The organism is Vibrio sp. 779(2023) (assembly GCF_033344285.1).
Lineage (GTDB): Bacteria > Pseudomonadota > Gammaproteobacteria > Enterobacterales > Vibrionaceae > Vibrio > Vibrio alginolyticus.
In genome coordinates this window covers 1-48,894 of the sequence record NZ_JAWPOM010000029.1, presented here as the reverse complement: position 1 = coordinate 48,894, position 48,894 = coordinate 1, and the positions used below count along the sequence as shown (strand labels likewise).

General features: G+C 46.0%; 46 protein-coding genes. 34 read left to right on the top strand and 12 right to left on the bottom strand.

The genetic code is table 11. The annotated features are described in order from the left end of the window. Window positions 1–695 precede the first annotated feature (695 nt). Window positions 696–1,823, bottom strand: coding sequence for a tRNA epoxyqueuosine(34) reductase QueG (queG, locus tag R8O70_RS22945; RefSeq protein WP_005381370.1), 1,128 nt, complete (start codon window positions 1,821–1,823; stop codon window positions 696–698). Window positions 1,824–2,099: 276 nt separating this feature from the next. Here queG and tsaE point away from each other — a divergent pair, with 276 nt between their 5' ends. From tsaE to hflC, 8 genes are all read left to right on the top strand, one after another. After that, window positions 2,100–2,564: a tRNA (adenosine(37)-N6)-threonylcarbamoyltransferase complex ATPase subunit type 1 TsaE gene (gene tsaE / locus R8O70_RS22940; RefSeq protein WP_005381372.1), complete on the top strand. Its 465-nt coding sequence runs from the start codon at window positions 2,100–2,102 to the stop codon at window positions 2,562–2,564. Continuing rightward, window positions 2,558–4,267, top strand: coding sequence for an N-acetylmuramoyl-L-alanine amidase (locus R8O70_RS22935; protein ID WP_005381374.1), 1,710 nt, complete (start codon window positions 2,558–2,560; stop codon window positions 4,265–4,267). Before tsaE ends, R8O70_RS22935 begins: the two co-directional genes overlap by 7 nt. 18 nt (window positions 4,268–4,285) lie before the next feature. Then, on the top strand, window positions 4,286–6,298 hold the full coding sequence (mutL, locus tag R8O70_RS22930; RefSeq protein WP_065274929.1) for a DNA mismatch repair endonuclease MutL: 2,013 nt from the start codon (window positions 4,286–4,288) through the stop codon (window positions 6,296–6,298). Then, on the top strand, window positions 6,295–7,227 hold the full coding sequence (gene miaA, locus R8O70_RS22925) for a tRNA (adenosine(37)-N6)-dimethylallyltransferase MiaA (RefSeq protein ID WP_047103958.1): 933 nt from the start codon (window positions 6,295–6,297) through the stop codon (window positions 7,225–7,227). The genes mutL and miaA overlap by 4 nt, the downstream gene beginning before the upstream one ends. A 194-nt stretch (window positions 7,228–7,421) precedes the next feature. Then, window positions 7,422–7,685 carry an RNA chaperone Hfq gene (gene hfq, locus R8O70_RS22920; protein WP_005381379.1) on the top strand — a complete coding sequence of 88 codons (264 nt, stop codon included), beginning with the start codon at window positions 7,422–7,424 and terminating at the stop codon, window positions 7,683–7,685. A 38-nt stretch (window positions 7,686–7,723) separates the two neighbouring features. Then, complete coding sequence (hflX, locus tag R8O70_RS22915) at window positions 7,724–9,013, top strand: ribosome rescue GTPase HflX (RefSeq protein ID WP_005381380.1); 1,290 nt, start codon at window positions 7,724–7,726, stop codon at window positions 9,011–9,013. A 45-nt stretch (window positions 9,014–9,058) separates the two neighbouring features. Further along, the gene (gene hflK, locus R8O70_RS22910; RefSeq protein ID WP_017633728.1) at window positions 9,059–10,264 is read left to right on the top strand and encodes an FtsH protease activity modulator HflK; all 1,206 of its coding nucleotides are present in this window, start codon (window positions 9,059–9,061) and stop codon (window positions 10,262–10,264) included. 2 nt (window positions 10,265–10,266) lie between these two features. Further along, window positions 10,267–11,247 carry a protease modulator HflC gene (gene hflC, locus R8O70_RS22905; protein ID WP_005381382.1) on the top strand — a complete coding sequence of 327 codons (981 nt, stop codon included), beginning with the start codon at window positions 10,267–10,269 and terminating at the stop codon, window positions 11,245–11,247. A 63-nt stretch (window positions 11,248–11,310) separates the two neighbouring features. On the opposite strand, the gene R8O70_RS22900 is transcribed toward hflC, so the two are convergent. Next, window positions 11,311–11,496 (bottom strand): DUF2065 domain-containing protein, encoded by a 186-nt coding sequence (locus R8O70_RS22900; RefSeq protein ID WP_005381383.1) that lies wholly within the window; start codon window positions 11,494–11,496, stop codon window positions 11,311–11,313. A 172-nt stretch (window positions 11,497–11,668) separates the two neighbouring features. Between R8O70_RS22900 and R8O70_RS22895 the strand changes: the two genes are divergently transcribed. Beyond that, window positions 11,669–12,985 (top strand): adenylosuccinate synthase, encoded by a 1,317-nt coding sequence (locus tag R8O70_RS22895; RefSeq protein ID WP_005381385.1) that lies wholly within the window; start codon window positions 11,669–11,671, stop codon window positions 12,983–12,985. Window positions 12,986–13,201: 216 nt separating this feature from the next. Next, on the top strand, window positions 13,202–13,837 hold the full coding sequence (motX, locus tag R8O70_RS22890; protein WP_005381388.1) for a flagellar protein MotX: 636 nt from the start codon (window positions 13,202–13,204) through the stop codon (window positions 13,835–13,837). Window positions 13,838–13,917: 80 nt separating this feature from the next. Here motX and hmpA read toward each other — a convergent pair whose 3' ends face one another. Continuing rightward, window positions 13,918–15,102 (bottom strand): NO-inducible flavohemoprotein, encoded by a 1,185-nt coding sequence (hmpA, locus tag R8O70_RS22885; RefSeq protein ID WP_065274928.1) that lies wholly within the window; start codon window positions 15,100–15,102, stop codon window positions 13,918–13,920. 157 nt (window positions 15,103–15,259) lie between these two features. Here hmpA and nsrR point away from each other — a divergent pair, with 157 nt between their 5' ends. The 5 genes from nsrR (at window position 15,260) to trpS (ending at window position 21,049) form a co-directional block, all read left to right on the top strand. Beyond that, window positions 15,260–15,685 (top strand): nitric oxide-sensing transcriptional repressor NsrR, encoded by a 426-nt coding sequence (gene nsrR / locus R8O70_RS22880; RefSeq protein ID WP_005381392.1) that lies wholly within the window; start codon window positions 15,260–15,262, stop codon window positions 15,683–15,685. A 115-nt stretch (window positions 15,686–15,800) separates the two neighbouring features. Further along, a complete protein-coding gene (rnr, locus tag R8O70_RS22875; protein ID WP_205461575.1) occupies window positions 15,801–18,308 on the top strand; it encodes a ribonuclease R in 2,508 nt (835 codons plus the stop codon). Window positions 18,309–18,375: 67 nt separating this feature from the next. Beyond that, complete coding sequence (gene rlmB / locus R8O70_RS22870) at window positions 18,376–19,119, top strand: 23S rRNA (guanosine(2251)-2'-O)-methyltransferase RlmB (RefSeq protein WP_017633733.1); 744 nt, start codon at window positions 18,376–18,378, stop codon at window positions 19,117–19,119. Between the two features lie 110 nt (window positions 19,120–19,229). Beyond that, window positions 19,230–19,916 carry a phosphoglycolate phosphatase gene (locus R8O70_RS22865; RefSeq protein ID WP_005382834.1) on the top strand — a complete coding sequence of 229 codons (687 nt, stop codon included), beginning with the start codon at window positions 19,230–19,232 and terminating at the stop codon, window positions 19,914–19,916. Window positions 19,917–20,032: 116 nt separating this feature from the next. Further along, window positions 20,033–21,049: a tryptophan--tRNA ligase gene (trpS, locus tag R8O70_RS22860; protein WP_005381398.1), complete on the top strand. Its 1,017-nt coding sequence runs from the start codon at window positions 20,033–20,035 to the stop codon at window positions 21,047–21,049. A 57-nt stretch (window positions 21,050–21,106) separates the two neighbouring features. On the opposite strand, the gene R8O70_RS22855 is transcribed toward trpS, so the two are convergent. Further along, window positions 21,107–21,481 carry a hypothetical protein gene (locus tag R8O70_RS22855; protein WP_005381401.1) on the bottom strand — a complete coding sequence of 125 codons (375 nt, stop codon included), beginning with the start codon at window positions 21,479–21,481 and terminating at the stop codon, window positions 21,107–21,109. A 543-nt stretch (window positions 21,482–22,024) separates the two neighbouring features. On the opposite strand from R8O70_RS22855, the gene R8O70_RS22850 reads away from it, so the two are divergent. The 6 genes from R8O70_RS22850 (at window position 22,025) to R8O70_RS22825 (ending at window position 30,981) form a co-directional block, all read left to right on the top strand. Beyond that, window positions 22,025–24,976 (top strand): ExeM/NucH family extracellular endonuclease, encoded by a 2,952-nt coding sequence (locus R8O70_RS22850; protein ID WP_205461576.1) that lies wholly within the window; start codon window positions 22,025–22,027, stop codon window positions 24,974–24,976. A gap of 189 nt (window positions 24,977–25,165) precedes the next feature. Next, complete coding sequence (locus R8O70_RS22845) at window positions 25,166–25,753, top strand: aminodeoxychorismate/anthranilate synthase component II (RefSeq protein WP_053303043.1); 588 nt, start codon at window positions 25,166–25,168, stop codon at window positions 25,751–25,753. Window positions 25,754–26,114: 361 nt separating this feature from the next. Beyond that, a complete protein-coding gene (locus R8O70_RS22840) occupies window positions 26,115–27,326 on the top strand; it encodes an aspartate aminotransferase family protein (RefSeq protein ID WP_213870402.1) in 1,212 nt (403 codons plus the stop codon). A gap of 109 nt (window positions 27,327–27,435) precedes the next feature. Beyond that, window positions 27,436–28,455: an arginine N-succinyltransferase gene (astA, locus tag R8O70_RS22835; RefSeq protein WP_005381422.1), complete on the top strand. Its 1,020-nt coding sequence runs from the start codon at window positions 27,436–27,438 to the stop codon at window positions 28,453–28,455. A 28-nt stretch (window positions 28,456–28,483) separates the two neighbouring features. Beyond that, window positions 28,484–29,941: a succinylglutamate-semialdehyde dehydrogenase gene (gene astD, locus R8O70_RS22830; protein WP_053307383.1), complete on the top strand. Its 1,458-nt coding sequence runs from the start codon at window positions 28,484–28,486 to the stop codon at window positions 29,939–29,941. Between the two features lie 248 nt (window positions 29,942–30,189). Next, window positions 30,190–30,981, top strand: a complete 792-nt coding sequence (locus tag R8O70_RS22825) for a DUF1338 domain-containing protein (RefSeq protein ID WP_136977021.1) — start codon at window positions 30,190–30,192, stop codon at window positions 30,979–30,981. A gap of 136 nt (window positions 30,982–31,117) precedes the next feature. Here R8O70_RS22825 and crp read toward each other — a convergent pair whose 3' ends face one another. The 6 genes from crp to R8O70_RS22795 all read right to left on the bottom strand — a co-directional run bounded on the left by crp (window position 31,118) and on the right by R8O70_RS22795 (window position 36,731). Continuing rightward, window positions 31,118–31,750, bottom strand: coding sequence for a cAMP-activated global transcriptional regulator CRP (gene crp / locus R8O70_RS22820; RefSeq protein WP_005381432.1), 633 nt, complete (start codon window positions 31,748–31,750; stop codon window positions 31,118–31,120). A gap of 240 nt (window positions 31,751–31,990) precedes the next feature. Continuing rightward, window positions 31,991–32,860, bottom strand: a complete 870-nt coding sequence (locus R8O70_RS22815) for a phosphoribulokinase (RefSeq protein WP_005381434.1) — start codon at window positions 32,858–32,860, stop codon at window positions 31,991–31,993. Between the two features lie 125 nt (window positions 32,861–32,985). Continuing rightward, the gene (locus R8O70_RS22810; protein WP_005382815.1) at window positions 32,986–33,198 is read right to left on the bottom strand and encodes a YheU family protein; all 213 of its coding nucleotides are present in this window, start codon (window positions 33,196–33,198) and stop codon (window positions 32,986–32,988) included. A gap of 33 nt (window positions 33,199–33,231) precedes the next feature. Continuing rightward, entirely contained in the window at window positions 33,232–34,239 is a 1,008-nt protein-coding gene (locus R8O70_RS22805; RefSeq protein ID WP_132937307.1) for a hydrolase, read from the bottom strand. Between the two features lie 87 nt (window positions 34,240–34,326). Further along, window positions 34,327–34,815 (bottom strand): TIGR02444 family protein, encoded by a 489-nt coding sequence (locus R8O70_RS22800; RefSeq protein ID WP_033907158.1) that lies wholly within the window; start codon window positions 34,813–34,815, stop codon window positions 34,327–34,329. Then, window positions 34,812–36,731, bottom strand: coding sequence for an ABC transporter ATP-binding protein (locus tag R8O70_RS22795; protein WP_042523641.1), 1,920 nt, complete (start codon window positions 36,729–36,731; stop codon window positions 34,812–34,814). The genes R8O70_RS22800 and R8O70_RS22795 overlap by 4 nt, the downstream gene beginning before the upstream one ends. Before the next feature lie 209 nt (window positions 36,732–36,940). On the opposite strand from R8O70_RS22795, the gene kefG reads away from it, so the two are divergent. The 5 genes from kefG (at window position 36,941) to R8O70_RS22770 (ending at window position 41,265) form a co-directional block, all read left to right on the top strand. After that, entirely contained in the window at window positions 36,941–37,534 is a 594-nt protein-coding gene (gene kefG / locus R8O70_RS22790; RefSeq protein WP_213896549.1) for a glutathione-regulated potassium-efflux system ancillary protein KefG, read from the top strand. Further along, window positions 37,518–39,314 (top strand): glutathione-regulated potassium-efflux system protein KefB, encoded by a 1,797-nt coding sequence (gene kefB / locus R8O70_RS22785; RefSeq protein WP_017633740.1) that lies wholly within the window; start codon window positions 37,518–37,520, stop codon window positions 39,312–39,314. Before kefG ends, kefB begins: the two co-directional genes overlap by 17 nt. A gap of 33 nt (window positions 39,315–39,347) precedes the next feature. Then, window positions 39,348–39,548 carry a YheV family putative zinc ribbon protein gene (locus tag R8O70_RS22780; RefSeq protein WP_005381449.1) on the top strand — a complete coding sequence of 67 codons (201 nt, stop codon included), beginning with the start codon at window positions 39,348–39,350 and terminating at the stop codon, window positions 39,546–39,548. A 92-nt stretch (window positions 39,549–39,640) separates the two neighbouring features. Further along, window positions 39,641–40,192 carry a peptidylprolyl isomerase gene (gene slyD, locus R8O70_RS22775; RefSeq protein WP_005381451.1) on the top strand — a complete coding sequence of 184 codons (552 nt, stop codon included), beginning with the start codon at window positions 39,641–39,643 and terminating at the stop codon, window positions 40,190–40,192. A gap of 131 nt (window positions 40,193–40,323) precedes the next feature. Next, window positions 40,324–41,265 carry an isoaspartyl peptidase/L-asparaginase family protein gene (locus R8O70_RS22770; protein ID WP_053303049.1) on the top strand — a complete coding sequence of 314 codons (942 nt, stop codon included), beginning with the start codon at window positions 40,324–40,326 and terminating at the stop codon, window positions 41,263–41,265. A gap of 83 nt (window positions 41,266–41,348) precedes the next feature. Here the strand turns inward: R8O70_RS22770 and R8O70_RS22765 are convergent, their stop codons facing one another. After that, a complete protein-coding gene (locus R8O70_RS22765; RefSeq protein WP_132699852.1) occupies window positions 41,349–41,576 on the bottom strand; it encodes a SlyX family protein in 228 nt (75 codons plus the stop codon). Continuing rightward, window positions 41,573–42,559 (bottom strand): WD40 repeat domain-containing protein, encoded by a 987-nt coding sequence (locus R8O70_RS22760; protein WP_017633742.1) that lies wholly within the window; start codon window positions 42,557–42,559, stop codon window positions 41,573–41,575. Before R8O70_RS22760 ends, R8O70_RS22765 begins: the two co-directional genes overlap by 4 nt. Before the next feature lie 128 nt (window positions 42,560–42,687). On the opposite strand from R8O70_RS22760, the gene fkpA reads away from it, so the two are divergent. The 8 genes from fkpA to fusA all read left to right on the top strand — a co-directional run bounded on the left by fkpA (window position 42,688) and on the right by fusA (window position 48,663). Next, window positions 42,688–43,470 (top strand): FKBP-type peptidyl-prolyl cis-trans isomerase, encoded by a 783-nt coding sequence (fkpA, locus tag R8O70_RS22755; protein ID WP_017821751.1) that lies wholly within the window; start codon window positions 42,688–42,690, stop codon window positions 43,468–43,470. Window positions 43,471–43,613: 143 nt separating this feature from the next. Beyond that, window positions 43,614–44,336 (top strand): transcriptional regulator, encoded by a 723-nt coding sequence (locus R8O70_RS22750; protein WP_005382804.1) that lies wholly within the window; start codon window positions 43,614–43,616, stop codon window positions 44,334–44,336. Continuing rightward, complete coding sequence (gene tusD / locus R8O70_RS22745) at window positions 44,333–44,728, top strand: sulfurtransferase complex subunit TusD (RefSeq protein WP_017633744.1); 396 nt, start codon at window positions 44,333–44,335, stop codon at window positions 44,726–44,728. Before R8O70_RS22750 ends, tusD begins: the two co-directional genes overlap by 4 nt. Then, window positions 44,725–45,081 (top strand): sulfurtransferase complex subunit TusC, encoded by a 357-nt coding sequence (gene tusC / locus R8O70_RS22740; RefSeq protein ID WP_005382801.1) that lies wholly within the window; start codon window positions 44,725–44,727, stop codon window positions 45,079–45,081. Before tusD ends, tusC begins: the two co-directional genes overlap by 4 nt. Before the next feature lie 7 nt (window positions 45,082–45,088). Continuing rightward, window positions 45,089–45,364: a sulfurtransferase complex subunit TusB gene (tusB, locus tag R8O70_RS22735; protein ID WP_005382799.1), complete on the top strand. Its 276-nt coding sequence runs from the start codon at window positions 45,089–45,091 to the stop codon at window positions 45,362–45,364. A gap of 177 nt (window positions 45,365–45,541) precedes the next feature. Beyond that, complete coding sequence (rpsL, locus tag R8O70_RS22730; protein ID WP_004399892.1) at window positions 45,542–45,916, top strand: 30S ribosomal protein S12; 375 nt, start codon at window positions 45,542–45,544, stop codon at window positions 45,914–45,916. A 101-nt stretch (window positions 45,917–46,017) separates the two neighbouring features. Continuing rightward, complete coding sequence (gene rpsG, locus R8O70_RS22725; protein ID WP_005382796.1) at window positions 46,018–46,488, top strand: 30S ribosomal protein S7; 471 nt, start codon at window positions 46,018–46,020, stop codon at window positions 46,486–46,488. A gap of 75 nt (window positions 46,489–46,563) precedes the next feature. After that, the gene (gene fusA, locus R8O70_RS22720; protein WP_005382794.1) at window positions 46,564–48,663 is read left to right on the top strand and encodes an elongation factor G; all 2,100 of its coding nucleotides are present in this window, start codon (window positions 46,564–46,566) and stop codon (window positions 48,661–48,663) included. Window positions 48,664–48,894 lie beyond the last annotated feature (231 nt).

The following is a 48,894-nucleotide window of genomic DNA, read 5'->3' as shown; positions in this document are numbered from 1 at the left end:
GCGGGGTGGAGCAGCTTGGTAGCTCGTCGGGCTCATAACCCGAAGGTCGTCGGTTCAAATCCGGCCCCCGCAACCAAATACAAGACGATAGATTGAGTACTTATTTAGTATACAATTGTTAAGTCGTCTACGGATGCGCCGCTTGATTCAACGCCTGCTTCTCGCAACCAATCACATCGCTCTTTTCATAATGCTGCGAAGCATGAATCCCCAAAAGCTAAACTTTTATCCGCATCATATGATGTCGGACGATTTCGTTTGTGTTTAAAACACGATATGAATCGGCTGACGTACAGTATGATGAGGCTTCGCGTGTTTTATCTACTTTAATTAACAGAGTTATCCACATACGTCGTTCTGTGGATAAGTTGGTTGATAAAGTGTTTTTAGCTTGACTTTTTATGATGGGGAAGAAAGATCTTTTCTCTAAAATGAAGTTGAAACAACAAAGAAATACCAATTAAATCTTTGTTATATAAAGAAAAAATAAGTTTTTTGTCGGATCGAGTACGTTAAAATACGATCATTAACTGGTATTTTTTTGATCCTAGTCATTTCTCCGAGCTGTGTTTAACTTTTTTCTGTTAGCTTGTTTTTCTTGAATCTCAAATTTTTTTCCACATTACAAAATTGAGAACAAGGTCATGAATTGAACATGCAAAAGTACTTTCAATCTCTTGCATATAGACTACGCTCTATGCGTCTCTCGGCAGTCCCTTCTCGACTATCCTTATTAAGCGTTGCTTTTTCGTCTCTATAGATGAATTACTCTCAGTGGGGAGTTGATTCAGTTGCTCTGTCAAAGCCCATTTAATGTGCTCATCAAGTAATTTATTTTCACCTTGCCGACTTTCCAGCGCATCTATGATTCGCTGACTATATTCTGCATTACCAAGTGCGACAGCGATGTTACGTAGCCACTGTATATGACCAATACGACGGATAGCGGAGCCTTCCATATTTTTTAGAAAAGTCGCTTCATCCCAGTTAAACATGTCGACGAGGTCAGGGTTTTTGAAACTGTCACGACGGTGGAAATCATCTTGCTCCGTTATGTCGGCGTAGCGGTTCCATGGGCAAACCAATTGACAGTCGTCACAACCATAAATGCGGTTACCCATTGGCTTTCGAAACTCTTCAGGAATCACGCCATCGAACTCGATGGTGAGATAAGAGATACAACGCCTGGCATCGACAACTTTGTCTTCAACGATGGCTTGTGTTGGGCATGATGTAATGCATGCTTTGCATTTACCGCACTGATCAACGCTTGGCTCATCTACGGGTAGTGGTAAGTCGATAAGTAGTTCACCTAAAAAGAACCACGATCCACAGTCTTGATCTAAAATCAGGGAATGTTTCCCGGTCCAACCTAAGCCCGCTTTTTGGGCGAGAGGTCGCTCTAATATTGGTGCGGAATCAACGAAAGGTCGGTAACCATATTGACCAACCTCTTGTTCAATAAGTTTGCCGAGCTTATTTAGCTGCTTTCTGACGAGCTTGTGATAATCACGCCCTAGTGCGTAGCGGCTAATATAGGCATGACTTTTATTCGCGAGGTTTGAAGCGAATTGAGCCTCTGGTGGCAGATAGTCCATCCGGACGCTGATAACACGAACGGTTCCCGGGAGTAGCTCATGGGGTCTAGCACGCATCATGCCGTGACGAGCCATCCAATCCATTGAGCCGTGATAGCCTGCATCAAGCCATTTTTGTAGTGCTGCTTCATGTTCACTCAGATCAACGTCGCAGATCCCAACTTTTTGGAAGCCGAGTTCTTTTCCCCAAACTTTGATTTGTTGTGCGAGTTGTTCGTAGTTCATGTTAACCACCGGAATAAAGGGGGGCGGATCTTAACGGATCTCTGGCTTTGGTGCTACCCAGTTAGGTACGTTTTTGATGTTGTGAATACTGCTTATTGAAGTCATTTGCATATATTCTAAATCTAGGTCGATACTAAGATGATTAAGATACCGTTTATTGGATACTTTTTTCGCACATATGACATTTGAAAGCTTGTCTCTCAAAACCAACACGGTTTACTATTCCTGTTCTTTTGATTTTTATATAGTCAACGATCATTAGTTAGAGAAGCATCAATGAGCACGAAACAATTCAATTTAAAAGATGAGCATGAAACGGTTGCACTAGGCACCGCTCTGGCTCAGCTTTGTTCCCAGCAAACCACAATTTATCTGCATGGTGATTTGGGTGCAGGTAAAACAACCTTTAGTCGTGGTTTTGTCCGTGCTCTTGGTCATCAAGGTAACGTGAAAAGTCCAACTTATACTCTAGTCGAACCGTACCAGTTGGATCAGTGGCAAGTATATCACTTCGACCTTTATCGTCTTGCGGATCCTGAAGAGCTTGAGTTTATGGGGATTCGAGACTATTTCACAGACGATGCGATTTGCTTGGTTGAATGGCCTGAAAAAGGGCATGGCTTACTGCCACAACCGGATCTTGATGTAAACATTCGCTACCAAGGTGAGCAACGTGTAGCCGAACTAACAGCTAATAATGATTATGGTGTGCAGTTACTCAGTCGATTGGAGCTATGTTGAGTTTTTCAAATTTTAGAGTGGTGGCGACGTTTGTCGCCACTTTTCTCCTTCTCATCCCCAATTTAGCATTTGCTAACGTCGTTAAGAGTTTTCGAGTTTGGCCTTCACCTGATGAAACGCGTGTTGTCATCGATTTAGGCTCGGAAGCTGACTATTCCTATTTCTCTTTATCAGGGCCGGATCGCCTTGTCGTGGATTTAAAAAGCACGACGATGCAGGCCAAACTACCTGTTACTGTTACGGATAGCCCTGTTTTAAAACTGGTACGAAAAAGCTCGCCTCCAGAGAAGGGCACTTATCGTTTGGTGTTTGAACTAAAAAAGAGCGTTCAAGCGGAGTTATTTAAATTAAGCCCAACACCAGGTGGGCAGTATGGTCACCGCTTGGTGATTGATTTACCGCACGGTAAGAAGGCATCGACCTCTAAACCGAGTAAGCCAGCTGCGGCCAGCAAAGACATGAGCTCAGTTCAACGAGCTCAAGAAGTGTTAATTGTTATCGACCCTGGTCACGGTGGGGAAGACCCTGGCTCTATTGGCCCTTCACGTCGTAAGTACGAGAAAGATGCGGTATTGAGTATCTCAAGAAAAATTGCTGCTCAGCTCGATGCGACTCCTGGTATTAAAACGCGCATGACTCGTACGGGAGATTACTTTGTAAACTTAAACCGTCGTGTCGCGATTGCTCGTGAAAATGATGCACACTTACTGATCTCCATTCACGCTGATGCGTTTACCTCACCGAAGCCTCGCGGTGGTTCGGTCTTCGTACTAAATACTCGTCGTGCAAATACCGAAATTGCTCGTTGGGTCGAGAACCATGAGAAACAGTCTGAGTTATTGGGCGGCTCGGGTAATGCGTTCTTCACGAAGACAAAAGATCGTAATGTGAACCAAACTTTGCTGGACTTGCAGTTTAGTCACTCACAAAAAGAAGGCTATAAACTGGCAACAGAAATCCTAGGTGAGATGGGACGTGTTGCGCACCTGCATAACACCAAACCGATCAACACCAGCCTTGCGGTTTTACGCTCTCCACAGATTCCGTCTGTGCTAGTGGAAACGGGCTTTATTTCTAACCCAACAGAAGAGCGTTTACTGTTTCAACGAGCGCACCAAGATAAGTTAGCTCAGGCTATCACTAAGGCGGTCGTCAAGTACTTAAAAGATAACCCACCAGAGGGTACGGTGTTCTCGCCTTCAGCGAAGCCAATGGTACATATTGTAAAGCGTGGCGAGTCATTATCGGTGATCGCGAACAAATATGGGCTTAGCTCTAAAGCGCTGATGTCGGCAAACAACTTGAAGTCGACAGGCTTGGCAATTGGTCAGAAGCTCAACATTCCTTCTGCTGGTACGATTAAAGTGCCAAGTAAACCGATTACTGTTGAGACAGAAACCATTACGCACAAGGTTAAGTCTGGTGAGTTCTTAGGTAAGATTGCGAATCACTATAAAGTGAAGGTTTCAGATATCCGCCGAGAGAATAACTTGAAGTCAGATACGTTGTGGGTAGGGCAAAAGTTGAAGATAACGGTCGCGGTAAAAGATAAACCGATTCGTAAGCACAAGGTTTCTCGGGGTGAGTTCCTTGGCAAAATAGCGTCCAAATACGGCGTTAGCGTATCGAGCATTCGTAAAGCGAATAACTTACGCTCTGATCAGCTAGCGGTTGGGCAAGTCCTGATCATTCCAAACAAGTAGGTGAGCTTCTAACTCATTATGACGATTAAAATTTTGCCAGCCAGACTTGCAAACCAAATCGCCGCAGGGGAAGTGGTCGAAAGACCTGCTTCTGTGATTAAAGAGCTGGTTGAAAATAGTCTTGATTCTGGCGCAACTCGAATCGATATCGATATCGAGAAAGGAGGCGCAAAGCTGATTCGTGTTCGTGATAACGGAAAAGGTATCGCGAAAGATGAACTCGGCTTAGCGCTCAGTCGTCATGCGACATCTAAGATACATACCTTAGATGATCTCGAAGCCATTATGAGTCTAGGTTTTCGCGGTGAAGCGTTAGCCAGTATTAGCTCAGTCTCGCGTTTGACGCTCACGTCGCGTCCTGCGGCACAAGAAGAAGCCTGGAGTGCCTACTCCGAAGGGCGTGATATGCAGGTGAAGCTTAAGCCAGCAGCGCACCCGATTGGCACTACCGTTGAGGTGTTGGACTTATTTTTTAATACTCCAGCGCGTCGCAAGTTTCTTCGTACGGAGAAAACCGAATTTGCTCATATTGATGAGTTATTGAAACGCATTGCGTTAAGCCGCTTTGATGTCACCATCAATGTGCGTCATAACGGCAAGATCATCCGTCAATATCGCGCGGCGAAAAATCAGCTTCAAACCGAAAAGCGTATTGCTGCTGTCTGCGGTAATGCGTTTGTGCGGCATATGCTCAGAATCGAGCTTGAGCATCAAGGGTTAAAGCTACATGGGTGGATTACCACACCAGAGGGAGCAAGGCAGCAAAGCGATTTACAATATTGCTATGTGAATGGCCGAATGATGCGTGACAAATTAATCAATCACGCGATTCGTCAAAGCTATGAAATGAGCTTAAAGCCAGATCAGTTTGCTGCGTATGTGCTCTTTATTGAGCTAGATCCGCACCAAGTAGATGTGAATGTTCACCCTGCTAAGCATGAAGTGCGTTTCCACCAAGCTCGTTTGGTGCATGATTTCATCTATCAAGCTTTGACGGATGCACTTGCGCAAAGCGCCGTGATTGATAAACCACAGGTGAATGAATCGGCATTTCATCGCGTGGAACCGACTGAGTCTGAAGAGATTGAGCATTCGCCAGAGCCTGAAAATGTACAAGAGCCAGCATCTTCACCAGTACCAGAGCGGGTTTATCAAGCGATAGAGAGTACACCGGCTTATCCTGGACGCAGTGATTATGAAGTGAAGCCTCGTAATAGCGGTCCTAGTGAAACCTCCGTGCGAGAGGCGCGCGTAGTGGAGTCATTCAAACGTAATGATTGGGTGGAATCCAAACCTGCACCAAAGCCAAGTCACAGTAAAGAGCGCCACGTAGAACCAGCGCCAACTAAACAAGAAGTACGCGCTTATCACGAGCTGCTGAAAACGCCAGAGTTTGAGGCTCAGGCAGTCACTCCAATAGCGCCCCAAACGATAACTTCGCACACATCAATGCCATCGATTACTGCATTAGGCAAAGCGCTGATGGTGGTCGATGAACAATTTGTTTTGATGAGCAGTGACAGTGGGGCGGCGTTAGTCTCGTTACCTAGAGCAGAATTTTATCGTGTAAAAGGCCAGCTCACTCCAAGCGATGGTGCACTCAAGGCACAACCTCTGCTTGTTCCTCTATCTATTAAGTTAGAGCCCGAATTAGTGAGACTGGCCCAAGATTATCAACAAGATTTGGCATTGCTTGGTATTCAATTGAAAGCGAGAAACGAGCACGCCTTAATGGTGATGGGCGTCCCAGCTCCGCTGCGTCAACAAAACTTACAAAATTTAGTACCAGATCTGTTATCTTACGCGCAATCTTGTGTGAACGAAGGTATAGCAGCGGCTCAGATGCTGTCTGAGTTGATAGATTGGCTCGCATTACAGGTCACGACAGTGAAGAGTCACTATACTTTTTCTGAAGCCATTCAAATTATTGCGGAACTTGAACAGCTAAGACATGGTCAATTGCCATTAGAAGATACAAAATTCGTATCCGCTGTTGATTTCTCTGCCACGATAGCCAAATTAAAACCATGACAGATAAACTACCTTTGGCGCTATTTTTAATGGGGCCAACTGCATCAGGCAAAACTGAGCTGGCGATTCGTCTTCGTCAAAAATTTCCGATTGAGATCATCAGTGTTGATTCTGCTTTGATCTACAAAGGGATGGATATCGGTACGGCGAAACCGGATGAAAAAGAGTTAAGTTTGGCGCCTCATCGCTTGATAGATATTTTGGATCCAAGTGAATCTTACTCTGTCGCCGACTTTCGTCGAGATGCATTGAAAGCGATGGATGATATTGTTGCAGAAGGAAAAATTCCACTTCTTGTGGGTGGAACAATGCTGTATTACAAGGCGTTACTTGAAGGTTTATCACCACTTCCTGCTGCAAATCCTGAAATTCGTCAGCAAATTGAACAAGAGGCATTGACTAAAGGTTGGTCAGTGTTGCACGATGAACTCAAAGAGGTTGATCCTGTGTCAGCCGCGAGAATCCATCCCAATGATCCCCAACGTTTATCTCGGGCATTGGAAGTTTTTCGCATTTCAGGTAAAACTTTGACTGAATTGACTCAAACGAAAGGTGAAAGCCTACCATACCGAGTCAAGCAGTTTGCAATAGCTCCCAAGGATAGGGCAGAACTTCACCGTCGGATTGAACTCCGTTTCGAGAAGATGATGGAAGCGGGCTTTGAAGAAGAAATGAAAGCGTTATATTCGCGAAAAGATCTTCACCCCGATCTTCCTTCCATACGATGCGTCGGTTACCGACAGATGTGGGAGTATTTAGATGGGGAGTGTACACGTGACGAAGCGGTATTTCGTGGCGTATGCGCGACTCGTCAATTGGCCAAGCGTCAAATCACCTGGTTACGCAGCTGGGATGATTTAACTTGGTTGGATAGCGAGAACATTGAACAGGCATTAGAAACGATGTCGGAAGCAATAGCATCTGATTGACATAGCTGTGTATAATGTGATCGTTTTTGCGTGAACGCACTCTCAAAGGATCTGTTGTTGGCGGTTTTTATACTATGCTGCTAATTACTTAGAGTGCATTTTTGATTCGTTTAGCTCAGATGCAAAAGCCGTATCTTTTGCATTGCACCACTAGCTAAATAATTACAACTACAAATTAAATAAGGAAAATAAAAATGGCTAAGGGGCAATCTCTACAAGACCCATTTCTAAACGCGCTACGTCGTGAGCGTATCCCGGTATCTATCTACCTTGTGAATGGTATTAAACTACAAGGTCAGATCGAATCATTCGATCAATTTGTGATCCTGCTGAAGAATACTGTTAACCAAATGGTGTACAAGCACGCGATCTCAACAGTTGTGCCGGCTCGTCCAGTGAGCCATCACAGCGGTGAACGTCCACAAGGTGAGCGTCCACAAGAGAAATCTGAAGATTAATTCTTCATCGAGTATTTTTAAAATAAGGAGTTGATTGCTTGTTTGACCGTTATGAATCCGGTGAGCGAGCCGTACTTGTTCATATCAACTTCACGCAAGAAGGTGAATGGGAAGATCTGGCTGAGTTCGAAATGCTGGTTTCTTCTGCTGGGGTAGAGGCGCTACAAGTGGTAACTGGTAGTCGTCAATCCCCACACCCTAAATATTATGTCGGAGAGGGTAAGGCCCAAGAGATTGCTACAGCGGTACAATCAACGGGTGCCGAAATTGTGATTTTTAATCACGCCCTCTCTCCTGCCCAAGAACGTAACCTCGAAGCACTGTGCCAATGTCGAGTTCTCGACCGCACTGGTCTTATTCTCGATATCTTTGCTCAACGAGCTCGAACACACGAAGGTAAGCTACAGGTAGAGCTGGCTCAACTTCGTCATATCTCTACTCGTTTGATTCGTGGTTGGACACACCTTGAAAGGCAGAAAGGTGGTATCGGTTTACGTGGCCCGGGTGAAACCCAGCTGGAAACCGACCGTCGCTTATTGCGTGACAGAATCAAAGCCATCCTGCGACGCTTAGACAAAGTAGCGAAGCAGCGTGAACAAGGGCGCCGCGCCCGAAATCGAGCTGAAATCCCAACGGTTTCACTTGTGGGTTACACCAACGCGGGTAAGTCGACACTCTTCAACCGTATTACAGAAGCTGGCGTGTACGCGGCTGATCAATTATTTGCTACTTTGGACCCGACTTTACGTAAGATAGAGTTAGCAGATGTTGGTCCTGCCATCTTGGCAGACACGGTTGGTTTTATTCGACATTTGCCACACGACTTGGTTGCGGCCTTCAAGGCAACCTTGCAGGAAACGCAAGAAGCTGACATTTTGTTACATGTTGTTGATGCCAGTGATGAGCGTTTTCGTGAGAATATTCAAGCTGTTCATGAAGTACTAGAAGAGATCGACGCGCATGAAGTGCCGACTCTGGTTGTCATGAACAAAATCGACAATCTAGATTCGCAGAAACCACGTATAGAACGAGACGAGGAAGGCGTACCTCGCGCAGTTTGGGTTTCAGCAATGGATGGGTTGGGCATTGATGTCCTGTTTGAGGCTCTGACGGAACGTCTGGCGTCACAAATGGTCGAGCATCAGTTGCGAATTCCTCCACAGTATCAAGGACGATTCCGTAGTACCTTCTTCCAAATGAAGTGTATTCAACGTGAGGAATATGACCAGGATGGTAACTTGTTGATCGATATTCGAATGCAGCAAGTAGATTGGTCTAGACTTGAAAAAAGAGAAGGGGCAGTTTTGACTGGCTTTATAGTCACTTAAAGGACTGCTACAGTATAACGTCATATCAAATGATGGAGCTTTCTAATGGCGTGGAATGAGCCTGGAAATAACAACGGCAACAATGGCCGCGATAATGACCCTTGGGGTAATAATAATCGTGGTGGCCAGCGTCCTGGTGGCCGAGATCAAGGTCCGCCAGATTTAGATGAAGTGTTCAACAAACTGAGTCAAAAGCTGGGCGGCAAGTTTGGTAAAAAAGGCGGCGGTGGTTCTCCAATCGGCGGCGGTGGTGGTAGTGCAATTGGCTTTGGCGTGATTGCTCTGATTGCTGTTGCAGTTTGGTTCTTCGCTGGTTTTTACACCATCGGTGAAGCAGAGCGTGGTGTTGTACTGCGTTTAGGTAAATACGATCGTATCGTAGACCCAGGTCTTAACTGGCGTCCTCGCTTTATTGATGAGTACGAAGCGGTAAACGTACAAGCGATTCGTTCACTACGTGCATCTGGTCTAATGCTGACCAAAGATGAAAACGTTGTAACAGTTGCGATGGATGTTCAGTACCGAGTGACTGACCCATACAAATACTTGTACCGTGTAACCAATGCAGACGACAGCTTGCGTCAAGCAACGGATTCTGCACTACGTGCAGTAATTGGTGACTCATTGATGGATAGCATTCTAACCAGTGGTCGTCAGCAAATTCGTCAAACTACGCAAGAAACACTGAACCAAATCATTGATAGCTATGATATGGGTCTGGTACTTGTTGATGTGAACTTCCAGTCTGCTCGTCCACCAGAGCAAGTGAAAGATGCGTTTGATGATGCAATCGCAGCACGTGAGGATGAAGAGCGTTTCATTCGTGAAGCTGAAGCATACAAGAACGAAATCTTGCCTAAGGCAACGGGTCGTGCAGAGCGTTTGAAGAAAGAAGCACAAGGTTACAATGAGCGTGTCACTAACGAGGCTCTTGGTCAGGTAGCACAGTTCGAAAAACTATTACCAGAATACCAAGCAGCGCCTGGTGTAACGCGTGATCGTCTGTACATTGACGCAATGGAAGAGGTGTACTCAAGCACTTCGAAAGTGTTGATTGACTCGGAATCAAGCGGCAATCTTCTTTACCTTCCAATCGATAAGTTGGCGGGACAAGAGGGCAAAGCAGATACCAAACGTAAATCGAAGTCATCTTCAACCTATGATCAAATTCAACTTGAGTCTGATCGTACACAAGAAGACACTTCGAACACGCAGTCTCGTTCAACAGGTTCACGTCAAGGGAGATACTAAGAATGCGTAAGTTAATGATCCCTGTACTGGTAATCGCACTGGCATTAATGTTGATGTCTTTGTTTGTGATTCCTGAAGGTGAGCGTGGTATCGTGGTTCGATTTGGTCGTGTCTTGAAAGACAACAACGACATCACTCGAATTTACGAGCCTGGTCTGCATTTCAAGATGCCTTTGTTTGACCGTGTGAAACAACTTGATGCACGTATCCAAACAATGGATGGCCGTGCAGACCGTTTCGTAACGTCTGAGAAAAAAGACGTTATCATTGATACCTACGTGAAGTGGCGTATTGAAGATTTTGGTCGCTACTACCTCGCGACTGGCGGTGGTAACTCGCTAACGGCAGAGGCACTACTTGAGCGTAAAGTGACGGACGTGCTTCGTTCTGAAATCGGTGCTCGTGAAATCAAACAGATCGTATCTGGTCCACGTAACGATGATGTGCTACCAGAAGACGCAAGTGCCGATGTTGTCGCAACTGAAGCGGCTCGTGAGGCGCTTGAGATTGATGGTGAACGCGACCTAATCATGTCTGAAGTATTGAAAGACACGCGTGAAAGCGCAATGAAAGACTTGGGTGTTCGTGTCGTTGATTTCCGAATGAAGAAAATCAACCTGCCTGATGAAATCAGTGAGTCTATCTACCGTCGTATGCGTGCGGAGCGTGAGTCCGTTGCTCGTAAGCACCGTTCTCAAGGTCGTGAAAAAGCGGAAGTTATTCGTGCTCAAGCAGAACTAGAAGTAGCAACTATTCTCGCTGAAGCTGATAAAACTGCGCGTGTGACACGAGGTGAGGCGGATGCTGAAGCTGCGAAGATTTATGCTGAAGCATACAACAAAGACCCTGAGTTCTTTAGCTTCCTACGTTCGCTACGTGCGTATGAGAAGTCCTTCAGCTCTAAGAGCGATATTCTGGTGCTTGATCCGAAGAGTGAGTTCTTCCAATACATGAACCAGTCGAAGGGCAGCATGGAGAAATAATCTCCGCGTCTCATTGAAATAAAAGGCTCCTTAGGGAGCCTTTTTTGTATCTGATGCTAAGTGCTAGCTCATCATGATGGCGATGACGGCTCCAGCAACTACTAGGCAGCCACCGATGCGTCGTAGCTGATTGTTGGGTTGTTCACTTAATTGAGCCACCATATTCCGCCAACCGTTAGGAGCAATCAGTGGCCCAATGCCTTCCACGATCAAGACGAGCCCAATCGCCAACCATATGGATTCAGACATAGCGCTTTCCAGTCGAATAGAGAAAGCTAAATACTATCAGTGATATGCTGATTTCAAAATGAACAAAGCGGCAAGATGACATTCTGGTAGCAACTCTGTGAACAAAAAATGACTGCAAGAAGCGTGATTCGGTGCTAGAATCCATTTTTAACTAGCAATCAGACTTGGAAAGATGGGAAATAACGTAGTCGTTCTAGGCACCCAATGGGGTGACGAAGGTAAAGGTAAAATCGTAGACCTTTTAACTGAAGATGCAAAATACGTGGTACGCTACCAAGGCGGTCACAACGCAGGTCACACTCTCGTAATTGACGGTGAAAAAACCGTTCTTCACTTAATTCCATCAGGTATCCTTCGCGATAACGTAAAATGTGTTATCGGTAACGGTGTTGTACTATCACCTGAAGCTCTACTTAAAGAAATGAAGCCTCTTGAAGAGCGCGGTATTCCAGTACGCGAGCGTCTTTTCATTTCTGAAGCATGTCCGCTAATTCTTCCTTACCACGTTGCAATGGACCAAGCTCGCGAAATCGCTCGCGGTAAAAAAGCTATCGGTACTACTGGTCGTGGTATCGGTCCAGCATACGAAGATAAAGTTGCTCGTCGTGGTCTACGCGTTGGCGACCTATTCGATATGGCGACTTTCGCAGAGAAGCTAAAAGAAGTCATGGAGTTCCATAACTTCCAACTAGTTAACTTCTACAAAGCGGAACCAGTAAGCTACGAAGAAGTACTTGAGCAAGCTAAAGGCTACGCTGAACTACTAACGTCAATGGTTATCGACGTAACTGACGAACTAGACGCAGCACGTAAGCGCGGCGACAAGATCATGTTCGAAGGTGCACAAGGTACACTACTTGATATCGACCACGGTACTTACCCGTACGTAACGTCTTCTAACACGACTGCTGGTGGTGTTGCTGCAGGTTCTGGTTTTGGTCCTCGTCACATCGGTTACATCTTGGGTATCGCAAAAGCGTACTGTACTCGCGTTGGTGCTGGTCCATTCCCGACTGAACTATACGACGGTTTAGATAAGCAAGATCCAATTGGTAAGCACTTAGGTGAAGTTGGCCACGAGTTCGGTGCGACAACTGGTCGTCTACGTCGTACAGGTTGGTTCGATGCTGTTGCTATGCGTCGTGCAATCCAAATCAACTCTGTATCTGGTTTCTGTCTAACTAAACTAGACGTACTAGATGGTCTAGAAGAGCTAAAAATCTGTACTGGTTACAAGATGGAAGATGGCTCCGTGCTAGAAGTTTCTCCGATGGCTGCTGAAGCATTCGAAAAAGCAACGCCAATCTACGAAACAATGCCTGGTTGGTCTGAGAACACATTTGGTGCTAAGTCACTAGATGCTCTACCACAAGCCGCTCTTGACTACATCAAGCGTATTGAAGAGCTAACTGGCGTTCCAGTAGACATCATCTCTACAGGTCCTGACCGTAACGAAACTATCATCAAAGTTCACCCATTCGAAGCTTAATTGATAGCCGTTAAAGATTGCAAAAGCCGACCTTCTGGTCGGCTTTTTTGTATCTGAACAAAAACAGCGTGACTCTCATATGGCAAGCTTTTGCCGCTGAGCCTAAATCAGAGGCAAAAATTGTCTAAAGCTTAGCTGTTTTTTGCCGATAAGGTTATCAAGCAGAGGAGATCCTTCACCGATCTTTGGTTTCTTAGATACCTTAAGGGTACGTTTATGAAGTTACGAACAGTGGCTGCTTCACTGTTGTTGACCTTGGTTGCTACCACAGTGAAAGCCAATGTTGCTGATGTGGGGGCACCAGTTCCGATCTATACCGAAGCAGAGCTGATAAAGCTTATTGAGCAAAATAAGCACTTACAACGTGTGCGCGCTGATAACTGCCAGCTGGTGGAGGATATCGTAGCTCGTGCGACTCGAATTAACTTACCCGCTTATGAATTTCTGTACGGAGATATGTTGGCTTGGGGTGTGTGTGTCGAGCAAGATGTCGAACTGGGTCTTTACTACATCGAAAATGCAGCGCATCAGGGGTTACCAGCTGCACTAGAGCAGATTGGCCGATACTATTCGCGTGGCACTTTAGTACAGCAAGATAAAGAACGTGCAATTCCATATTTGCGAGAAGCTGCGTCAATGGGAAACCTAAACGCGCGTATTCATCTGGCCGAGTTGCTTTTACGTGATTATGGCAGTCCACTCGATTACGAAGATGCGTATCGTTGGTTATATAACTCTGTCACAGCAGATAAGCGGCAGCATAAGCGCATAACTGTATTGAGAAACGGCCTTGAACAGCGCATGCCACAAAACGTTATTGCTCGAGCTAAACGGCGAGACACCTTTTGGTAACGCTTCAATATTGCAAACAACTTCATACAACAAAGCCCACGTCACGTGGGCTTTGTTGTTTTCCCGATAGTTGGTAGCGCTTAAACCACTTTGTGTGGACCGAAGCATTCGTAATGGAATTGCTCTTCTGGTACGCCAAGTTCTAATAGCTGTTTCGCTACGTGCTGCATAAATCCTACAGGACCACAGAAGTATACCTGCACGTTATCTTGCTTTAATGCAGCTTCAATTTCATACAGATTGACAAAGCCCGTGAAGTGGAAGTCTTCGCCTAGCTTGTCTTCTGCCGTTGGTTGGTTATACCAAACGAGCGCGTTCATATTTTCTTTTTCTGCAACGAGTTGGTTTACGTGTTGCTTGAAAGCATGCTGTTGGCCATTTTCTGTTGCATGAACCCAAGTTACAGGTGCTTGATGTGCTGAGAGACTTTCTAGCATTGACAGCGTTGGAGTAAGTCCCACACCAGCAGAAATTAGAACAACGGGTGTTTGTGGTTCGGCATCCATAAAGAAATCACCGGCAGGGGCTGCAAGCTGCACTTTTTCGCCAATGTTCAGGCTATCGTGCAGGTAGTTCGACACTTTTCCGCCTTCTTCACGTTTTACTGAGATACGGTAGGTGTTCTCTTGGACCGCAGAAGACAGGCTATATTGGCGAATTTCTTGGTTTTCTAACTGGTCACTGTTGATGTAGATGCCAAGGTATTGTCCCGGTTTATACGGCGCCACTTTTTGGCCATCGGTTGGCTTGAACACAAAGCTGCAAATGTGTTTGCTCTCAATCTTTTTATCGACTAATTCAAATTCGCGTAGACCGCGCCAGCCGCCTTCCAAAGCTTCATTTTGTTGGTAAATTTGTTCTTCGCGCTGAATAAATACATTCGCAAGTACGCCGTAAGCCTCAGCCCAAGCATCCAACACCTCTTGACCTGGATTAAAAAGCTCATCGATTGTTGCAAGTAAATGCTTACCAACGATTTGGTACTGATCTTCTGTGATCAAAAAGCTCGTGTGCTTATGCGCAATTTTCTCTACTGCGCCAAGCAGAGCTGGCAAATTTTCAATATTGGCAGCATAGGCACAGATAGCGTTGAATAATGCTTCACGCTGATCGCCGTTACGCTGGTTACTCATGTTAAAAATATCTTTCAACTCAGGGTTATGAGTAAACATACGCTCGTAAAAGTGCGCGGTCAGTTTTGGTCCTGTTTCGGCGATGAGTGGTGCGGTCGCTTTGACGATCTCGATAGTTTGATTGCTGAGCATAAGGGCTTCCTACTTTAAGTTGTATTTATAATGCATGTTTAAAGTTGTATCTCAAATGTATCTTTCGATCAAGAAAAGATTTACACTTTTATCGATAGCTCAAGTTTGGGGTTTTAGTATCACCAGCGGGTTATTGAGTCGCACTTTGGGAGAGAATATGCAGTTAACTAGTTTCACTGATTATGCGTTGAGAACCTTAATTTTCTTGGCTTCGTTGCCGGAAGATGAGTTAACCAGCATTACCGAAGTGACGGATTTATTTGGTGTGTCGCGCAACCATATGGTTAAAGTTATCAATCGGTTAGGACAGTTGGGTTATGTCCATACCGTGCGCGGAAAAAACGGTGGTATCCGGCTGATGAAGCCAGCATCTGAAATCACAGTCGGTGGTGTTGTGCGCGATTTAGAGCCGTTAGATTTAGTCAACTGTGGTGTGGATTTTTGCCATATTACCCCTGCTTGCCGCCTCAAAGATAAATTGGCGAAAGCAAAAAGTGCCTTTCTGGCGGAGTTGGATGATTGCACGATTGAATCCTTGCTCAGTGACAATTCTGAACTTTTGATCTTGCTGGCTCGTCCTTAACTCATTTGCATGCCTAGAGTCGATCTCGATCATTCTTTTTTCAAAGCAATTCTGTAGCTTATCGAGAGACTCAGATATACTAGCCACATACCTTCCTTGCTAGATAGGCGTGCCTATGTCAGACAATATTCCAAACGATCCTTTTGCAGATCGTGAATCCAAAAATTACGAAAATCCAATTCCAAGCCGAGAGTTTATCATCGAGTTTCTAGAGCAAGCGGGCGTTCCAATGAATCGTAACGACTTGTTTGAGGCACTAAAGCTTGAGGGCGAAGAGCAATACGAAGGGTTGCGTCGTCGGCTACGTGCGATGGAGCGAGATGGCCAACTGGTGTTTACCCGCCGTCAGTGCTATGCATTGCCTGAAAAACTTGAAATGGTGAAAGGTTACGTGATTGGTCATCGTGATGGCCATGGTTGGGTACGTCCAGAAGGCAGCGTCGGCAAGGATGATGATATTCTGTTACCGCACCATCAGATGAAGAACATCATCCACGGTGATTTTGTCTTAGTGCAACCGACAGACAACAGCAAGCGCGGCCGCCGTGAAGGACGTTTGGTGCGTGTGCTAGAGGAGCGCAATGATCAAATCGTTGGTCGTTTCTTCCTTGAATATGGATACTCCTATGTTGTCCCAGATGACTCGCGTATCAGCCAAGATATCCTGATCCCAAATGAGCACAAAGCGGGTGCACGCATGGGTAACGTAGTCGTAATTGAAATTACTGATCGTGGCTCACGCTCACGCGGCATGATGGGTAAAGTGGTTGAAGTCCTTGGTGAAAATATGGCACCAGGTATGGAAACACAAATTGCGATTCGTACACACCAAATTCCTCACGAGTGGCCAGAAGCCGTCGATAAACAAATCGAAAACTTGGGCGAAGAAGTACCAGAAGAAGCCAAAGTTGGTCGTGTGGATCTACGTGATTTGCCACTAGTGACCATTGACGGCGAAGACGCACGAGACTTTGATGATGCCGTTTACTGTGAAAAGAACAAAGAAGGTGGTTGGCGTTTATGGGTAGCGATTGCTGACGTCAGTTACTACGTTCGTCCTGACTCTGCGTTGGACAAAGAAGCGATCAATCGTGGTAACTCAGTATATTTCCCGTCGCAAGTTGTGCCGATGTTGCCAGAAGTACTATCGAACGGCCTATGTTCGCTTAACCCGCAAGTAGATCGCTTGTGTATGGTGTGCGAAATGACCATTTCCGATACAGGTAAGCTGTCTGGTTACAAGCATTACGAGGCGGTGATGAACTCGCACGCTCGTCTCACATATAGCAAAGTGAGCGCGATTCTAGAAGGGGATGAAGAACTACGTGAGCGCTACCAGCCGCTTGTTTCTCATCTAGAAGAGTTGCACAAGATGTACAAAGTGCTGAAAGAAGCACGAGATCAACGCGGTGCAATCGAATTTGAAACCGTTGAAACCAAATTTATTTTCAATGCGGAACGTAAAATCGAAAGTATTGAGCCAGTAATTCGTAATGACGCGCATAAGATCATCGAAGAATGTATGATTTTAGCCAACATTGCTTCGGCATCGCTGGTAGAAAAAGCGAAAGAGCCCGCGCTTTATCGTATCCACGAATCTCCAGGTGAATTACGCCTGCAAGGTTTCCGTGACTTCTTAAGTGAACTTGGTCTTGAGCTAAAAGGTGGTTTAGAGCCTTCACCAACGGACTATGCTGATCTCGCACGTCAAATCTCCGGGCGTCAAGATCAAGAGTTGATTCAGACCATGCTGCTACGCTCAATGAAGCAAGCGGTATACAACGCAGATAACGCGGGGCACTTTGGGTTGGCATTGAAACGCTATGCGCACTTTACGTCGCCAATTCGTCGTTACCCTGACTTGTTACTTCACCGTGCAATCAAGTATCTGATTGCTAAAGAAGAAGGTCGTAATCAAGATCGCTGGACACCAACAGGTGGCTATCATTACTCGTTTGACGACATGGATTTTTACGGCGAACAATGTTCGATGACAGAGCGCCGTGCTGATGATGCAACACGTGATGTTGCGGATTGGCTGAAGTGTGAATATATGCAAGACCACGTCGGTGACGAACTAGACGGTGTTATTGCTAATGTCACTAGCTTTGGCTTCTTTGTACGTTTAACGGATTTGCACATCGATGGTTTGGTACATATTTCTACCCTTGCGAACGACTACTATCAATTTGACCCGATTGGTCAACGACTTATTGGTGAAAGTTTCGGTAACATCTACCGCTTAGGTGATGCAGTAAAAGTAAAAGTACTGGCTGTTAACCTCGATGATAAGCAAATTGACTTTGAATTGGTCGAAACAAGTCGTAAGCTACGCGGCGAAGGTAAGACTGCGAAGAAACGCGCAGCGGAAGCAAAACGCAAAGCGAAAGATAAAAAACGCGCTGCGACTCGCTCTTCATCGAAAGAAGGTGGCGCGGCTCGTGCAGTTCCTGCGATAGAGCCAACTAAACGCCCAGAAGAAACGGGTGCAACGAGTAAGCGTTATGGCCCAAAACGTGGTGACGCCGAAGGCAACGAGAAGCCTAAAGTGAAAAAAGCACGTAAAAAGAAGCCGCACAGTAAGCCGAAGAAAACCAAGCGCACTAAAAAAGAAGCGCAGTAGGTTGAAGCGCCAACTTAGTTCAAACTCGGTTGGCGCAGGCAATACGACCAGAACAACAGGTTAAACAATGAGTAACGAATTTATCTACGGCATTCACGCAGTGAAGGCGGTATTGGAGCGCGAACCAGAGCGTTTTATCGAGGCGTACGTTTTAAAAGGTCGTCAAGATGATCGCCTAATGCCAATCCTAAATGATCTTCAGGTTTGTGGCGTTTCTATTCAGCAGATGACACGTAAAACCTTGGATGACAAAGCGCGCGGTGCAAATCACCAAGGCATCATCGCTCGTGTGAAACCAGCGAAGCAGCTGAATGAGAACGATATAGATGACATCCTGGCGCAGCACGAATCACCACTGCTATTAGTGTTAGACGGCGTGACCGATCCACACAATCTTGGTGCGTGTTTACGTAACGCAGATGCGGCAGGTGCTGCGGCGATCATCGTACCGAAAGATCGTTCTGCACCGATGAACGCAACCGTAAGCAAAGTGGCTTGTGGTGCAGCTGAAGTCGTGCCATTGATCCGAGTGACTAACTTGGCTCGTACTATGCGTACACTGCAAGAGCAAGGTATCTGGTTTGTTGGTACGGCGGGCGAAGCAACGCACGACATCTACCAAGCAAAACTGACTGGACCCCTTGCTATCGTAATGGGGGCAGAAGGTGACGGTATGCGTCGTCTGACTCGTGAAACCTGCGACGATTTGATTAAGATCCCAATGGCTGGTAGCGTTTCAAGCTTGAACGTATCTGTGGCATCCGGCATCTGTTTGTTTGAGGCAGTTCGTCAGCGTATTGCTGCAAAGTAACGACGAAACAAACAGTTACTGTAGAATCAGACATAATGATAAAAACAAAGGATGGGGTGCCATCCTTTGTCGTTTTCACCGATTTATAAATAAAAATCCTCAGGGAAGTTATGACTCAACAAGACATTAAATTCATCGCCTTCGATCTAGATGGTACTTTGCTTGATAGCGTGCCAGATCTAGCTGTCGCGGCAGACCAAGCAGTACAGGCGCTTGGCTTTCCATCGGTTTCAGAAGAACAAGTTCGTGATTACGTGGGTAACGGCGCAGACGTGCTTATTGGTCGCTCATTAAGCCAAAGCCTGACCATCAACCCGGAGCTGAGTGAAGAGCTTCGTGCTAAAGCGCGTGTATTGTTTGATGATTACTACGAGCAAAGCGGTCACAAGCTAAGTCATCTTTACCCAACGGTAAAAGAGACACTAGCAGAGCTGCACAAAGCGGGCTTTGTTATGGCGTTGGTGACTAACAAACCTTCAAAGTTTGTGCCTGACGTTTTGGAAAAGCACGACATCGCAAAATACTTCGTTGATGTCCTTGGCGGTGATGCATTCCCAGAGAAAAAACCAAACCCAGTAGCATTGAACTGGCTAATGGAAAAGCACCAAATCCAACCAAGTGAAATGCTGATGGTTGGCGACTCGAAAAACGACATTCTCGCAGCAAAGAATGCAGGCTGTGCCTCATTTGGTCTGACATATGGTTACAACCACGGTGAACCTATTTCAGCATCAAATCCAGATTTCGTCGCTGACAGTTTGGCAGAATTATTGGACGTTGTAGCGGTTTCTGCATAACGGCTACAAAAGAGCTTCCAAAATACTCGTTAATGAGTACACTGAGTAAACCGTGCACCTATTACTGCACGGTTTTTTTCATTTAATTAGATTAAGAAGTCAAAGGAATCATTCTAATGAGCAAACCCATTGTATTGAGTGGTGTTCAACCTTCAGGTGAACTAAGTATCGGTAACTACTTGGGTGCTCTACGTCAATGGCAGCAGATGCAAGACGATTATGATTGCCAATATTGTGTGGTAGACCTTCACGCGATTACGGTTCGTCAGGACCCTAAAGCGCTGCATGAAGCAACTCTAGACGCACTGGCAATTTGTCTGGCAGTTGGTGTTGACCCGAAGAAGAGCACGCTATTTGTTCAGTCACATGTACCAGAGCATGCTCAATTAGGTTGGCTTCTTAACTGCTACACTCAAATGGGTGAGCTGAGCCGTATGACTCAGTTTAAAGACAAATCGGCACGTTACGCGAATGACGTAAACGTCGGTCTATTTGACTACCCGGTGTTGATGGCGGCTGACATTTTGCTTTACGGTGCACACCAAGTACCTGTAGGCAGTGACCAGAAGCAACATCTAGAATTAGCGCGCGATATCGCAACGCGTTTCAACAATATTTACTCGCCAGAGCAGCCAATCTTCCAAGTTCCAGAGCCTTACATTCCGACAGTAAATGCGCGTGTAATGAGCCTTCAAGATGCAACGAAGAAGATGTCTAAATCTGATGACAACCGTAAGAACGTTATCACGCTGCTGGAAGAGCCTAAGTCGATCCTTAAGAAGATCAACAAAGCGCAAACCGATACCGAAACGCCACCAAGTATCCGTCATGATATCGAGAACAAGGCGGGCATTGCTAACCTAATGGGTCTGTACTCCGCGGCGACAGGCATGAGCTTCGAAGAGATTGAAGCGAAGTACCAAGGCGTAGAAATGTATGGCCCATTTAAGAAAGATGTTGGTGAGGCAGTTGTAGCAATGCTTGAGCCAATTCAAGCAGAATATCACCGTATTCGCGCTGATCGTGCTTACATGGACGAGGTAATGCAGCAAGGCGCTGAGAAAGCCTCGGCACGAGCGGCTGAAACGCTTAAGAAAGCATACGAAGCAGTAGGTTTTGTAGCTCGCCCATAGTTGCTAAGAACGAATACGAAAAAGCTCCACTTTGGTGGAGCTTTTTTTATGCCTGTATTACTGAAATGGTGTGTCTTTCATACAGCGTTCCATGTCGTAATATTCAACACGTCCTCGAGCCCCTAGAAAGGCAGACTTCACAACCATGCCTCTATCAATGAAGTAACTAAGCTGTACGCATGATATATCGTAGCTGAGTTCTTTAATTCTCGCTGGAATCCAGTAGGTTCCTGGCGTTCTTAGACGCTGAGTAAAGGTAATAACACCCTCGTCACTGACTTCTAGCTCTTCAATACCATCCAGTTCATTTTTGGCTGATTCGATGATGTCTTGATTCGCCGTAGGTTGAAGTGGCTCACTGGCGGTCAACTGACACCCCGCTATCAAGCCAAGTAGGGAGAGAGCTAGCACACTGCGTTGAATTTTTTTCATTTGTCGTTCCTGGGTTTACAGCTAATGAGATCTTATTGTCTCGCGCAGGTGTTATATCTTTTGTGTATGTTTTTGGCTAGTGAGTAATGAAAAGTTATTGAATAAATCATGAAAACTTTGAAGTATGAGGGGCCTGTATAAGAGAGAACGAAGCGAGTAATAGATTCTTGGGCTTGAACAGTGATACAAGTGAAAATTAAAGCATTCTAAATTAGTGACTAATTATATTTTTTATTTGTAACGGAACGGTTGGGTTAATAAGCAACTCAACAAGTGATGTATTTTCTACTCCTTAACATGAAGTGAAAAAGTAAACTGAGTAATCAATCTAAATTCTGACTTGTTTATCAATAGCGCTCTGTATTTATTACAAAAAATGTTTGAATGGGATGCTCTGGCATATTTTCTTATATTCACATGTGATTCATTTCACGGCTTTAATTACTCATTCTTATTTATTTCATAAATAAACCTGATAGTAGACGCAAATGGCAGGCTCTAACCAGAGCTAAGTTTGCATTTACATAAATATCAGGTATGACAATGGACACGTTAATCAAACCCTCAATACTCGCATTAACCATCGCCAGTGCACTTAGTGCAAACGCGAACGCAGAGATTATTATTTCCCAATACGTAGAAGGCGGCGCTTATAATAAAGCGGTAGAGATCGCTAATACGGGTGATACTGCGGTGACACTCACTGGCTACGAGTTGGCGAAATCATCAAACGGTGGTGGTACTTGGGGCAGCACATTCGACCTTAGCCAAGTGACGATACAAGCTAACCAAGTGTATGTACTGGCGCATGGTGACGCGAGCGATGCCATCAAAGCTGTCGCCGATATCACAGATAAAAGCGTTGCGAACTTTAACGGTGACGACCCGATCGCACTGCTTAAAGATGGTGAAGTGCACGACATCATCGGTGTGATGGGTGACGTAGATTTTGGTAAAGACACCACATTAGTTCGTAACAGTGATGCACTAACCCCTTCTGCTACTTATGATGCATCTCAGTGGACGGCATTTGAGAAAGACAACATTGACGGCCTTGGTGAGCTAAATGCGACTGAGCCACCAGCACCATTCGCTTGTGAAGTCGACGGTCAGCAACCTAACTTCACTACCATCCAAGATATTCAAGGTGAAGGCGATACGTCTCCATTCATTGATGGTTACCCATACATTACTGACGAAGATCATTTCGTAACTGGTGTCGTGACTGCTGTTACCACTGGCCTAACCAAAGGTTTCTACCTACAAGCATTAGAAAGCGACAACAACGACAAGACCTCAGAAGGCTTGTTCATTCATACCGACGCGGCGGACACGGCGCTGAAAGCTGGTGATGTTGTTTGTGTGAAAGGTAAAGTTCAAGAGTATTACAGCAATACTCAGCTTGCTTCTGATGCTAACAGCTATGTGAAAACAGGCACCTCTGAAACCTCTCGAGTTACCGATCTTGTTATCAAAGAAGGTGAGACACTACGTGATGCGCTTGAGCGTCATGAAGGGATGCAAGTTGAGTTGACCTCGGCAAGTGACTTGTTTGTAACTCGCAACTTCTCTTACGACTACGATTCACGTCGTAACAATATGATGCTCTCTCATGAAGCGCCATTGTTAAAGCCGACTCAATTACACGCGGCAGAGAGCGATGCAGCCGTTGAGCTAGCAAAAGACAACGCAGCAAACCGCGTATACCTAGAATCAGATGGCAAAGCACCAAACGGCCAAATCCCATACTACCCAGATTTTGCTAAAGATGCAGACCAAGATGGCTCTTCAGAGCAGCACATTCGCCTTGGTTCTCGAGTAGAAGGTCTTCAGGGTGTCGTGGCTTACAGCTACAACGAATACCGCCTGATTGCGACCAATGAAGTCGATAACACCAACTTTGTGACTTCAGGTGAAGGCTTCGATGTGGCTCGTAAAGATGCCCCAGCGATTGCGGACTCAGATTTGCGTATTGCAAGCTTCAACGTACTGAACTACTTCAACTCCGTGGCTGACAGTGGTCATGAAAACCCAACCGGACAAAACCGTGGTGCGACTAATCTAGACGAATTCCTGATCCAGCAAGCGAAAATCGTTGCGGCGATGAACAAGATGGACGCAGACGTTATTGGTTTGATGGAAGTGGAAAACAACGGCTTTGGTGATGGCAGTGCTATCCAAAACTTAGTTGATGCCCTAAATGCTGAGATTGATGACGCTGAAGATCATTACACGTATGTCGAAATCGAAGAGCAAGACAAATACCAAGACGAATACTTTGGCAGTGATGCGATCATGGTGGCGATTTTATATCGTGCTAACGCAGTAACGCCAAAAGACGCTGCAAAAGTGATCATCACGCCAGAGCAGCACATTGCAGAAAACACAATTACTCGTAAAGAGGGCACAGAAAGTAACCCTGCTTACGATAAGTACCAACGCCACAGTCTACTTCAGACCTTTACGGTGAAAGAGACGGGTGAAGATTTGTCTATTGTCGTAAACCACTTTAAGTCGAAAGGCTCTGAGTGTATTGAAGAGTGGATTGCCGGTGTAGAAGATTCTGAGCCAGCGGATCTGCAAGGCAACTGTAACAACTTCCGCGTTTCTGCTGCGCACGCAGTGGGTGAAGCGTTGAAAGAGGTGAAAGGCGATGTATTGCTCATGGGCGACCTCAATGCTTATGGCATGGAAGACCCACTTCTGACACTGACTGATTACTCGAAAGAGAAATACGGCCGTGACATTTATACTGCTGCTTACACAACCATTGGTGATGGTGAACTTCAAGTAGAGAAGACCAAAATTGAAAAAGGTTACGGTCTGCACAACTTAAACACGTTGCTGCACGGCACTGATACGTTTTCTTACACCTATTCGGGCGAGCTGGGTAATTTGGACCACGCATTGGCAAGCAGCAGCCTAGCGCAAAAAGTGGTAGCAATTGAAGATTGGCACATCAACTCACTAGAGAGTAACTTGTTCGAATACAGCAGCAAGTACACAGGTGATATGCCGAAGTACAAAGATGCGTTCTCTGCCTCTGACCACGATCCAGTGATCATCGCGATTGATTTACCAGATACAGATATCGATCTACCAAGCTCAGGTGAAAACCTAGCAGTGGAAGTTCGTCTACCACCAAACGCAGTTGTCGGTGATATCGTGACGGTAAGCCTAACGGAAGCAACTCAAGCGGCGTCGTCAACGTCTGATACTGATGATTACGAAGCGAGTGCAACTCTGACACAAACAGACATTGATGCTCGTAGCGTGAGTGTGGAATTCGACAAAGCACCAACGGAAGGTCAGTACGTTCTAGAAGAGAAAGTGACAGATTCTACCGGTAACACGGTTAAGTTCAGTGATTCTCGCGATGTTACGCTAGAGCCGTCGAGCACTAACCCATCAGACGATGATGATGATGGTGGTTCATTTGGCTTTGGCGCGCTATTTGCGCTGCTAGGTCTCGGCTTATTCCGTCGTCGCCGCTAAGCGAATTTACTTCCTGACAAACAGTTCCTAAATAGCTGTAAAGACCAAAGGCCAGCCTATGCTGGCCTTTTTATTCAGCAAAAACTTGCCTTTCTTGCTTGGTATAGCAAAATACCGCCCTTGATTGTCACGAACGTGGCGATTCACTACGTAAGCATTGCCAAAACGGATTGGAGCAACCGACCCTTTATGTTGTTGATCATCGATAACTACGACTCTTTTACCTACAACCTTTACCAATACTTCTGCGAGCTTGGTGCAGACGTAAAGGTGGTGCGTAACGATGAAATCGATATCCAAGGCATTGAGGCGCTCAACCCAACTCATTTGGTGATCTCGCCAGGGCCATGTACGCCGAACGAAGCAGGTATTTCACTGAAAGCGATAGAACACTTCGCTGGTAAGTTGCCGATCCTAGGAGTTTGTCTTGGTCATCAGGCGATTGCACAAGTGTTTGGAGGGGAAGTGGTACGTGCTCGACAAGTGATGCACGGCAAGACCTCACCAATTCGTCACAACGGTCGCAGTGTGTTTAAAAATCTGAATAACCCACTCACGGTAACCCGTTATCACTCTCTTGTGGTGAAAAACGGTACTTTACCCGACGTGTTTGAACTGACTGCATGGACAGAACTGCCTGACGGAAGCATGGATGAAATAATGGGTTACCAACATAAAACCTTGCCAATTGATGCGGTGCAATTCCACCCAGAATCAATCAAAACTGAGCAAGGTCACGAGTTGCTTGCGAACTTTTTAGCACGCAAAGCGATCTGATCGCGATCACTTTTCTTAACAAATCATTCATCTTTTTGCTGAGGTGAGCGGATTGCAAAACTATGCGATTCTCTCGAGTCTCTTTGTCTATTCATGTCTTTTTAAACCTTCTATCCCCTGTATTACATAACATTTATAAAAAATCACTTCTCTATTTTACTTTCTTGATGCATAAATAGTCATAAGCAGTGATTAATGGAAGTTGCTTTCGTGAACGAAAAGAATAAATCACTATTGAAATGGTTAATTAAATGTAAATACAATGCCGCAATAGCTTAAATGCAAAACATTATTTGCTGGCAAAGAGAGCCGGTTAAATTCGCTTATCTGCTACGCATGCGGTATCAAGAAGGAATGTGCAATGACAACGGAAATTAAAGTAGAGCGCGGTTTATTCGATGAGGTAATGGTACCTTGCTATAACCCGATGGAAATGATCCCTGTTAAAGGTGAAGGTTCACGTGTTTGGGATCAGGAAGGTAATGAATACATCGACTTTGCTGGTGGTATTGCAGTGAGCTGTCTTGGCCATTGTCATCCAGTAATGGTAAACGCACTAACAGAGCAAGCTAACAAGCTTTGGCACTTAAGTAACGTTATGACGAACGAACCAGCCCTTCGTCTGGCGAAAAAGCTAACAGAAGTGAGTTTTGCTGAGCGAGTGTTCTTTGCTAACTCTGGCGCAGAAGCAAACGAAGCCGCTTTGAAGCTGGCACGTCGTTATGCAGCAGACGTTCATGGCACTGAGAAATCTGAAATCATTGCATTCAAACAAGGTTTCCACGGTCGTACATTCTTTACCGTAACGGTTGGTGGCCAAGCGGCATACTCTGACGGTTTCGGTCCTAAGCCAGGCGACGTGACACACCTTCCTTACAACGATATCGAAGCTTTACAAGCGCACATGTCTGATCGTACTTGTGCGGTCATGATGGAGCCACTACAAGGTGAAGGCGGCATCGTGCCACCAACGCCTGAGTTCGCTCAAGCGGTTCGCGAGCTGTGTGACAAACACAACGCCTTACTGATCTTCGATGAAGTGCAAACTGGCAATGGCCGTACAGGTAACTTCTACGCTTACCAAGGTTTAGGTATCACGCCAGATATTCTAAGTACTGCGAAATCACTTGGTGGCGGTTTCCCAATCGGTGCAATGCTAACGACAGCAAAATTGGCAGAGCACATGAAAGTGGGCACTCACGGTTCTACATATGGCGGTAACCCACTAGCGTGTGCGGTTGCAGAAGCGGTTGTAAATGAAGTTACTAAGCCAGAGGTGTTGGCTGGTGTGCTAGAACGCGAAGCATTGTTCCGTGAAGGTCTAGAGAAGATCAACGCGAAGTACAACATCTTCTCAGAAGTGCGCGGTCAAGGCCTATTACTTGGCGCTGCACTAAATGAAGAATGGCAAGGCCGTGCGCGTGACGTGCTGGTTGCTGCAGGTAAACAAGGTCTCATGGTATTGGTTGCGGGTGCCAATGTCGTACGTTTCACACCATCACTCGTTATCACACAACAAGAAATTGAAGAAGGCTTGGCGAAACTGGATAAAGCGATCGCGACTTTAGTTTAAGCGCGATATCAGTTTAAACGTCAACGCAGACACCCCCGTCAAGGATCTCTGATGGGGGAATTGTTCCTACAATATAGTTAGGATCTTCTTGCATCTGGAGGGAGTATTGATGCTAGTAGTTCGCCCTATCGCGATGTCGGATTACGACGCACTGCACACTTGTGCGGTGGAGTCTGGTCACGGATTTACATCTCTACCGGTTAACGAAGAACTGTTAACTAATCGAATCAAACATTCAGAGTACAGCTTTGGTAAGCCAGATGTGGCAGAACCAGGCGATGAAGGCTACCTGATGGTTGGCTTTGACTCTGAAACGGGTGAGGTTGCGGGTACCACCGGAATCGAAGCATCTATCGGCTGGGATGTCCCATTTTACTCATATCACATTAGTAAAGTCGTGCACTCGTCGCCAAAGCTTGGCGTTAACAACGTCGTTAAACTGCTTACTTTTGGTAATAACTACACGGGTAACAGCGAAATTTGTACCTTGTTCTTGCGTGAGAAATTCCGCCAAGGTCTGAATGGTCGTCTAATGTCGAAGTGTCGTTTCCTAATGATGGCAGAGCACCCAGAGCGCTTCTCTGAAACGATCTTTGCGGAGATGCGTGGCGTTTCAGACGACGAGGGTAATTCACCATTCTGGCAATGGCTTCAAGAGCATTTCTTCTCTATCGATTTCACGCTTGCAGATTACCTGACAGGTATCGGCAAGAAAGGCTTTATCGCCGACTTGATGCCGAAACTGCCTATTTACATCAACCTGCTCAGCCCAGAAGCGCAAGCCGTGATTGGTCAAGTACATGACAACACGCGTCCAGCGCTGAAGCTGCTTGAGCGTGAAGGTTTTACCAACCGAGGCTACGTCGACATCTTCGATGGTGGCCCAACGGTTGAGTGTGATCTGCGTAATATTGAGTCGGTACGTCATTCATTCCGTGCGCAAGTCAAAATCTCTGAACATTCCAGCACACAAGACTTCTTGATGTGTAATTCATCTTTCGAGAACTTCCGTGCGACAGTCACTAAAGCGGCGTATGACGCAGAAACACAAAGCGTGATGATTGCACCAGACGTTGCGGATGCACTTTCGGTTGAAGAAGGGGATTTCGTTCGCCTTCTTCCGCAGTAACAGACGACAGAATTTAAGGATAGAAACAATGACACATTGGATTGCAGGTGAATGGGTACAAGGTCAGGGTGAAGCATTTACGTCTCTGTCGCCGTACAACCAAGAAGTGATCTGGCAAGGCAAAGGTGCAACGGCAGAGCAGGTGAACCAGGCGGTATCTGCAGCGCGTGAAGCGTTTATTAACTGGAAAAAGCGTCCATTTTCAGAGCGTGAGGCAATCGTGTTGGCTTTTGCGGAGAAAGTAAAAGAGAACAGCGAAAAAATCGCCGAAGTGATTGCCAAAGAAACCGGTAAGCCGATTTGGGAAACGCGCACTGAAGCAGCAGCCATGGCAGGTAAAATTGCCATTTCGATTCGCGCTTATCATGACCGCACTGGTGAGGCGAGCCGTGAAGCAGCAGGCAACCAAATCGTATTGCGCCACCGCCCATTGGGCGTGATGGCGGTGTTTGGTCCTTACAACTTCCCAGGCCACCTACCAAATGGTCACATTGTGCCTGCGCTACTGGCTGGTAACACGGTAGTCTTCAAACCGTCTGAGCAAACGCCATGGACGGGTGAATTGGCAATGAAGCTATGGGAAGAAGCCGGTCTGCCGAAAGGCGTGATTAACCTTGTTCAAGGCGCGAAAGAAACTGGTATTGCCCTCGCTGACGCAAAAGGCATTGATGGCGTACTGTTTACGGGTAGCGCGAATACGGGGCATGTATTACACCGTCAATTTGCGGGTCAACCGGGCAAGATGCTCGCACTAGAAATGGGTGGTAATAACCCGATGGTGATCTCTGATAAATATGGTGATTTGGATGCCACGGTTTATACCATCATCCAGTCAGCGTTTATCAGTGCTGGGCAGCGTTGTACGTGTGCTCGTCGTTTGTATGTGCCATTGGGTGAAAAAGGCGATGCGCTTATCACCAAGCTCGTTGAAGCGACACGCAATATTCGCGTAGACCAACCATTTGCAGAACCTGCGCCATTTATGGGACCGCAAATTTCGGTCGCGGCAGCCAAGTTTATTCTTGATGCACAAGCTAACCTACAGTCTCTTGGCGGTGAAAGCTTAATTGAAGCGAAAGCAGGAGAGGCGGCATTTGTTTCTCCTGGCATCATTGATGTAACGAACATTGCTGAGTTACCAGATGAAGAATACTTCGGCCCACTTCTGCAAGTGGTGCGTTACGAAGGGTTAGACAAAGCCGTGGCGCTAGCAAACGATACGCGCTTTGGCTTATCTGCTGGTTTGGTCTCAACCGACGACCAAGAATGGGAATACTTCGTTGACCACATTCGTGCAGGTATCGTGAACCGTAACCGCCAGCTCACTGGTGCAAGCGGTGATGCGCCATTTGGTGGTCCGGGGGCGTCGGGTAACTTGCGCCCAAGCGCTTACTACGCAGCAGATTACTGTGCGTACCCAATGGCATCAATGGAAGGTCAAGAGACTGTCTTGCCTGCAACATTGAGTCCAGGTGTAGCGCTATAAGTTTTAATAATAGAGTCGCAACTATGCATTGCGGCTCACCTTGCCGGCGCATCATTTAGGTATGGGTTGTAGTGATCGTTGGCAGAACACGAAAAGTGAGCAAAGACTCGGAAAAGCGTGTTGACTGACTGGCATTTACCGTCACAGGTTGATGGTTGCTCGTTCATTATTCTGGACAACTTTTGTTGTGAACGAGCAGCCAACTTCCGCTTACCTTTAAACTCTACATCTCGTAACAAGGAGTCGTTATGACGCCCGATGTGTTATTTGAATCGCTATGGCAAGATTACATTCAACGTCTTTGCCCTTCGGCGGCTAAAGTGCATCAGCTGCTTCAAGAAGATGAGCCTCTGATTAATGATCATATAGCTTTACGTACCTTCAATATCGCGCCTCTTGGTATTGAAACTCTAGCTAAGCCATTTGTAGCTATCGGTTACAAGGCGTGTGGTGATTACGTTTTCGAAAGCAAAAAGCTGGTTGCTAAGCACTATGAGCACCCAGATCCGAAGCAACCTAAAGTATTTATTAGTGAGCTAAAAGTTGAAGAGTGCTCTCCTGAGCTACAAGAGATTGTGAAAAATTTGATGGCACAAGTCGATGTTGACAAGCTGAACGATAGCGCATTCTTACATGGTGGACGCTTGTGGGATTTAAGCTTTGCTGATTACCAAACGTTGGCTAAAGAAAGTGAGTACGCATCTTGGCTTGCGGCGCATGGTTACGGAGCAAACCACTTCACGGTGAGCGTTAACCAGCTCAATGAATATGAAGAAGTGAAGCAGGTAAACGATCATCTGCGTACCGCTGGGTTTACCATTAATGAAAATGGTGGTGAAGTGAAGGGCACTCCTGAGGTGTTGCTAGAGCAGTCATCGACCATGGCAGATAAAGTAGCGGTTCGTTTTAGCGAAGGCACTGAAATTATCCCTGGCGGGTTTTATGAATTTGCTAAGCGCTATCCGATGGAAAATGGTGATTTGTACCCAGGTTTCGTGGCCGCTTCAGCTGACAAAATCTTTGAAAGTACGAATGGCTAAGTTTTAGGGTTAACCTGTTAAGCTTACTCATTAGTGTTCGCTGCACCCTATCTCATTTGGTCATGAGCAAATAAAAAGCCACCAATGTTGCCATTGGTGGCTTTTATAATTTTGTTCGTGTCACTCTAGTTTGAGATTAACGAGTACCGTAAACCACGATGGTTTTACCGTGAGCAGAGATTAGGTTCTGCTCTTCTAGCATCTTCAAGATACGACCTACTGTCTCACGAGAACAGCCAACAATTTGACCGATTTCTTGACGAGTGATCTTGATTTGCATGCCGTCTGGGTGAGTCATTGCGTCTGGTTGTTTTGCAAGGTTCAGAAGCGTCTGAGCGATACGACCAGTTACGTCTAGGAACGCCAGGTCACCCACTTTTTGGCTAGTTACTTGAAGACGACGAGCCATCTGCGCAGAAAGACGCATTAGGATGTCTGGGTTTACTTGGATAAGCTGACGGAACTTCTTGAAAGAAATTTCAGCAACTTCACAAGGAGATTTAGCACGAACCCAAGCTGTGCGCTCTTGGTCTTCCTCGAATAGACCAAGTTCACCAATAAAGTCTCCTTGGTTTAGGTAAGAAAGGATCATCTCCTTACCTTCTTCGTCTTTGATAAGAACCGCAACAGAACCTTTAACGATGTAGTACAAAGTTTCTGCCTTTTCGCCCGCGTGAATTAGCGTGCTCTTTGAAGGGTACTTATGAATATGACAGTGTGAAAGAAACCACTCTAATGTTGGGTCGGTTTGAGGTTTACCTAGAACCATAATATCTCACTTCCTCTGCAGGGTACGCTTGCGCTATCCATATTTTAGCTAAGCCTGAATTAGGCCTACTAGAATAAGAGCACTTTTTATATGCTGCAAGCTCTCTTGTGTTTCGGTAAGAAATAGTATCCTTTTTCGAAAACGATTTCTTGATTTTAATCGTGCCATGATTGAGATTTTGTAAGCAAAACTGTGCACATGATCACGGTATGAAAAGTAAACATCTTCGCAGGCAGGTTTTTAGCCAATTTTCCCTGTTTCGATGAGCTGTTGTAGGATAGGCCGAACTATGAGCTCCATTGCAAAGCTCATCTTACCGCCGGGTACGACAATCGTGTTGTGGCGTGACATGAATGAGCCATCAATCATGGCCAGCAGATATGGGAAGTCGACATTCTTGATACCGCGTAGGCGAATCACCACAAAACTCTCATCCAAACTAGGGATGCCTTTTGCATTAAGTGGGTTGGAAGTATCAACGGTCGGTACGCGCTGGAAGTTGATGTGAGTACGAGAAAACTGCGGAGTGATATAGTTGAGGTAATCGTCCATGGATCGCACGATTGAGTCCATTACCGCTTCACGCGAATGGCCGCGATCGCGAGTGTCACGTACGAATTTTTGTATCCACTCTAAGTTCACAATCGGCACCATGCCGATTAAGAAATCCACATGTTGAGCAACATTAACATCGCCATCGACCACGCCACCATGTAACCCTTCATAAAACAGCACGTCGCTGTTTTCGGGTAAGTCTTGCCACGGTGTAAACGTGCCTGGCATTTGATTGTAGGGAACCGCTTCGTCAAACGTGTGCAGATAACGGCGCACGCTGCCAGTGCCGTCATGCCCGAACTTACGGAAAAACTCTTCTAATCCCGGGAAGTCATTAGCTTGTGGGCCAAAGTAGCTAATGTGTCGACCTTGCTCGCGGGCTTTGCGAATTTCGATGTCCATTTCTGGGCGAGTAAAGCGATGGAAGCTATCGCCTTCAACCCATGCGGGTTTAACGTTCATCATATTGAACATTTTACGGAAGGCTTCAGATGTAGTGGTCGTGCCGGCACCGGACGAACCAGTAACCGCAATAATTGGGTGTTTAGCTGACATGACAAACCTTGTCGAAAATTACTTACCTGTAATGTGCAGTAGAGTTACTACTGCACGGTCGATATCCCACTATAGCACGTAACAATACCTTGTCATCGAGTGGGATACGGTAAAATGTGAAGGGTCTAAAATTTTGTTTTATGCTGAATATCGACGGTTTCGTGTAGCTCAGAGAACACGATAACCGCTTCACCTTTTTCCAATTGAGCTTTAACTTGATCAATTTTGTCTTGCAAAGAAACCTCGACGGTTCCGTAATCCGTTCCTTCGCGTAAGACGAATTCACGAATTAAGTTTTCCAATGTTTCCGGCGCAATGTCTTGCCATGGAATGATCATAAATACCTCTAACTTTTATGATGAGCGGCTAGTTTACTGCGTTCGTTGCTTGGATACAGCAGAAAGGTAATCTGCGGCGATACTTTCGTAATACGCGGGCAGCGCTTCCTCCAACCAAAACTTAGGTTTTAACGCCGTTCCTGTCAGGAAGCCAACATGGCCACCGTGTTCAAAGAGACGGTAATCAATGTTATCTGGCAGAACAAATTTCGGGATCACATCGTCGGTCATGAATGGATCGTCTTTGGCGTGAATGATCAGTGTCGGTAGCGTGATCTGTTGTAATTTACTTAAGCCTGAACATTGATCGTAATAATCTTGTGCGTCTTTAAAGCCATGCAATGGTGCGGTGATCAAATCATCGAATTCATACAGCCGTGTGACACGTTTTATTGAGTTGTAGGACAGCGCAAGCTCACCATGCAGTAGATGATGCTTTTGTAACGCGTTACGTTTCAGTGAAGAAAGCAGGTAACGGCGATACACTTTTGAAAAGCCTTGTTCAATACGGTTTGCACACGCCGCTAGGTCTAAAGGCGCTGAGATAATAGTCGCTGCATTCAAAATAGGGTGGTCTTTATATTGGGCTAAATAATTCGCCAACATGTTACCGCCAAGAGAAATACCAACCGCAACTTTGGGGTTATCAGGAAAGCGTTGCTCAAGGTGCTCTAAGAAGTGGCGGGCGTCAGTCACTTCACCAGAATGATAGGCGCGAGCTTTCTTGTTTGGCTTACCGCTACAGCCACGAAAATGCATCATCACCGACAGCCATCCAGATTGAGCAAATGCATTCATTAGCCCATTGGCATAAGGGCTATAGAAGCATCCCTCTAACCCATGAAATAAAACAAAAATCGGCTTTTTTAGTGCAGGCTCTTGGGTTGGGTCCTCGCTCCACGCGAGATCGAGAAAGTCGCCATCGGATGTATCGAGGGTTTGCCAAATCGGCGTAAATAACGCTTTTTTGCGAATAAAACGCGGCAAAAGCGTTTGGAGATGCGGGTTTTTGATCCCGGCGGCTGCGAAAAATTGTGTCATACCTAACTGCTCTTATGCGGTCCTTCGGTGTCCGTTGAAGAACTTATTAATATAATCCTTTATAAAGATTATAGGTATTCTACAGATTTATGGGCGTTTTGGTGGTTGAATGTTTGGCACCGGAATAGCAAAGGCTTGCTGCAAATGCTCCCCACCGAGTTGACGACAGTATCTCAACGTCAGTGGGTCACCATCATTTTTGAGTAGTGCAAGTGAGTTAATGCAGTCCACCAAATCCGCTTGTTGCTGCTTTTCTAGTTGCAGCTCAAACTGCAAGGTCTCACGATACAAAGCGTCATTGACTTGAGACTTAAGGTGGCGACGAAGGTCGCGAAAGGAGTGAAGTAAAGTTTCGCTCCTACCTAGACAGTCTTGCACCAAGGGCCAGTCTTTTTCTTGGAAAATGAGTTGCTGCTCATCGAGCCATCTGAGCAGCAGGAGTAGGTTCACGTTACCGTGGTAGTTGTTCTGTAATGATAAACACGCCTCTTTCACTTCTCGCACACCATAAAATTGCAGACTAAACTGCCAAAGGTGTTCTAGGGTGAGTGTGTATTCAGCGTGTTGATTACTCATTGATTAAACTCTAGCTCCATCTGCTCCAACGTTTCTTGAGCAGACATCCATTCCATTTCAATTTCTTCGAGCTCAGCTTTACTGGAAGCTTGAAGTGCCAGCACTTGGTTAAGTTTAGCTTTATTTTCGGCCGCATACAGTGAGTTGTCCGCCAATTGTTCTTCAGCTTCGGCCAGTGCAGCACCTAACTTATCCATTTTATTTTCTAGTTGTGTCAGCGTTTTGCGAATTGGCGCTGTCTGTTTTCGAAACTCTGCATCGCGACGTTTTTGCTCTTTCTTCGCAGCTGCGCTGTTGGCCGTATCTTTGCTTGGCTGCGCAGCCTGCGCTTCTTTGCGTTCCGCTCTTTGTTGTTCGGTTAACCATTTATAATAGTCATTTAAATCACCGTCGAACGGAGCAACTTGTCGATCATGCACTAAATACAAGTCATCGGTCGTAGCGCGCAGTAAATAGCGGTCGTGCGAAACAATCACCATCGCACCTTCGAATGTTTGCAGTGCCATCGTAAGTGCTTGGCGCATGTCCAAGTCTAAGTGGTTGGTCGGTTCATCAAGTAGCAACAGGTTTGGCTTTTGCCACACAATTAAAGCCAATACCAAACGGGCTTTTTCGCCACCAGAAAACGGCGCAACTTTTTCTAGTGCTTTGTCACCTTGGAAGCCAAAGCTACCTAGGTAATCACGTAGCTGCTGTTCGGTTTGATCGGGTGCGATTTGCATCATGTGTTGCAGCGGCGTTTCTTCAGGGTGAAGCGTTTCTAACTGGTGCTGAGCGAAGTAACCAATTTTCACGCCTTGTGAGTAAGTTAGGTCACCACCTTGCGCGTTAAGTTCACCAGAGAGCAGCTTGATTAATGTCGATTTACCCGCACCATTACGGCCGAGTAGACCAATACGACTGCCAGGAACCAAGTTCAAGCGGATCTTCTCTAAGATGAGGTTGTCACCGTAACCTGCAGATACTTCATCCATCATCATGATTGGGTTTGGCAGCGCAGCTGGCTCACGGAATTGGAAGCTAAATGGGTTATCGAATTGAGCTGGTAACACTTTCTCCATGCGCTCCAAAGCTTTAATACGGCTTTGAGCCTGGCGTGCTTTTGATGCTTTGTAACGGAAGCGGTCGATGTAGCTTTGCATGTGAGACATCTGCTTCTGTTGCTTTTCAAACATCGCTTGTTGTAACACCATCTTTTGTGCGCGTTGGTTTTCGAATGACGAGTAGTTACCCGTGTATTCGTTCAGCTGCTGATTCTCGATGTGAATGATGCGACCAACGATTGGATCAAGGAAGTCTCGGTCGTGCGAGATCAGAATCAGCGTGCCAGGGTAGTTTTGTAGCCAACGCTCTAACCACATTACCGCGTCCAAATCCAAGTGGTTGGTTGGCTCATCGAGTAGCAATAAGTCAGAACGACACAATAGCGCTTGAGCCAAGTTAAGACGCATACGCCAACCACCCGAGAATTGGGTCAAACTCCAACTCATTTGCTCTTGGCTGAACCCTAAACCATCGAGCAGTTCTGCCGCGCGAGCGCGAATGCTGTAACCACCAATGGTTTCAATTTTACCGTGTATCTCGGCAACTAGGGTTCCGTTGTCTTGTGTTTCTGCTTCAGCTAACTGCTTTTCGAGAGCGCGGTATTCGCGATCACCATCAATGACGTATTCCAGTGCAGTGCGCTCTAGCGCAGGCGTTTCCTGTGCGACCCAGGCCAACTCCCAATGTTGAGGTTGGCTAAATGAGCCTGCATCAATTGACAGTTCATCTTTCAGTAGGGCAAACAGCGTTGATTTACCGCAGCCGTTTTTGCCCACAAGACCGACTTTATCGCCAGGGTGAATAGTCGCAGAAGCTTGGTCTAAAAGAGGTTTACCGCCACGCAGTAACTGAATATCAGAGAAGGTAATCATAAAGTTTTCATTCACTTTGCGCAGTGCGCGTTGCTTGGTTACATAGCGAAGTGGTTTCAATCGTTTTTAAAGCCACTTGGGTATATATCTAGCGGTGAATAGTAGGGGTATTGACCGGAAAAGTCGATTGATTCGCTTTAATTGCATTATGCTGTACAAAAAAGTATAACAATTTGATAACGGATAAAAATAACCACAAGGACGACCATTTGGCTGTTGCACCGTCTATTCTCCCAAAAGTTCTGGTCATTTATGCTCATCCAGAGCCACATAACTCGATTGCCAATCAAGTGATGATAAAAAAAGCTCAGTCGCTTGATCACGTCACTGTGCACGATCTTTACGGTGTTTACCCCGATTTCTTTATTGATGTGAATTACGAACATGAGTTGTTGCTCGCTCACGATGTGATTGTATTTCACCACCCACTTTATATGTATTCATGTCCAGCCCTATTAAAAGAGTGGCTAGACCGAGTGTTAGGTAAAGGCTTTGCGTTTGGCGGAGGTGCGGCGCTAGAAGGAAAATACTGGCGCAGTGTCATTACAACAGGTGGTAAAGAAGAAGCCTTCAGCGCGAAGGGGTACAACAAATACCAACTTGAGCAAATCTTGCAACCGTTTGAACTGACGGCAGCCCTATGCCAAATGCACTGGATTGAACCTCTGGTGTTGTATTGGTCAAGAAATGTTTCGGATATTGAACGCTACGAACATGCCGAGTTATACCGTGGATGGCTGAGTAACCCACTTGAAAACTGGCAAGCGGCAGATCGAGGAGGTCAGTATGGCGATCACCAGTGAGTTTCTTCAAAGCAGTGTGGTCTTTCTTTCGGCTGCGGTTATTGCGGTGCCGATTGCTCAGCGCCTTGGGCTTGGCTCGGTTTTAGGTTATTTACTCGCTGGTGTGTTGATTGGCCCATGGGGGCTTGGCTTAATTAGCGACGTTGATGCCATTTTGCATTTTGCCGAGCTTGGGGTTGTGTTGTTACTGTTTTTGATAGGGCTGGAATTAAACCCTAAAAAATTGTGGCAGATGCGAGGGCCGATTTTAGGTTTAGGCGGTGCGCAGGTTGTGGTCACGACCGCCGTGATTGGTAGTGTCGTCAGTATGTTTGGCGTAAGCATGCAAGTGAGTTTGGTGATCGGGATGGGGTTGGCGCTGTCCTCGACGGCGATTGCGCTTAAAGTCATTGAAGAGCAAGGGCTTAATGGTACCGAAACGGGGCAATCTGGTTTTGCGGTGCTGCTCTTTCAAGATATTGCAGTGATCCCGATGCTGGCGATGTTGCCCTTGCTAGCAGGCGGGCATAGTGGTGGAAGTTGGTTGGATGTCTTCACTATTTTAGGCAGTGTGGTAGCACTGTTGATTGGAGGTCACTTTTTACTACGTCCGCTATTTCGTTTTGTCGTGATGAGCGGCGTTCGTGAGCTCTTTACCGTTGCTGCACTTTTAGTCGTGCTTGGCATTTCGGTCGTGATGCAAAAGCTTGGCCTTTCGATGGCATTGGGGACTTTTTTAGCAGGCGTTTTGCTGGCAGAGAGTGAGTATCGCCATGAGCTGGAAATCGCTATCGAGCCATTTAAAGGTCTGTTGTTGGGGTTATTCTTTATTGCGGTGGGCATGGCGGTAAACTTGGGGTTATTGGCATTACACCCTTTAGAGATTCTCGGTGCGGTGGTGGCTTTGGTCGTGGTTAAGGGTTTGGTTTTGTATGCATTGGCGAGAGCTGCCCGTGTCGGAGCCAAAGCGAGAAGCCGTATGGCTGCAATTTTGAGCCAAGGCGGTGAGTTTGCCTTTGTCATATTTACCGCGGCGAGCCAAGAGGGCATTTTGTCCAAAGAGCAAGTGGCGTTTCTGTTGGTGGTGGTCAGTCTATCCATGGTGACGACTCCTCTTTTGCTGATGGGACAAAAGAAGTGGTTTGCTCATACCCTGAATCAAGAAGAAGAGGGCATGACCACGAAAGTCGTGGATCGCCGACCACGCGTTATCATTGCAGGCTTTGGACGTTTCGGTCAGATCGTCGGACGTTTAATGTATGCCAATAAAATCAAAGTGACAGTATTAGAAAGTGATGCCAGCCAAATCCACCTATTACGTAAGTATGGTTACAAAGTGTTTTATGGCGATGCTACACAAATTGACCTATTGAGGGCTGCTGGCGCTGATAAAGCGGAAGCATTGATTATTTGTACTGATTCACCTGATGAGGTGATGGCCATCGTGGACATTTGTCGCGTGCACTTCCCGAAACTTAAGTTGTTAGCCCGAGCAAGAAGCCGTGTCGAGGCTTACCAGTTAATGAGTCATGGTGTAGAGAATTACTCTCGTGAAACATTTTTAGGGGCGCTAGATCTCGGTCGCCAAGCGCTCGTAGAACTGGGTATGCATCCTTATCAAGCAAAGCGGGCAGAAGCACATTTTCGCAAGTTAGATAATGCTATGCTTAAGGACTTATTGCCTCAACACAATGAAGATAAGAAATTAGCTCAAAGAGCGAAAGAGGCCCGCAAAGAGCTAGAAGAAATATTTGGTCGTGAAATGGAGAGCGACCATCAGTCACCTAATCATTGGAAGTAGTACTTGAGCCAAGACTCAAGCTAAGGAAATAGCGTGAAAATCAAGAAACGTTTTATTGCCGGCGCTAGCTGCCCAAATTGCAGCCAGCAAGATACCCTGCGCTGGTGGATTGAAAATAACATCGAGTTAGTTGAGTGTGTCGAGTGTGAGTTTACAGAGCAGCGCAAACCACAATCTGTAGAGAAAAATAAACACTCAGATCAGGAAATGATCGGAATTTTTAAGCCGGAGTAATTGAACTTCGATAATTGATCCCCATAATACACCCAGATATCTCAGTACTTAACCCCATTCAGGTTAAGTCAATTAATCTCCCTGGAGTTAGTATGAAAATTGAAAAGAACGTTGTTGCAAGCCTTGCATACAAAGTAATGATGGAAGACGGTGTCGTTGTTGATCAATCAACAGCAGAAGCACCTCTAGATTACCTTCACGGTCACAACAACCTAATCACAGGTCTTGAAAAAGAACTTGAAGGTAAAGTGGCTGGCGACAAGTTCTCAGTAACGGTAGCTCCTGAAGAAGCTTACGGTGAGCACAACGATGCGCTAGTACAGCGCGTTCCTGCGGACGTATTCCAAGGCGTTGAGCAAATCGAAGTTGGCATGCGCTTTCTAGCTGACACTGACCAAGGTCCAATCCCTGTTGAAGTAACAGAAGTTGACGGCAACGAAGTGGTTGTTGACGGTAACCATATGTTAGCTGGTCAAACACTAACTTTCGAAGTAGAAGTTATGTCTACACGTGAAGCAACAGCAGAAGAGATCGAACACGGTCACATCCATCAAGGTGGTGGCTGTTGTGGTGGTCACGATCATGACCACGATCACGAAGAAGAAGGCGGCTGCTGTGGCGGCGGTAGCTGTGGTTCTCACTAATCATAAGCGCCTTCACTAGATAATCTTATCTAGCAAAGCTTTGAAAAGCGCAAGTTGAGTTTTCAACTTGCGCTTTTTGTTTATCTAAGGTGTAGTGCCAACCATACAAGGAATAACAGTTGGACAAAGCGATGACGAAACCTTTCTCGATTGCCATTCATGGCGGTGCAGGCACCATCTTGCGTGAACAGATGAGCGATGAGCTGCAACAATCCATCTTGGCGGATTTAGAAGCTGCGGTAAAAGCGGGACATCAAATTCTAGAAACGGGCGGTGAAGCCTTAGATGCCGTCGTAGCGGCAGTGAAAGTATTGGAAGACTCTCCTAACTTTAATGCGGGTAAAGGCTCAGTGCTGACCAACAACGAAATGGTAGAAATGGACGCTTCTGTGATGGATGGGCGAAACCTTGCAGCAGGTGCGGTCGCTGGGGTTCGTCATATCAGAAACCCAATTGAGCTCGCTCGTGACGTGATGCGAAACAGCAATCATGTGTTGTTGGTGGGTGAGGGCGCAGAGAAGTTTGCTTTTGAGCAAGGACATGAGTATACCGAGCAAGATTACTTCTTTACTGATCGCCGTTATGAGCAGTTGCTGTCTATGCGTGAGAAAGGACTGTTTGCTTTGTCGGAATCTCGTTACCCAGATGACCGTAAGCACGGTACGGTTGGTGCGGTAGCGTTAGATCAACAAGGTAACTTAGCCGCTGCCACCAGTACGGGTGGCGTGACGAATAAGAAATACAACCGAGTCGGAGATTCGGCTCTGATTGGTTGTGGTACGGTGGCCGAAAATGGCGTTGTGGCAGTTTCCACTACGGGTGTCGGAGAGTTCTTTATTCGTAAACGTGTTGCGGAAGACGTTGCAGCACGTATGCGTTACTTACAAGAAGATATTCATACGGCTTGTGAACACATTATCCAAGGTGATCTCAAACAGATGGGCGGAGAGGGCGGTTTGATTGCCATTGATGCTAAAGGTGAGATGCACTTTGCGATGAACAGTTCTGGCATGTACCGAGCAGGCATTAATACGCAAGGCGAGCTGAGCGTTAAAATCTACGCCGACGAATAGCTTCCTCTTGAGAACCTTCTTAAGTAATCAATACAACAAAGCCCAGAACATGTTCTGGGCTTTATGCTGTTTGAGCCTGCATTTTAATAATGCGGTGGTGGGGTTTCTTCTGACGGATCGGCTAAATTCGACGAGTCCATATTTTTTACTTTACCTACCACATATTTCATCTGATCGAGCATCTTGGTAATTTGCAGTTGTTGCTGCGATAAAGCGCTGTTCAGATCTTCAATAGTCTGTTCTTGGAACGCAAGCTGACATTCTAAGTCATTAATGCGTGCTTCCAATTGCTGAATGATTTTTTCTGTCATGATCCGTTCTCTAACTGCCAAGCTTGGGCAATACCTGCTGAAGTAGCAGTAATTACGCGTTGTTTTGAATCAAAGGCTGCATCATACACGACCGCACGGGGAGGGCGAGTGTCTTTTTTGGGCTCCACTTCAAATCCACTCATTCGTTTTCCGGTTTGAGTATCCCATATCGACACACGGCCAGAAGGGCTTCCTGTGACTAGTTGAGTCCCGTCGTCAGAAAATCGTGCGGTAGAGAAAATTAATTGGCGTGACCAACTGCTCAACTGTGTGACTTCTTGTCCAGTTTTTAAATTCCAAACAATCGCTTGGTTTCCGCCATCAGATGTCATTGCTAATTTTCCATCTCTTTGCAGGGCCACGCGAACAATTCGTTGTTCATGTTCGAAGGTTCGTAGTACTTGTCCGGTTTCGGTGTCCCACAGATACGCTTTATAGTCATTACCTCCGGTTAGGGCGAAGCGCCCATTAGGAGAAATGGCCACGGAATTGACTTTTTCACGATGTGCAAGGAACTCCATGCGACGCCCGGTGACTAAGTTGACATAAATTGCTTTACCGTTGGATAACCCAAGCAGAACTTGTTCACCATTACTGGTGATATCAACGTCGCGAATGAGCGCATCAGAGATAGACCAAAGGCCTTCGGATTGCGTCCAGCCTAGGTCCCAAACTGCGAAGTTCATTTGGCTTGCTGTAATTGCGTAGCGACCATTGTCAGATATGCGGATATGGGAAACCACATTGGCATCGGCATCGAGTTCACCCAGATTGGCTAGTTGTTCATTTTGCTCTAGGTCCCACAACATCAAATGACGTTGTTGAGAATAGAGCAGAGCAAACCGTCCATCTCTGCTAAGTGCGAAGCTCGTCGCACCTTGAGGTTCTATCGGCCAACGCTGCACTTCACGCTCGGCGAAAAAGCAACCATTTAACGTGGTGATGACAATTAAATATAGGAATAAATGAAAAATTCTTTGCATCACATCTAATAATCCGGTTTGTGTCTTAAGACATATAGCTAGTATATTGGTATAACGATTGTCTTCACTAGTCTCATAGAAGATTTGTGCACAACAACCAATGGCAGAGCCATTATTGGGAGAATTTAATGAAATCAGTTTTAAAAGTGTCGCTACTTGCTGCAACAGTTATGCTAGCGGTAGGTTGTCAGAAAGAAGAAACTAAAACAGAAACCGCACCTCAAGCAGAACAAGTTCAAGCAGAAACCGGTAAAGCGGTTCACTTTAAAACCGACGACGACAAAGCGGCATACGCAATCGGTGTTTCATTTGCTAACTACCTAAGCACAAGCATCGACAAGCCAAGCGAAATCGGCATTAATCTTAACAAAGATTTGGTACTAAAAGGTATCGAAGACGTCTTCAAAGGCAATGCTGAATTGAATGAAGAAGAAACACGTGCAGCACTAGAATCTCTAGACAAGCGTGTTGCAGAAAAGATGCAAGCACAAGCGGCTGAGAAAGCAGCTGAAGCGAAAAAAGCTGGCGATGATTTCCGTGCTGAGTTTGAGAAGCAAGAAGGCGTAGTGAAGACAGATACAGGTCTTCTATACCAAGTAATGACACCAGCTGAAGGTGAGAAGCCAAAAGACACTGATACGGTTCAAGTACACTACAAAGGTACTCTGATCGACGGTACTCAGTTCGACAGCTCATACGATCGTGGTGAACCTGCAACGTTCCCACTTAACCGTGTAATCCCAGGTTGGACAGAGGGTGTTCAGCTAATGCCTGTGGGTTCTAAATTCAAATTCGTTATCCCGCCAGAGCTAGCATACGGTGACCAAGACACACCAAGCATTCCTGCTAACTCAACGCTAGTATTTGAAGTTGAGCTGCTAAAAGTTGAGAACGACAACGCAGAGCAATAACAATAAGCTGCGATAAGTTATTGAAAAAGGTCCGTTTAACGGGCCTTTTTTGTTCTAGGTCACTAGTTGGTGAGTTTGCTAGGTTGCTTTTCAAATTTTCTGATAAACTTACACCAATTTGTTGATTTTTCGCTCGAAGGCTTATGACAACTACAGAAACAATAAACGCGGAGATGTTGCTCGAAATGGAATCCGTTAACGTGATGCCGTTTACCGAGCACGACAAAATCATTTTAAGATCTTATGAGGCGGTCGTGGATGGTATCGCCAGCCTGATAGGTCCATTTTGTGAAATCGTTCTTCACTCTCTAGAAGACTTAAATACCTCTGCAATTAAAATCGCTAACGGTGAAAATACGGGGCGCCAAGTCGGCTCACCAATCACTGATTTAGCGCTTAAGATGCTAAAAGACATCGAAGGCTCGGAGCGCAACTTCTCACGTTCGTACTTTACCCGTGCAAAAGGTGGCGTGTTGATGAAGTCGATTACTGTCGCCATTCGTAATGGCGAAAATCGCGTGATTGGTTTGTTGTGTATCAACGTCAACTTGGATGCGCCTTTCTCGCAAGTTCTTCAGTCTTTCATGCCGACGCAAGAAGCGAAAGAAGCGGCTTCCTCGGTCAACTTTGCTAGTGACGTAGAAGAGCTGGTGGACCAAACTGTTGAACGCACCATCGAAGAGATCAATGCGGATAAATCCGTGTCTAACAACACCAAAAATCGCCAGATCGTGATGGAGTTGTACGACAAAGGTATCTTCGATATTAAAGATGCCATCAACCGTGTTGCGGATCGCCTTAATATTTCAAAACACACCGTTTACTTGTACATTCGTCAACGTAAAACCGAGGATGATGAAAGGTGAGTAAACTGACTTACACGTTAGTGGTGAATGGTCCCGTTTATGGCAGCCAGTCAGCGCGCAGTGCTTATCAGTTCGCCAAAGCGTTGATAGAGCAAGGCCATCAGCTAGTGAGCGTCTTCTTTTATCAAGATGGTGTGACTAATGGTACTGCTTTGAGTGTGCCAGCTAACGATGAATTTGATCTCAATAAGGCGTGGCAGTCTTTGGCTAAAGAGCATGGTGTTCGCCTAGAAACTTGTGTCGCGGCCGCTTTGCGTCGCGGGATTGTAAGTGAAGAAGAAGCGAATCAACATGGTTTGGTTCAGAACAATCTAGCCGATGGTTTTGAACAAGCAGGCTTAGGTAGCCTAGCTGAAGCGATGTTAACCCAAGACAGAGTGGTACAGTTTTGAGTCAGTTAACTTATCTATTTCGTAGTGCGCCACATGGCAGTGCAGCTGGTCGTGAAGGTGTGGATGCACTGTTAGCCGCGTCGGCTTACTGTGAAGATATCAGCGTCATTTTCATGGGTGACGGGGTATACCAGCTTCTACTCGGACAAGACCCCAACAATATTTTGAGTAAAGATTACGCGCCGATGTTAAAGCTTTTCGATTTATACGACATCGAACAAGTCTTTGTGTGTTCAGAGTCGTTAACCCAGCGAGGTTTGGCGCAAGCGGATTTAGTCATTGAAGCCCAAGCGTTAAGCTCAGAACAGCTCAAAGATAAGTTACAACACGCTGGCAAGCTACTGTCTTTTTGAGGAAGGTATGTTACACATCATAAAAACAGTCTCTGCTCTAGAAGACGCCATGCCCTTATGCAGTGAACAGGATGACATCTTACTTATAGAAGATGCAGTGTACGCTGCTAACTCGCAACATAAAGCATTTTCCCATCTAAAAAACCGCAGCGTATTTGTGTTAGAGAGCGATGCGCAAGCTCGCGGTATTGCAAATCGTATCAGTCCATCGCTGACGATTGTGAATTACTCAGGCTTCGTTGAACTAACAGCAAAACAGGATAAATCCCTAACTTGGGATTGAACAAGATTTGCTGTCGACAAAGCTTTACGGATGAATTGTTCTAATTGAACAAAAAAGATCCGTATATTTCTTGACACACCTCTCACTGCTGCATAGAATTTTGCGTCCCTAACTGCATTGGCAGTTGGGGATAGATTTTTCACAAAGCTTACTTTCAAGTAAATCAGGAGCTAGTTAATGGCAACTATTAACCAGTTGGTACGTAAGCCACGTGCAAAGCAAGTTGTTAAAAGCAACGTGCCTGCACTAGAAGCGTGCCCACAAAAACGTGGTGTATGTACTCGTGTTTACACTACTACACCTAAAAAACCTAACTCAGCACTTCGTAAAGTTTGTCGTGTACGTCTGACAAACGGCTTCGAAGTTACATCGTACATCGGCGGTGAAGGTCACAACCTTCAAGAGCACTCAGTTGTTCTAATCCGTGGTGGTCGTGTTAAAGACCTTCCAGGTGTGCGTTACCACACTGTTCGCGGCGCACTAGACTGTGCTGGCGTAAATGACCGTAAACAAGGTCGTTCTAAGTACGGTGTGAAGCGTCCTAAGTCTTAATGGATTCCGTTAAGTAAGGCCAAACACTAAATTATTTTTAATTTTTTGAAAAAACTGAAAAGTTTTGGATAAAACCTGAAGAAGACAACGGAGATAAATCCATGCCACGTCGTCGCGTCATTGGTCAGCGTAAGATCCTTCCAGATCCAAAATTCAAATCTGAATTGCTGGCAAAATTCGTTAACATCCTAATGGTTGACGGTAAAAAATCTACTGCAGAGAAAATCGTTTACACTGCACTAGATGCTATGGCTGAAAAGTCTGGTAAAGACCACTTAGCTATTTTTGAAGAAGCTCTTGAAAACGTTCGCCCAGCGGTAGAGGTTAAATCTCGCCGTGTTGGTGGTTCAACTTACCAAGTACCTGTAGAAGTACGTCCGGTTCGCCGTAACGCACTTGCTATGCGTTGGTTGGTTGAAGCTGCGCGCAAGCGTGGTGAAAAATCTATGGCTCAACGCCTAGCTGCTGAAATGCTAGACGCGTCTGAGAACAAAGGTACTGCGGTTAAGAAACGTGAAGACGTTCACCGCATGGCTGACGCAAACAAAGCGTTCGCTCATTACCGTTGGTAATACCTTCTGTGCTGCGAGGTTCTCTCGCAGCACTTTTCTATACTCTAAGGTACACCTTAGTAAGAGGATACAATCGTGGCTCGTAAAACTCCTATTGAGCTATACCGTAATATCGGTATCTGTGCTCACGTAGATGCAGGAAAAACAACCACAACTGAGCGTATTCTGTTCTACACTGGCCTTTCTCACAAAATCGGCGAAGTTCACGATGGTGCAGCAACCATGGACTGGATGGAGCAGGAGCAGGAGCGTGGTATCACTATCACATCCGCTGCGACTACTACATTCTGGCGTGGTATGGAAGCACAGTTCCCTGAGCATCGCGTAAACATCATTGATACCCCTGGACACGTTGACTTTACTATCGAAGTAGAGCGTTCTCTTCGTGTACTTGATGGTGCTGTGGTTGTGTTCTGTGGCTCATCTGGTGTTGAACCTCAGTCTGAAACTGTATGGCGTCAAGCAGACAAATACCACGTTCCACGTTTGGTATTTGTAAACAAGATGGACCGTGCGGGCGCAGACTTCCTACGCGTTGTGAACCAAATTAAGAATCGTCTTGGTGCGACTCCTGTTCCAATCCAGCTGAACGTTGGTGCGGAAGATGAGTTCAGAGGTGTCATCGACCTTATCAAGATGAAAATGATCAACTGGAATGATGCCGATCAAGGCACTTCGTTTACTTACGAAGACATCCCAGCTGACATGATTGAACTTGCTGAAGAGTGGCGCAACCACATGGTTGAATCCGCTGCTGAAGCTAGCGAAGAGCTGATGGACAAGTACCTTGAAGAAGGTGAATTGACTGAAGCTGAGCTCAAACAAGCTCTACGTACTCGCACACTAAATAACGAAATCGTACTGGCTACTTGTGGTAGTGCGTTTAAGAACAAAGGTGTTCAAGCGGTACTGGATGCAGTAGTTGAGTTCTTGCCATCGCCTGTTGACGTACCTGCAATTAAAGGTGTCGACGAAAGAGAAAATGAAGTTGAGCGTCATGCTGACGACAACGAACCTTTCTCAGCGCTAGCGTTTAAGATTGCGACTGACCCATTCGTGGGCACGCTAACTTTCATGCGTGTTTACTCCGGTGTTGTAAACTCGGGTGACGCTGTTTACAACTCAGTAAAAGAGAAGAAAGAGCGTTTCGGTCGTATCGTTCAGATGCATGCGAATAAGCGTGAAGAAGTGAAAGAAGTTCGCGCTGGTGATATTGCAGCTGCTATCGGTCTGAAAGACGTAACAACAGGTGACACACTGTGTGATCAGAACCACAAAGTGATTCTAGAACGCATGGAGTTCCCTGAACCAGTTATTCAGATTGCTGTAGAGCCTCGTTCTAAGGCAGACCAAGAGAAAATGGCTATCGCGCTAGGTAAACTAGCTGCGGAAGATCCATCATTCCGCGTGGAAACGGACGACGAATCAGGTCAGACTCTGATCTCAGGTATGGGTGAACTTCACCTAGACATTATCGTTGATCGTATGAAGCGTGAATTCAGCGTTGATTGTAACGTTGGTAAACCTCAGGTTGCTTACCGTGAAACCATTCGTGGTAAAGCGGAAGTTGAAGGTAAGTTTGTTCGTCAATCAGGTGGTCGTGGTCAATACGGTCATGTTTGGGTCAAACTTGAGCCTTCTGAGCCTGGTGAAGGTTTCGTATTCGTAGACGAAATCGTGGGCGGTGTGATTCCTAAGGAATACATCAGTTCGGTATCGAAAGGTATCGAAGAGCAAATGAATAGTGGTGTTCTAGCGGGTTACCCTGTACTAGATATTAAAGCTACACTATTTGATGGTTCTTACCACGATGTAGACTCAAGCGAGATGGCGTTTAAGATCGCTGGCTCGATGGCATTCAAGAAAGGTGCACTAGAAGCACAACCTGTGATTCTAGAACCTATGATGAATGTCGAAGTAACCACTCCGGAAGACTGGATGGGTGACGTTGTTGGTGACCTAAACCGTCGTCGCGGTATCATTGAAGGCATGGACGAAGGTGTGGCTGGTCTTAAGATCATCCGTGCTCAAGTACCACTATCCGAAATGTTCGGTTACGCAACTGATCTACGTTCTGCAACTCAAGGCCGTGCGTCTTACTCTATGGAGTTTCACGAGTACGCTGAAGTGCCGAAAAACTTCGCAGATAAAATTATTGCAGAGCGTGGTTACTAATTGACGATTGAACTGCAAAAAGTTTACGACTTTTTGCGAGATCAGGGCGTCCAAATATTGCGCTAACGGGCGTTGGCGCATAAAATAACAATTTCTGGCGCGTCGTCGATCAATAATGATCACGACGAATCATAACTAGGAAGGAACACGATCGTGTCTAAAGAAAAATTTGAACGTACGAAACCGCACGTTAACGTTGGTACTATCGGCCACGTTGACCACGGTAAAACA

Coding starts and splice junctions, on each gene's coding strand:
- queG (WP_005381370.1), bottom strand. CDS start 1,823: ATGAACTACGAACAACTCGCACAACAAATCAAAGTTTGGGGAAAAGAA.
- tsaE (WP_005381372.1), top strand. CDS start 2,100: ATGAGCACGAAACAATTCAATTTAAAAGATGAGCATGAAACGGTTGCA.
- R8O70_RS22935 (WP_005381374.1), top strand. CDS start 2,558: ATGTTGAGTTTTTCAAATTTTAGAGTGGTGGCGACGTTTGTCGCCACT.
- mutL (WP_065274929.1), top strand. CDS start 4,286: ATGACGATTAAAATTTTGCCAGCCAGACTTGCAAACCAAATCGCCGCA.
- miaA (WP_047103958.1), top strand. CDS start 6,295: ATGACAGATAAACTACCTTTGGCGCTATTTTTAATGGGGCCAACTGCA.
- hfq (WP_005381379.1), top strand. CDS start 7,422: ATGGCTAAGGGGCAATCTCTACAAGACCCATTTCTAAACGCGCTACGT.
- hflK (WP_017633728.1), top strand. CDS start 9,059: ATGGCGTGGAATGAGCCTGGAAATAACAACGGCAACAATGGCCGCGAT.
- hflC (WP_005381382.1), top strand. CDS start 10,267: ATGCGTAAGTTAATGATCCCTGTACTGGTAATCGCACTGGCATTAATG.
- R8O70_RS22900 (WP_005381383.1), bottom strand. CDS start 11,496: ATGTCTGAATCCATATGGTTGGCGATTGGGCTCGTCTTGATCGTGGAA.
- R8O70_RS22895 (WP_005381385.1), top strand. CDS start 11,669: ATGGGAAATAACGTAGTCGTTCTAGGCACCCAATGGGGTGACGAAGGT.
- motX (WP_005381388.1), top strand. CDS start 13,202: ATGAAGTTACGAACAGTGGCTGCTTCACTGTTGTTGACCTTGGTTGCT.
- hmpA (WP_065274928.1), bottom strand. CDS start 15,102: ATGCTCAGCAATCAAACTATCGAGATCGTCAAAGCGACCGCACCACTC.
- nsrR (WP_005381392.1), top strand. CDS start 15,260: ATGCAGTTAACTAGTTTCACTGATTATGCGTTGAGAACCTTAATTTTC.
- rnr (WP_205461575.1), top strand. CDS start 15,801: ATGTCAGACAATATTCCAAACGATCCTTTTGCAGATCGTGAATCCAAA.
- rlmB (WP_017633733.1), top strand. CDS start 18,376: ATGAGTAACGAATTTATCTACGGCATTCACGCAGTGAAGGCGGTATTG.
- R8O70_RS22865 (WP_005382834.1), top strand. CDS start 19,230: ATGACTCAACAAGACATTAAATTCATCGCCTTCGATCTAGATGGTACT.
- trpS (WP_005381398.1), top strand. CDS start 20,033: ATGAGCAAACCCATTGTATTGAGTGGTGTTCAACCTTCAGGTGAACTA.
- R8O70_RS22855 (WP_005381401.1), bottom strand. CDS start 21,481: ATGAAAAAAATTCAACGCAGTGTGCTAGCTCTCTCCCTACTTGGCTTG.
- R8O70_RS22850 (WP_205461576.1), top strand. CDS start 22,025: ATGGACACGTTAATCAAACCCTCAATACTCGCATTAACCATCGCCAGT.
- R8O70_RS22845 (WP_053303043.1), top strand. CDS start 25,166: ATGTTGTTGATCATCGATAACTACGACTCTTTTACCTACAACCTTTAC.
- R8O70_RS22840 (WP_213870402.1), top strand. CDS start 26,115: ATGACAACGGAAATTAAAGTAGAGCGCGGTTTATTCGATGAGGTAATG.
- astA (WP_005381422.1), top strand. CDS start 27,436: ATGCTAGTAGTTCGCCCTATCGCGATGTCGGATTACGACGCACTGCAC.
- astD (WP_053307383.1), top strand. CDS start 28,484: ATGACACATTGGATTGCAGGTGAATGGGTACAAGGTCAGGGTGAAGCA.
- R8O70_RS22825 (WP_136977021.1), top strand. CDS start 30,190: ATGACGCCCGATGTGTTATTTGAATCGCTATGGCAAGATTACATTCAA.
- crp (WP_005381432.1), bottom strand. CDS start 31,750: ATGGTTCTAGGTAAACCTCAAACCGACCCAACATTAGAGTGGTTTCTT.
- R8O70_RS22815 (WP_005381434.1), bottom strand. CDS start 32,860: ATGTCAGCTAAACACCCAATTATTGCGGTTACTGGTTCGTCCGGTGCC.
- R8O70_RS22810 (WP_005382815.1), bottom strand. CDS start 33,198: ATGATCATTCCATGGCAAGACATTGCGCCGGAAACATTGGAAAACTTA.
- R8O70_RS22805 (WP_132937307.1), bottom strand. CDS start 34,239: ATGACACAATTTTTCGCAGCCGCCGGGATCAAAAACCCGCATCTCCAA.
- R8O70_RS22800 (WP_033907158.1), bottom strand. CDS start 34,815: ATGAGTAATCAACACGCTGAATACACACTCACCCTAGAACACCTTTGG.
- R8O70_RS22795 (WP_042523641.1), bottom strand. CDS start 36,731: ATGATTACCTTCTCTGATATTCAGTTACTGCGTGGCGGTAAACCTCTT.
- kefB (WP_017633740.1), top strand. CDS start 37,518: ATGGCGATCACCAGTGAGTTTCTTCAAAGCAGTGTGGTCTTTCTTTCG.
- slyD (WP_005381451.1), top strand. CDS start 39,641: ATGAAAATTGAAAAGAACGTTGTTGCAAGCCTTGCATACAAAGTAATG.
- R8O70_RS22770 (WP_053303049.1), top strand. CDS start 40,324: ATGACGAAACCTTTCTCGATTGCCATTCATGGCGGTGCAGGCACCATC.
- R8O70_RS22765 (WP_132699852.1), bottom strand. CDS start 41,576: ATGACAGAAAAAATCATTCAGCAATTGGAAGCACGCATTAATGACTTA.
- R8O70_RS22760 (WP_017633742.1), bottom strand. CDS start 42,559: ATGCAAAGAATTTTTCATTTATTCCTATATTTAATTGTCATCACCACG.
- fkpA (WP_017821751.1), top strand. CDS start 42,688: ATGAAATCAGTTTTAAAAGTGTCGCTACTTGCTGCAACAGTTATGCTA.
- R8O70_RS22750 (WP_005382804.1), top strand. CDS start 43,614: ATGACAACTACAGAAACAATAAACGCGGAGATGTTGCTCGAAATGGAA.
- tusB (WP_005382799.1), top strand. CDS start 45,089: ATGTTACACATCATAAAAACAGTCTCTGCTCTAGAAGACGCCATGCCC.
- rpsL (WP_004399892.1), top strand. CDS start 45,542: ATGGCAACTATTAACCAGTTGGTACGTAAGCCACGTGCAAAGCAAGTT.
- rpsG (WP_005382796.1), top strand. CDS start 46,018: ATGCCACGTCGTCGCGTCATTGGTCAGCGTAAGATCCTTCCAGATCCA.